This is a genomic window from Bradyrhizobium sp. BRP22 (assembly GCF_020194175.1).
In the GTDB taxonomy this organism is placed as follows: domain Bacteria; phylum Pseudomonadota; class Alphaproteobacteria; order Rhizobiales; family Xanthobacteraceae; genus Bradyrhizobium.
In genome coordinates, this window is record NZ_JADYVX010000016.1 from 112,908 (window position 1) to 157,863 (window position 44,956).

Sequence of the window (44,956 nt, forward strand, 5' to 3'; positions counted from 1 at the left end):
CGGTCGCCGCCTTGTCATTGGCGATCTGGTGCGCGGCCGCGCTGTTCAGCCCGACGTCATAGCCGAAGGCGAGGTGCCGCCGCTCGCCCCGCTGCATCACGATCAGCCAGCCATCCGACTTCACCTCGACCGTAATCCTACGGGCAAGACAGTATTTCGCGACCGCGTCGACGAAGATCCGCTGGCTGCTTGGGATCGCCAAGTCGATTTTTCCTCTCTCGGTGGCCTGTTGTGGAATTAATTGCTCGATCGGCGTCGTTTCCGGCAAGTTAATTGCGCCGCGGCGGAAACCTTAACAACGATGTTTTGAACCATTCTGCGAAATCAATCGACAGCCATGCCGAGTTCGCAATTGCACAATGGATGAATTCCATTATGTGTGTCAGCGGCGCGACGGCAGGCGGGCTCCTCCTTGATGTCGGTCACTTTCGTGCGGTCGATCCGCCGCTAGATCGACTTCGTTTATGTAAGGTCAATCGGAAAAACCAGACACATGAGCGCGTTCTATCGAGAGAAGGTACTTTCTGTTCGTCACTGGACCGATACGCTTTTCAGCTTCCGAGCCACCCGCGATACGGGTTTCCGCTTCCAGAACGGCCAGTTCGCCATGATCGGTCTCGAGATCGATGGCCGGCCGCTGCTGCGCGCCTATTCGATGGCGAGCGCCAATCACGAGGAAGAGCTCGAGTTCTTCTCGATCAAGGTTCAGGACGGGCCGCTGACCTCCAAGCTGCAGAAGATCCGGGAAGGCGACACCATCCTGGTCGGCCGCAAGGCGACCGGCACGCTGATCACCGACAATCTCATCCCCGGGAAGCGGTTGATGCTGCTGTCGACCGGCACCGGCCTCGCGCCCTTTGCGAGCCTGATCAAGGACCCCGAAGTCTACGACCGCTACGACACCATCGTGCTGGTCCATGGCTGCCGCCAAGTGGCCGAGCTTGCCTATGGCGAGGAGCTGGTCGCCAATCTGCGTGACGACGAATTGTTCGGTCCGCTGCTCGCCGAGAAGCTGCTCTATTATCCGACTGTGACGCGCGAGCCGTTCCGCAACCGTGGCCGCATCACCGACCTGATCACGTCGGACCAGCTCTTCAACGACATCCACCAGGCGCCGCTCGATCTCGAGACCGACCGCATCATGATGTGCGGCAGCCCGGCGATGCTGGAAGACCTGCGCAAGCTGTTCGAGAGCCGCGGCTTCACCGAAGGCAACCACAGCTCGCCTGGTCATTTCGTGATCGAAAAGGCCTTCGTCGAGCGCTGATCGGCGTCGGTTTTTCAGCCAACTCTCTCCTGCGTCATTCCGGGGTGCGCGCAGCGCGAGCCCGGAATCCATTTCTCCGCCGGCGTTTGCGGCCCGATGGATTCCGGGCCCATCGCTGCGCGATGTCCCGGAATGACGGCGGAGAGCGGCCGCGTTCTCCTTCGTTGCAGCGCAATACACTCCCCCGGATCGTGTAGCGTCGGTGTCACATCTGTGAACCCGAACGCCCATTATACCGTATGGTGGACGGGGCGGGATGGAATAGGCTCCCCCGCTCGCCAATAACGACCCGCCCGGGTCCGCTGAGGGGTTTCATGGAAACGCTGCTGCTTCCATTCTCGCCGCGCTTCATCGTGCTTACGATCTGCGCGGTCGCCACCGCGCTCTTGCTCGTGCTCGGAATCTCCGACCGGAAGATCATCGACCTCATCCTGGTGCCGCTCTTGATCTTCGGCGCGCTCACGCTGCTTGGCGTCCGCGACCTCATGCAGAAGCACCACGCGGTGCTGCGCAACTATCCGATCTCGGCGCATTTGCGCTTCCTGCTCGAAGAGATCCGCCCGGAGATGCGGCAATATTTCTTCGAGAGCGAGAAGGACGGCATGCCGTTCTCCCGCGACACCCGCGCCGTGGTCTATCAGCGCGCCAAGATGGCGCTCGACAAGCGGCCGTTCGGCACCCAGGAGGACGTCTATCGCGAGGGCTACGAATGGATGCATCATTCGGTGGTGCCGAAGCCCTATTCGAACGAGAAATTCCGCATCACCATCGGCGGCCCGGATTGCACCAGGCCTTATTCCGCCTCCGTCTTCAACATCTCTGCGATGAGCTTTGGCGCGCTCAGCCCTAATGCGGTGCGCGCGCTCAACGCCGGCGCCAGGAAGGGCGGCTTCGCGCATGACACTGGCGAAGGCGGCGTCAGCCCCTATCACCGCGAGAAGGGCGGCGACATCATCTGGGAAATCGGCTCGGGCTATTTCGGCTGCCGCAATCGCGATGGCACGTTCAATCCGGACGAGTTCGTGCGCGTCGCCGCCGACCAGCAGATCAAGATGGTCGAGCTCAAGATGAGCCAGGGCGCCAAGCCCGGCCATGGCGGCGTGCTGCCGGCGGCCAAGGTCTCGGAAGAGATCGCCAAGATCAGGGGCGTTCCCCTAGGCGAGGATTGCATTTCGCCGGCGTCCCACAAGGCGTTCTCGACGCCGCTCGAGATGATGGCGTTCGTCGGCGAAATGCGCCGGCTCTCGGGCGGCAAGCCCGCCGGCTTCAAGCTCTGCATCGGCCATCCCTGGGAGTTCCTCGCGATCTGCAAGGCGATGCTCGAAAGCGGGATCTATCCCGACTTCATCGTGATCGACGGCAATGAGGGCGGCACCGGTGCCGCGCCGCTCGAATTCATGGATCATCTCGGCATGCCGATGCGCGAGGGCGTCAATTTCGCCCATAACGCCTTGGTCGGCATCAATGCGCGAAGCCGCATCAAGATCGGCGCGTCCGGCAAGATCGCCACCGCCTTCGACATGGCGCGCGCGATGTCGATCGGCGCCGACTGGTGCAATTCGGCGCGCGGCTTCATGTTCGCGCTCGGCTGCATCCAGTCCTTGAGCTGCCACACCGACCGCTGCCCGACCGGCGTGACTTCGCAGGACCCGATCCGCAATCGCGCGCTCTATGTCCCCGACAAGATCGAGCGCGTCTGCAATTATCACCACGCGACGCTGCATGCGCTGGCCGAGCTGCTCGCCGCCGCCGGCCTCGAACATCCGCAGGAGCTGCGGCCGATCCATTTCACGCAGCGGACGTCGACCACGGAAGTCCGCACCTTTGCCGAGCTGTATCCGTCGCTGCGCCCGGGTGAATTGCTCGAAGGCACCCAGGACCGCCGCTTCCGCGACGCCTGGGCCATGGCCCGCCCCGACTCGTTCCAGCCGGCGGGGTAGCACGCAACCTCCCCTCGAAAAGGGGAGGTTGGTTTGCGCGCAAGCGCAAACCGGGTGGGGATCATCTCTCTCCACATGCACAGTTGCGCCCGGGGCTGACCCCCATCCCAGCCTTCCCCCTTTCAGGGGAAGGAGCTATCCCGGGTTGCGCTTCGCTTCACCCGGGCTACGGGATCGATCGCTAGAGCATGATCCGGAAAAGTGGATACCGGTTTTCCGAAAAGATCATGCTCAAACAAAAAGATGGAGCGGGATGATGTTTCGAAGAAAAATCATCACGCTCTAATGAGGGTTCTCCAAACTGAACGTCTCCGACTGTTCGTCATAGGCGAACAGCTCGGCGTAACGTCCCCATGAGACGATGGTCTTCAGCGTCTCATCCGCATAATCCTCGGACATGTAGTCCTCGAGCTCGTTGCGGAAGCGCGCGGCGGGCGCGGTGTGGGACGGGCGCTCGTCGAGCACGCGCTGGATCAGGCCCATCACCGGCACATAGTTGATCAGGTGCTCGGCGAACAGTTTCTTGCGCGCGTCGGTCTCGAGATGGGCAAAGCGCAGGCCGGCGTCCGTCAGCACCAGGTCGCCTTCGCTCAACCGCGCGAAACGCAACAGCTGCAGCGACTCGCCGAGATGCAGGATCTCGTCGGTTTCCATTTGCAGGCTGCCGGCGAGCACCGGCAGGTCGGCGTGGCCGTGATACGGCGGCCCTGCCAGCGTCTCGATCAGGCCGGACAATTCGTTGGATGAAACATGGTCGAGCACCATGCCGACGCCGGCGCCGGAAATCGCCTCCGCCGCGGCGGTCGACCTGGGTTCAGGCCGCTGTGTCATGCGCGCATAGATGCTATCGACGAGCTGGCGAAATGCCGGATCAAGCCGGTTGCGCGGGTGCGGGAAGTCGACCTTGATCTCGGTCGCCACCCTGCCTGGATTGGACGAGAACACGAGAATGCGGTCGCACATCAGCACCGCCTCCTCGATATTATGCGTCACCATCAGCACCGATTTGATCGGCAGCCGGCCTTCGGTCCAGAGATCGATCAGGTCCGTGCGCAGCGTCTCGGCGGTCAGGACGTCGAGCGCCGAGAACGGCTCGTCCATCAACAGCAGGTCCGGATCCACCACCAGCGCACGCGCGAAGCCGACGCGCTGGCGCATGCCCCCGGACAATTCCTTGGGGTAGGCGGATTCGAAGCCGTCGAGGCCGATCAGGTCGATCGCGGCCAGCGCGCGCGTGCGCCGCTCGGCGCCATCGATGCCGAGCGCTTCGAGCCCGAGCTCGACATTCTGCAGCACCGTGAGCCAGGGAAACAGCGCGAACGACTGGAACACCATCGCGACGCCGTTCGGGGGACCTGCGATTTTCTTGCCGCGGCAGACCGCCTCTCCCGAGGAGGGATCGACGAGGCCGGCGATGATGCGGAGCAGTGTCGATTTGCCGGAGCCGGAGCGGCCGAGCAGGCCGACGATCTCGCCGGCGCGGATGGTCAGGTCGACATTTTCGAGCACCAGCAGGTTCTCGCCGCTGCCCTTGGGAAAGGAGCGGCAGACGCCGCGGATGTCGATGAGGTTGGGCTCAGCGGATTGTTCGAGCATGGCGGCTCCTCATCACCCCAGGCGAAGCGGCGGGACAACGGTTCTTTAAATCGATCTTCCGCGCCGTCCTTTCGCTTGAGCACGATCTTCTTGCGGAAGGTATGCTCTAGAATTCCCCGTGCAGCCTTCCCGAGAAGATGTGCACCGGGCCACGGTCGGCGTTATAGGCGGGGTTTGTGATGAACTGATAGTCCGCCGTCAAGGTGACCTGCTTGGTCAGGGCGTAGGCGTAGTAGGCTTCGAGGATGCGTTCGCGGCGATAGTTCAGCGCGCCGTCGCCGATCAGAATGCCGAGGCCGCCGGCGGCGATGAAATCACGGTGATCCCTTGACAGCGAATTGATCGCGCCGCCGATGCCGATGACGTCATCCGGCCGACCCCATCTGGTGCCCTTGATCGAGGCGCCCATCGACAGCGAGGCGTCGATGTCGGTGAAGGCCATGATCTCGGTCTTGCCGTTATTCCAGCTCCAGCGGCCGAACAGGCCGAGATCGTCGGAGAGCGCCTGTTCGAGATTGATCACATAGCCGTATTTGATGCGGCCGGTCCGCGTCAGCGCAATGTCGAGATTGAGCGCGGGATTGTCCAGCGTCTCGCGATAGCTGCCGGAGAAGGCGCTATTCAGCCAGGCGATCGTGCGTATCTTGCCGGGCAGCGAGAACAGAGAATAGCGTCCCTCATATTCGAGCACGTAAGTTCCGCGCTCGAACACGTTGGTGTCGAAGCTGTTGGCGTTCGACACCGACTGCATCAGGAAATATCCGCCGCGCAGCGCCCATCGTTTCTGGTTGAGCTCGGCGGTGACGCCGTAGGTCAGGCCGACCTTGTCGGCGGAATAGTCGAAGGCGCCAGGGGCCCACATCGCCCAGTTCATGAAATCCCTGCGCGTGTCCTTGGCATAGGCGTTGCCGTCGAACACGTCGAGCACGGCGAACTTGCCGGCCTGCACCGTCAATCTTGATACGTCGACCTTGCCGCCGAGCTGGGTTGGCCCGCTCGGCAATTCCTCCTGCTCGCCGCCGAAGCCAAAGGTCTGGCGCAGGAACAGGCGCGAGGTGTTGTAATGCGGGTAGGGAAAGTTCGATTTCTGCGCTTCGCCATTGGAAAAGCCGGCGAGGCCCACGGTATCGTTCAAGCCGAAGCCCTGCAGCAGCTCGGGATTGTAATAGACCTCGCCGCCGTCCCAGAGCCGCGCATTCAGGAACAGGCTGTTGCTCCAGGTCGCCTGCGCCTGCCGCGCCGGCGTCAGGCTGTTGGTGCCGGTGTAGGGCGCGCGGAACGCCGGATAGCCTTGCGGCAGGTAGGTGGTCTGGCCGTGGATCTCCCAGCGGTCGGATTCGGGATCGGTGATGTCGGTCTTCGGTGTCTGGCCTGGGGCGCCCGGCCAGTCGATCTTGCGATTGAGGCCGATGCGCACCGACTGGAAATCCAGGCTCGAGGAATACTGTGTGCCCGACGGCAGGAACTGGATGTTGGCCCTGTCGAACCGGCTGTAGAGATATTCGAGCCGCGCAGTCCAGTGTGGGGCGAAGGCATATTCGAAGCCCGCGCCGGCAGCCCAGCCAAGGCGGACATGGATTTCCTTCTCCTCGTCGCCGGTCGCGGCCGGCGTGTTGAGGAAGCGCCCGCCGGCATAGGCGAAGCCGCCGGTCACATAACCAAGCCATGGGCCGCTCGCATAGCCGAGCCGGCCGCGGATCGTGCCGATATAGTCCCATTGCTCGACGAAGTCGGAGCGCGGCGTCGCAAGCAACGTCACCACCGAATTCGAGGGCAGATAGTTCGGAAAGGTCAGATCGCCCTCGACGCCAAGCAGCAGGCCTGAGGGCAGGTGAACATTGTAGCCGGCCTGCACGCCGCCGATCATGCCGCTCACCCTGCTGCTGGCGGCGCTGACGAGGGGATCGGCCAGCACCGCGTTCGAGGAGCCGAAGCCGTAGCCGGCATGCGCACCGATGTAGAGCCCGGTCCAGTCGAACAGCGGCTGTGCGTAGGGCGCCTTGACCGGCAGCCTGATGTCGGCCGCAAGCGCCGGGCCGCTCAGGGCAAAGGTCGCGATCGCCGCGTGACCAAGAACAAGGATCTGCTCGAACGATCGGCTGCGGCGCGGCATGGCAGGATTATTTCCAAACTGAACATCGCGACAGCTCGGCGTGCCCAAAGCGCTGCTACGACGCCATCCCCAACACGAAATCATCACGCCGCCTCTGCACCGGTCGCATGTCCTGATTCCCCGAGCTTGCGCCAGATCGGGGAAGCCACACTGTACTGCAATCCTTATTGCGAATAATTCGCAATAGCAAGAAGGTGCAGGTGCCGTGATCGCTGGATGGCATCGCCTGATGACAGTTTTGCAACAGGGCGGGCGATCACCTTGTCGCGGTCGGGGGAGGAGACGACGACCCGCCCGGGGGACGACCGGGCGGGTCGGGTACGACACGGGGTGGATGAGGCGCCCGTGCCGGACGCACAATCCACGGTCGACGTGTTTTCGGGAAGGAGGTTTATCGGTTCGCGTAGCAATCGAGTTTACGCAGATTGCGTCGACCTATCTGCGCAGAAAATGCGTCAACCAAAACCACTCCGTCGATCGCTCAGAAATTGCAGGTGCGCACGCGGCCCATGTAATTGCCGAACGCATCATACTGGCGAACCCAGCCGCAGCGGCGATAGCCGTAGTAGTAGCCGTTGTTCGCCGCGATGGCGCTGCCGACGACCGCCGCACCGACGAGGCCAGCACCGACGCCCCAGCCCCAGTGATGGTGATGGAACGGCTTGGCTTGCGCCTGCGTGGTCGAAGTCGCGATCGTGCCGGTGACAGCGAGCGTGGCGAGAGCGAGAGCGGCAATCTTGGTCTTGATCGACATGGATAACTCCATCCTGTTGAAGGCGGTGCCCTGATGGCCCGCACGCACCGTTGGACGGAGCCTCCACGATTTCGGTTCGAAGCCGAGGAGGAAAGCTGGCAGAGTCGATGATTCGGCTGTCAGAACAGCGGCTTATCGGATGAGCGAGGTCCGGTCGCGAGCTTGTTCACGTCGAAGTTATCGACATCCGCAAGCAGCTCGCAGAATGCGCGTGCGCCGTGATCGAGCAGGCGTTCGCCCTCCTCCGCGGAAGCCTTCGTCGCATTGCCGACCGCCCCGCTTGGGTGCAGGTCCTGCGTCTGCCAGGCAAATGGCGCGGGCCGCTGCGTCGACAGCCTGCGGTGATCCTTTTCGATCGCGATGCTGGCGGGATGAAAATCCGCGATCGCATCTCGCCGCACCGTGTGCGGATAGCGCGCCAGCATGATCGAGGTCTCGACGGCGCCGCCGTGAATGCCGTGGCGCACTTCCTCAGGCGTAAACAACTTTTCCGCCGCGCTCAGTCGCGACCAGCTCGTGGTGACCACCAGCATCCCGTGGTGCGCGCGCAAATCCTGCGCGACCAGGCTCATCGCTGCGCTGTTGCCGCCATGGCTCGTCACCATCACCAGCTTCTTGACGCCCGCGCGCGCCACGCTCTCGCCGAGCGCAGTCCACGTCTTCAATGCGACGTCGATCGGCAGCGTCAGCGTGCCCGGAAAATCGAGATGCTCCGTGGAAATGCCGACCGGTTGCAGCGGCAGGAACGTAGCGGGCAGGCTGACCGGCAACAGCTCGTGGACAAGCGCCAGATAGGCTTCGGCGATCATGATGTCGGTGCCAAGAGGCAGATGCGGCCCGTGCTGCTCGGTCGCCGCGAGCGGCAGCACCGCGATCCAGCGCGCCGAATCGCCGCTGGCGATCTCCGGCCAGCGGATTTCGGTCCAGTCGCGGGGTGGAACAGTCGAAGTCATCCCAAACGTTTCTCTGCCAAGCGTTCCTTTGCGCGGATTTGCGAGGTAATTTGCCGGCCCTGCCGCGGACGCATTCGGCGTCCATCACCCATCATGGGCCATAACCAGCGACGGAGTCCAACCATGAACCGGGCCTTTTTGCTGCGAGCGTTAACTATAGCTGTTTTCGCCCTGGCTGCGGCCTTTGCGCCCGCAAAGGCCCAGACCCTGGACAAGGTGTCGTTCGGCACCAACTGGGTGGCGGAAGCCGAGCATGGCGGCTTCTTCCAGGCGGTGGCCGACGGCACCTACAAGAACTACGGTCTCGACGTCACCATCGTTCCCGGCGGTCCCAACAACAACAACCGCATCCTCCTGATCGCCGGCAAGATCGATTTCTTCATGAGCGCGAACTCGCTGCAGTCGTTCGATGCGGTCACCAACAACGTGCCGCTGGTCGCCGTCGCCGCGATGTTCCAGAAGGATCCGCAGGTACTGTTGACCCATCCGGAGGTCAAGGCGACCAAGCTCGAGGATCTGAAGCCGCTGACGCTGCTCGTCTCGAAGGAGGGGATGACGACCTACTTCCAGTGGCTGAAATCCGAGTACGGATTCAGTGAGAGCAAGGTCAAGCCGTACACCTTCAATCCGCAGCCCTTCATCGTCGACAAGAACAGCGCGATGCAGGGCTATGTCACCTCGGAGCCGTTTGCGGTGGAGAAGGCTGCTAACTTCAAGCCGGGAGTCTTCCTGCTCGCCGATTACGGTTTCAACACCTATTCGACCCTGATCGAGACCCGCCGCGAGCTGGTCGAGAAGAAGCCCGATCTCGTCCAGCGCTTCGTCGACGCCTCCATCATCGGCTGGTACAACTATCTCTATGGCGACAATGCCGCCGCCAATGCCATGATCAAGAAGCTCAACCCTGAGATGACCGACGAATTGATCAGCTATTCCATCGACAAGATGAAGGAATACGGCATCGTCGATTCCGGCGACTCCTTGAAGAACGGCATCGGCGCCATGAGCGACGAGCGGATGGCGAATTTCTTCGACAAGATGGTGCGGGCCGGCGTCGTGCGCTCCGACATCGACTTCCGTCAGGCCTATACGCTCCGCTTCGTCAACAAGGGCGTTGGGCTCAACCTTCGACCGAAGCACTGAGCCCGAAGATTGCTCACGTGATGGCCGGGCAAGCCTCGAGCGAACTGGACGCCGGCTCCCCGCTTGCGGTGAGCCTGCGCGGTGTCACGAAAATTTATGACAGCGGCGTAGCGGCGCTCGGGCCTGTTGACCTCGACGTCAAGCGGGGAGAATTCGTGTCGCTGGTCGGGCCGTCGGGTTGCGGCAAATCCACTGCGCTGCGGCTGATCGCGGGCCTTGCCGCGCCGACCGCCGGCACCGTCGGCGTCTCCCGTCTCGCGGCGGAAATGCGCGGCCATCACCCGATCGGCTTTGTGTTCCAGGAGCCGACCCTGATGCCGTGGGCAAGCGTGCGCGAGAATGTCCGCCTGCCGCTGAAGCTTGCCCATGCGCCGACAGGCGAGGCGGATGCGCGCATCGACGAGGCGTTGGCGCAGGTCGGACTTGCCGAATTCGCGCGCGCCTATCCGCGCGAATTGTCCGGCGGCATGAAGATGCGGGTCTCATTGGCGCGGGCGCTGGTCACCGATCCCGATATTCTCCTGATGGATGAGCCGTTCGCGGCGCTGGACGAGATCACGCGGTTCCGCCTCAACAACGATCTGCTCGCGCTCTGGCGCAAGCTGCACAAGACCGTGATCTTCGTCACCCATTCGGTGTTCGAATCGGTTTATCTCTCGCAGCGCGTGATCGTGATGACGGCGCGGCCGGGGCGGATCGGCGCGGAGTTTCACGTCAGCGCGACCGAGCCGCGTGGCGAGGAGTTCCGCACCTCCGCGGAATATGCTGCCTTCTGCCGCCAGGTTTCCAACGCGCTCGCGCCGGCCTATGCGGGGCACGCGGGCGCATGAAGTCCTCGCTGCATGCGGTCCGCCTGCTATTGCCGGTCGTCGTCTTTGCGGCCGCCATCCTGCTCTGGGAAGCAATCGTTCGCATCAACGATATCCAGCCCTATGTGCTGCCAGGACCGGTGGCGGTGTTCGAAACGCTGATCAGCGATTGGCCGGTGTTGTCGCAGTCGCTGGGTGTCACCCTGCTGACCACGCTGGAAGGTTTCGTGGCCGCTGCGATCGGCGGCATCGTGCTGGCGCTGTTGTTCAATCAGTCGAAATGGCTGGAATATTCGCTGTTCCCCTATGCGGTGATCCTGCAGGTCACGCCCGTGATCGCGATCGCGCCACTGCTCCTGATCTATCTGCAGCAACAGACCGCCGTGGTGGTCTGCGCCTGGATCGTCGCGTTCTTTCCGGTGCTGTCCAACACCACGCTCGGGCTCAATTCGGTCGACCGCAATCTGGCCGGGCTGTTTCAGCTCTACGGCGCGACGCGGCTGCAGACGCTGGCTTATCTGAAACTGCCGGCGGCGCTGCCGTTCATTCTCGGGGGTTTAAGGATCGCCGGCGGCCTGTCGCTGATCGGCGCGGTCGTTGCCGAGATCGCGGCCGGCACCGCAGGCGCAGGCTCCGGTCTCGCGTTCCGCATCGCGGAGTCCGGCTATCGTCTCAACATTCCACGTATGTTCGCGGCGCTGTTCCTGCTCTCGGTCGCCGGGATTGTCATCTATGGGCTGCTGGCGCTAATTTCGCATCTGGTATTGCGGCGCTGGCACGAGAGCGCGCTTGGAAAGGAAAGCTGATGGCTGGAAGTATCTCGTCTGAGAAGGTCGACCTGTTGGTCTACGGGCCGATCCGTCCCATTCTGCAGAATGGCTTTCCGGACCAGTTCATCCTGCACACCGCCGAAAGTCGCGCCGACCTCGAGCGGTTGACGCCGGAGACCAGGGCCAGGATCCGCGGCATCGCCGTGACCTATCACACGGTGTCGACCGACAAGACCGTGCTGGCGCAATTCCCGAAGCTCGAGATCGCCTCGAGCTTCGGCGTCGGCTACGACCATGTCGATTCCGCCTATGCGCGCGAGCACAACATCGTCGTCACCAACACGCCCGACGTCCTCACCGAGGAGGTGGCCGATGTCGCGATGGGCCTCCTGATCGCCACGTTACGCGAATTCGTCAAGGCGGACCGCTATGTGCGCTCCGGCCTCTGGCAGACGCAGAACTATCCCTTGAGCGTCGGCTCGCTGCGCGACCGCAAGGTCGGCATCGTCGGCATGGGGCGGATCGGGCAGGCGATCGGCCGCAGGCTCGAGGCTTCGCTCGTTCCGGTCGTCTATCATTCGCGCAGGCCCGCGGCCGGCGTGTCCTACCAGCATTATCCCGAGCTGATCGAGATGGCGAAGGCGGTGGACACGCTGGTGGTGATCGTGCCCGGCGGCGCCTCCACTGCGAAAATGATCAACGCCGAGGTGTTGAAGGCGCTCGGCCCGCGCGGCGTCGTGATCAACGTCGCGCGCGGTTCAGTCGTGGACGAGCCGGCGCTGATCGCGGCGCTGAAATCGGGGACCATCCTGGCCGCCGGCCTCGACGTGTTCGCCACCGAACCGAACGTGCCGGACGAGCTGAAGTCGATGCAGAATGTCGTGCTGCTGCCACATATCGGTTCGGCTTCCGTGGTAACGCGCAATGCCATGGATCAGCTCGTGGTCGACAATCTCAAGAGCTGGTTCGCCGGCAAGCCGCCGCTCACGCCCGTCGCGGAGACCCCGGTAGAGGGGCGTTGATAAGGGACATTGATCAGATGTCGGTCAGCCGTCTCAGCATCGTGGCTGCAGTGCTGCTTGCAATGGCTGGCGGCACCGGACCTGCGTCGTCCCAGGATGCCGCATCGCTGAAGAAGGAAATGATCGGGCAGTGGGAGCTTGCGACCACGGACCGCAGCAAGACCTGTGTCGTCACGCTGAAGGGTGATGCGACGGCGCAAGGCCTCAAGCTCGAGCTGGAGCCTTCGTGTCCGGCAGCGCTGCCTTTCGCCAAGGACATTGCCGCCTGGAACGTCAGGGGCCTCGACATTGTGCGGCTGCAGAACGCGGCCGGCGAACCGGTGATCGATTTCACCGAGGTTGAGAGCGGCATCTTTGAAGGGCTGCGGACCGGCGAGGGTGTCTACATCCTGCAGAACCTCGCCGCCGCGCGCTCACTCGCCAAGTCGATGGACCAGATGATCGGCGACTGGTCGATGGTGCGCGCCAACGGGCAGGCGATCTGCGGCCTGACACTGACCAACACCGAGGCCGGCCAGGATAATTTTCAGGTGTTCCTGAAGCCGAAATGCGATCCGGCGGTGACGGCGTTCGCACCGACACTTTGGCGGCTCGATCACGGCCAGATGCTGTTGATGTCGCAGAAGGGCGACACCTGGCAGTTCGAGGCCGACGACAATGCGCAGTGGCGCAAGGTCCCCGACAGCGCCGATCCCCTGATCATGCTGCGCGACCAGTAGCTGCTCTAGCTCGAGCATGAGTCGATCAGGTTGAGGGTGTAGCCGCGGTGAGCTGCGCTCCCTCTCCCGCTTGCGGGAAAGGGTTGGGGTGAGGAGAACGGCCGCCGAAGGCGGCCTGTGTCTCTCCGCAAGCGCGAGAGGTGAAGTCAGCATTCGCCGCCGTCACCCGATGCTGGCGGCCTCGTTGGCGGCGCGCTGCATGCTCGACGACATCTCGTTGGTGACGACGCTCTGCTCCTCGACCGCGGCGGCCGTCGACGTCACATACTCGCCCACCGCCTCGATCGACCGGCGAACCGTGCCCAGCGCGGTGACGACGTCGGCGGAAATGCCATTGAGCGAGTCGATCTCGACGCCGATCTTGTCGGTCGCCTGCTTGGCCTGGTTGGCGAGGTTCTTGACCTCGGCGGCGACCACCGCAAAGCCGCGGCCGGCCTCGCCGGCGCGCGCGGACTCGATCGTCGCGTTCAGCGCGAGCAGGTTGATCTGACCGGTGATGTCGCCGATCATCTGCAGGATGCCGCTCATCGAGGCCGCCGCGGCGGTCAGCCGCTGCGCCTGGTGGTCGGCGGACTGCACATGGTCTGTGGCGGCCGCGGCCGTCTCCTTCGACTTGACCATCGCCTCCGAGATCTCGCGTACCGAGGCGTTCAATTCCTCGGCCCCGGCCGCGACCTGCTCCATCATGCCGCGGACGCGCTCGCTCTTCAGCCGCGCGACAACCTGGGCAGTGACGTCGGAGGCATATTTGACGACCTTGAACGGCTTGCCATTCAGATCCATGATCGGATTGTAGGAGGCCTGAATCCAGACATCGCGTCCGCCGGCGCCGACGCGGCGAAATTCACCGGCCTGGTATTCGCCGCGGTTCAGCGCGGCCCAGAATTCCCGATAGGCCGGTGTGTCACGCTCGGCCGGATCGACGAACATGCTGTGATGGCGGCCCTTGATGTCGTGCAGCGTATAGCCCAGCGCCTTCAGGAAATTGGCGTTCGCCGTTCTCACGGTGCCGTCCATCGCGAACTCGATCACCGCCTGCGACTTGTCGATGGCCGCGATCTGGCCGGCGAAATCGGCATTGCGCAGCTTCTGCTCGGTCACGTCGGTTGCGAATTTGACCACCTTGAACGGCTTGCCGTTCTCATCGAACACCGGATTGTAGGACGCCAGAATCCACACCTCTTTGCCACCCTTGCCGATCCGCTTGAATTCGCCAGCCTCGAACTCGCCGCGATTCAGCTTCTGCCAGAACTCCCGATAGTTCGGGCTGTCGCGGAACGAGGCCTCGACAAACATGCTATGGTGCTTGCCCTGGATCTCGGCCAGCAAATAGCCGAGCGCGCGCAGGAAATTCTCATTGGCGGTGATGACGCTGCCGTCGAGATTGAATTCGATCACCGCCTGGACGCGGCCGATCGCAATGATCTGCGCGCGGAAGTCCAGGTTCTGCAGCCGGACCGATGCATCGAACCATTCCACGGCGAAGCCCGAGCGCTGCCCGTTGTCGGTCCCGAGCGGCGTTACCACGAGATCGAAGGCGCGCCCACCGAACCTGATGGTCGCCCGATGCGGCGACTTCAACTGCCCCAGCACCTGGCGCTGATGGGCGGGATTCTTGTGAAAGACGTCGATGCTGCTGCCGATCAGTTTGGCGACCGAGAAGCCCGGAAGCTCCTTGCGGATGTCGGCCTCCGCGTCGGTGAGCAGCTTTGTCACCGCACGGTTCATGTAGGTGATGGTCAGTGACGCATCCGCGACCATCAGGTTGGCGGTGATGGCGTCGGCAGTAGTCGTGGCAATCTCACCGGCACGCGATTTCCGGCTTCCAAACATGTCTGGGTTCCTGCGTTGGCGAGCCAGGCGACGAAATTGTCGATCTGGTATTCACGATCGGCGAATCAAAATTCCAAATGTCACCAGAAGCTTCTCAGCATGGTGTGAACGGTCCCTTAAATATCCCGCTACCGCTGACAAAATTGCCGAGCTCCGATATTGCGTCGCGGCCGAACACGCAAAACCGCGTGCTCGGCGCTTTCTTCGAGCAGTTCTTCACTCGCTCTCACCTGTCCTTGTGCGGGAACGAGGAACGCCATTGGCGTGTGCGGCGTTGGCTGTTCATGTCTCGATCCGGCTTCGGACCAGGAGCGCGCTATGGCGACGACCGTGCTTGCAATCGGCATCGATCCCGCATTCGCGGATTTCAGCGCCTTTCCGCAACTCACGCCGGAGCTGATCAGGAGCTATCTCGACGCACAGATCGAACAGTTGCGCAACCACGGCTATGAGGCGGATGCCTGCCTGGTCGACCTTGGCGATACCGCCGAGCCGGTGGTGGTCGCGGCGTTGGAGTCGAAGCGGTTCGACTGCGTCGTCATCGGTGCCGGCTTGCGCGAAGGCGCCGCGCATCTCCTGCTGTTCGAGAAGATTCTCAACCTCGTCCACCGCCTGGCGCCCGAGGCCTCGATCTGCTTCAACACCACGCCCGCCGACACAATGGACGCCGTGCGGCGCTGGGTCGCGCCGTGAGCCGGGCGCCGTGCGTGGAGAGCTTCAACCTGCACGCACGCGCGTCATCATGCCGACCACGGCCTCTGCCGTCTCTAGCGCTCCCTCCACCCAACCCTGGTTGGTCGACCACGCCTCACCGACGATGTGCAGCGCTGTTCCGGGCACCGGTGCCGCGATCTCTTTGGTAACCTCCCAGCTCTTCACGCCCTGATTCCAGGTGTGCCAGGCGCCACCATACGGATCTTCCTCCCAGTTCATGAAGCCGACTGACTGCGGCGCCGTCATCGGCTGATCGAGCCCGTGCACGACCGCGATCTGCCGGCGAACTTCGGCGGATACCGGACCATTGGGATCGAGCATGGTGAAGCCGCTGCCGCTTGGCTGCTCAAGGCGTCGCAAGCCAGCCCAGTAGTCGAGCTGCGGACGATCGAAATAGCCCAGGGTCAGGTAGCCCGTTGCGCCGGGCGGGCGCCCTGGCTCGGTGCCGAAATAGTGGATCTGGCGGATCGGCAGGTCGGTCGTCGCCCGGCCGCTTGTCAGACCCAGCGGACTCCACCAGGGCTCCTCATGAGCGAGAAAGATCTTGCCGAGCGGCCGCGGCGTGACGGTCGCGAGCAACGCGGCAGTGCGCGAATCCTTCAATGCGGCACAGTCGGGAATGAGTTCAATGGCGCGGGGCGGCAGCGCGAGCACGACACGGCCTGCGCGGACCGTGCGCGACCCATCAGGCGTTGCGAAGACGAGTTCGTGCAGATCGTCACTCGTCTGGGCCGGAACGCGTAGCGACACCAGCCGGTGCCGCCGGTGAATGGCGCTGCCCTCGCGTATGGCGGCGGCCGCAAGGGCGTCCGGCAGGGCCTGCGTGCCGTCGACCAGGGTCTTCTCGGTAGGGCTGCTGACATACTCGATGACCAGCGACACTGCGTCCGCCGCGTTCCAGTTGCGCACGACCGAGCTGTAACCAAGGCCCATCTCGACGAACTGCAATGCCTCGTCCGACAGGAAGCGGCTGAGCAGGTTGGCGAAGCCCCAATTGATCAACGGGCGGCCGTCGAGCGTCAGGGACTCTTTTGTCTTCGCCCACTCATGCGGCTCCATGGTCTTCATGGCGGGCAGCACCTGCTGGACTGCCTTGAAGATCAATTCGAATGGATTGAGATAAAGCTCATCCGCGCGCAGTGCGTACGGGACCGGTTGCTTCCGGGCGAGGTCTCCGGCGCGCCACCGCTTGCCGCGGGCATATGAAATGCTCGTCGCGCCGCCCTCCGGAAATTCGCGCATTGCGAGACCGAGCTGCGTCGCGAGTGACGTGATGAGCCTCTGGTTGGCAGGAAACCGCATGCCGCCGAATTCAGCGGGGATGCCGCTGGTCCCCGGCATGTTCACGCTGAACAGGCGTCCTCCGATACGCTCGGAAGCTTCGAATACGGCGATATCGTCCGGCCGGCAGCCGCCCTGGAGCAAGCGCCAGGCCGTATAGAGGCCGGCGACGCCGGCGCCGACAATGGCGGTATCCAGGGTGTCGACGTCGGAGGGGGGCAGACTGTTTCGGGTCATGGACATTGCCTTAGGTAGCGTATTCGCGACATGGCCCGCCCCGTGGAAAAGGGACAGCGAGCCGACAAACGCCCGGGCCCTCTATCGCCTGGCCACTACGAGGGTATTTCCACGCATCCCGAACTCGATTGCAGTTGAAACATCGGACCAGTTCAATGACGCTGGCGGTCGCCGCGATCAGTTGAAGGCGCGATCAGGCCCCTTTTGATTGCGGCGTCCTCATTGCTGAAGATCGCCATCGCCGTGAGCATGGGCCGGAAGCCGAGCTTTTCGTAGAACGGTTCGGTGCCGGGATTGGCGTACAGGATGATCTTCCGGTGGCCGCGCGACAGATCCCGCAGTCGCGTCGCGATCTCCTTGCCGAGGCCGCGCCCCTGAAACCGCGGATGAACCGCAATATCGCAAATGTAGGAGCAATCGACGCCATCCGCGACCGCGCGTCCCGCACTGGCGAGGGTACCCTCCTCGAACGCAAAACATTTGTACATGCTGTTTGCGAAGGCGCGCTTCAGGTCCTCCGGCTTCTTGTCGCCCAGCGGCGCGATCCGATAGAGCTCCGACAACACATCCCAGTCGATCCGGTCCTGATCGGACGTCCATTCCATGTCGCACTCCTTTCGGATCATGAGCTAGATCAGCCGCATCCCCTTCAAGCTCACGTGCCCGCCTCTGCCGACGATGATGTGGTCGTGCACGGCGATGCCGAGCGGCTTGGCGATGTCGATGATCGCCTTGGTCATCTGGATGTCGGCCTGCGACGGCGTCGGGTCGCCGGACGGATGGTTATGCACGAGGATGAGCGCGGTGGCGGACAGTTCGAGCGCGCGCTTGATCACCTCGCGCGGATAGACCGGCGTGTGATCGACGGTGCCGATCTGCTGCACCTCGTCCGCGATGAGCTGGTTGCGCTTGTCGAGGAACAGCAGGCGAAACTGCTCCTTGTCGGCAAAGGCCATGCTCGAACGGCAATAGTCGAGCACGTCGTTCCATGACGACAGCGCATTGCGCCGCTTCACCTCGCCTTTGGCGACGCGGCTCGCGGCGGCGGCGATCAGCTTGAGCTGGTTGATTGAGGCTTCACCGATGCCGTCGACCTCGCGCAGCCGGGCGACGGGGGCATGGATCACCTCGGCGAACGAGCCGAAGCGCCTCAGCAATTCCTTGGCCAGCGGCTTGGTGTCGCGTCGTGGGATCGAGGCGAACAGCGCCATCTCCAACAGCTCATAGTCGCTCAGCGCGTCGGGGCCGGCGGTATGGAAGCGCTCGCGCAGGCGCTCCCGATGGCCGTGGTAATGCGGCGTCTCGGCGGACTGGTCCGGAGTGGCGTTGGTCTTGGCGGGCATCGGCGCCAAACATGCCGTGCCGCGCGGTTTTTGCAACCATGAAGTGCCACGGGCGCATCGAAGCCTTCGACATGCGCCAGAGGATCGGCCGGGCCTTGATCGCGTCCGCGTGATGAGCGGCCGGGAATCGTTGCGATTCGGCTGCGAGCCGGCCACATTGAGCTGATTGGGGGACTGTCGCCGATTGCCAGATACCGGGTTATGTCGAATGAATTCCACGCATCAAGGGACACACGGGCTCGAAAGCTACGGCGCTTGCGGGCTTCTGGCGTCTTCCGCCGATCGCGGCTGGTCGGACATAACGGCGGAGCTTCGCAGTCACAGCGGCACCATCGCCTGGAAGAGCCCGCAGCCCGACACCGAGATTTGCGTCGACGTCCGCGGCAGCGGCTCCGTGGTCACGCGCGAGAGGTATGGCATCACCGACCGCAGCGTGTCCGAACGCGGGACCATCTGGCTTTCTCCGCCGGTGGTCGAGCAGGGTCTGATCGACCTGTCCGATCCCCTCCCAGGGATGCTGCACATCTATCTTCCGCCGAGCCGGTTTTCGCTGGAAAGCGTTGGTGCAGCGCTCGCTCCATCCGTCATGGTGTCGCTGCGCCATGAAAGCAGTTCTCGCGATCCGCTGGTGGCCGAGATTGCCTATGCGCTGGTATCCGAGCTGCAGCGCGAGACCTCTGCGGGCAGGCTGCTCGCCGAGACGCTGGCCTCGAGCCTGGCCGCACGACTGGTTCAAAACCACCTCGGCAAGCCATGCCAGGATTTCTTCGCATCCGTCGCTCGCGCGGGGCTTGATCGCCGCCGGCTGGCGCGCGTGCTTGATTACATCGAGGCCAATCTGGAAGGCGAATTGACGGTCGGCCGCCTGGCATCGATTGCGTGCCTGAGCCAGTTTCATTTCGCCCGCGCCTTCAAGGCCGCCGTCGGCCGATCGCCGCATCGCTATGTCAGCGTCAGGCGGCTCGAACGCGCCAAGGAACTGCTTGGAGAACGCGAGCAGCCGCTGGCCGATATCGCGCTTCGCCTCAGATTTTCGTGCCAGGCCAATTTCACCCGCGCGTTCCGGCAGGCGACGGGGCAGACGCCGGCGCAGTACCGGCGTAGCGTCGTGGCCTGATTTGTTACGGATGTAACAGATCGATCTGCGTCCGCTGATCTGGCCACAGCGGCAAGAAATGACAACAGCAGAGCAACCGAGGCAAAGCCGCGCTCGGTCGCATCGTGCATCTACTCGCTCCGATACACCCCAACCAATTACGAGGAGCGAATATGACTTCGGAGCGAAAGGTCGTCATCGTCACCGGCGCATCACGCGGGATTGGCGCGGAATTGCTGAAAGCCTATCGCGAAAGCGGCTACCGGGTCGTCGCCACCGCCCGTTCGATCGGCAAGAGCGACGATCCGTCGGTGCTCATGATCGAAGGCGACATTGCCCAACCCGAGACGGCCGAACGCATCTTCAAACTCGCAATCGAGCGCTTCGGGCGAATAGATACGCTCGTCAACAACGCCGGCGTGTTCATCGCCAAGCCCTTCACCGAATATTCCGCAGGCGATTTCACAAAGGCCGTCGCGGTCAATCTCGCCGGCTTCTTTCATTTGACCCAGAAGGTCGCAGGTCGAATGCTGCAGGCGGGTTCAGGCCACATCGTCAACATCACGGCGACGATCGCCGAACAGCCGATGGCGTCGCTGGCGGCCGGCCTTGCTGCGCTGACCAAGGGCGGGCTCAACGCGATTACGCGCTCGCTCGCGATCGAATATGCCACCCGGAATGTCCGGGTGAATGCGGTTTCGCCGGGCGTGATCAGCACGCCGATGCATTCGCCCGAAGCGCACGGCTTTCTTGCCGGGCTGCAGCCGGTCGGCCGGATGGGCCAGACGCAGGAGGTCGTCGAGGCCGTGATGTATCTCGAAAAGGCGGCCTTCGTCACCGGCGAGATCCTGCATGTCGATGGCGGCGCTTCCGCAGGCCGCTGGTAGGAGATGCGCAATGTGGCCCGATCGCCGTCTGCTTGACTTGTTTGGGATCGAACACCCGATCGTGCTGGCGCCGATGGCGGGTTTCGCAACGGTTGAACTCGCTGCTGTCGTTTCCAATGCCGGCGGCCTCGGCTCGATCGGTTGCGCTACCATGGACCCGCAGCTCGCCGCCGGCATCATCGCACGGCTGCGGAGCCTGACCAGCAAGCCGGTCAGCCTCAATTTCTTCTGCCACGAGCCGGCGAAGGCCGATGCCGCCCGCGAGCGTGCGTGGCACGACCGGCTGCTGCCCTATTATCGCGAGCTCGGATTTGACGAGGCGACACCGCGGCCGCGCATCGATCTTGCGCCGTTCGGCAGCGCGATGTGCGAGGTCGTCGTGGACGCCAGGCCCGAGGTGGTGAGCTTTCATTTCGGCTTGCCCGTGCCGCCGCTGGTGGACCGGATCAAGGCGGCGGGTTGCAAGGTGATCTCGTCGGCAACCACGGTCGACGAAGCGCGCTGGCTGAAAGACCATGGCGTCGATGCGGTCATTGCGCAGGGCTATGAGGCCGGTGGTCACCGCGGCACATTCCTCGATCGCGACCGGCGCCGCTCGCGCGCCCCGCAACTCGGTACCTTCGATCTGGTGCCGCAGATCACTGACGCGGTCGGCGTGCCCGTGATCGCCGCCGGCGGCATCGCCGATGGACGCGGCATCGCTGCGACCTTCGCCCTTGGTGCGTCCGGTGTGCAGATCGGCACCGCCTTCCTGCTTTGTCCGGAAGCGGCGACGCCACCGCTGCACCGCGAGGCGTTGCGGCAGGCGAGCGACAATGAGACCGTGGTGACGAACGTGCTCTCCGGCAGGCCCGCGCGCGCCCTGGTCAACCGCTTCGTAGCCGAGGTCGGTCCTTTTTCCGACGCCGCGCCGGATTTTCCCTTGGCGATGGGTGAGCTGGCGCCGCTGCGCGCCGCGGCAGAGCGGAAGGAAAACCGTGACTTCACCCCGCTCTGGGCAGGGCAGGGCGCCGCACTGGCCCGCGAACTCCCCGCCGAGGCGCTGATGCAAACCCTGGTGAAGGAAGCCGCCGAGCACCTGAAGCGCGTCGGCGGCGGCTGAGATCTGCGCGATGCTTCGCATTGGCAGCGCGGCCTGCGTCACGCTATGATCGGGCCGTCCCTGCCAACGCAAAGAGGTCTCGCCGCGTGACGTCGTTCAAGGCCATTCGGGCGCGGGCCGAGAAGCGCAAGGGCGGCGCAAAGGCGGTGGAGAAGCTGCTGCCGCCGGTGCCCAACGCGAAATCCCTGGCGAAGCTGAAGGATGATCGCGTCCTCGCCGAGATGACGAAGCGCGTATTCTGCGCCGGCTTTGCCTGGAGCGTGATCGAGGCGAAATGGGAAGGCTTCGAGCAGGCCTTCCTTGGCTTTCAGCCCAAAAAACTCGCCTTCGAGCCGGATGAATTCTGGGAGCGGCTGACGAGCGATGCGCGCATCGTGCGCAATGGCGCCAAGATCATGTCGGTGCGCGACAACGCCCGTTTCGTGCAGGAGATCGCGGGCGAGCACGGCAGCTTCGGCAAGTTCTTGAGCAATTGGCCCTCCTCCGACGAAGTCGGGCTGTTGAACCTGCTGGTCAAGCGCGGCAGCCGGCTCGGCGGCAACACCGGCCAGATGCTGCTGCGGTTCCTCGGTTGGGACGGTTTTGTCACGTCAAGGGATGTCGTCGCTTGCCTGCGCGAGGCCGGCCTCGATGTTGCCGAGGAGGTCAAGTCGAAGGGCGATCTCGCCAAGGTGCAGGCGCAGTTCAACGCCTGGGCCAAGGAGACCGGGCTGCCTTACGTCCATCTCTCGCGCATCTGCGCGATGTCGATCGGGGAGAATTACGCGCCGGCTGAACTCAATCGGCGCATGGGCGGCGATGACTGATCAGATCACGCTCTGATCAGACCACTTTCCACGGCTTCTCGCCGTTGCGCTCCGACAGGGTGAAGATCTCGACGCCATCGGCGGTCACGCCGACCGAATGCTCGAACTGCGCCGACAGCGAGCGGTCGCGCGTCACCGCGGTCCAGCCGTCGGACAGGATCTTCACATGCGGTTTGCCGAGATTGATCATCGGCTCGATGGTGAAGAACATGCCGGGCTTCAGCGCCACGCCTTCGCCGGGCCGACCGACATGGATGATGTTCGGTTCGTCATGGAACATGCGCCCGAGGCCATGGCCGCAGAAATCGCGCACTACGCTCATGCCCTGCGGCTCGACATAGCTCTGGATCGCATGGCCGATGTCGCCGGTGGTGGCGCCGGGCTTCACCGCGGCGATGCCCCGCATCATGGCCTCATAGGTCACCTCGATCAGCCGCTCGGCCTTGCGCGCGATCGGTCCGACCGCATACATGCGGCTGGAATCGCCATACCAGCCGTCGACGATGAAGGTGACGTCGATATTGACGATGTCGCCTTCCTTCAGCGGGCGGTCGCCCGGCATGCCGTGACAGACCACATGGTTCAGCGAGGTGCAGGTCGAATAGCGATAGCCGCGATACATCAGCGTCGCCGGATAGGCGTCATGGCTGAAGGCGAACTCGCGCACGAACTGGTCGATCCTGGAGGTCGGGATTCCCGGCTTGACGATGTCGGTGAGCTCGTCGAGGCATTTTGACACCAGCGCACCGGCCTTGCGCATGCCGACGAAGCCGCTTTGTCCGTGCAGCTTGATCTGGCCGGTCTTGCGGAGGGAGGTGTCGGTTGCTTCGATATAGCTCATGGGCTCGTCATTCGGCGGGAGGCTGTCAGAACGGGACGGTAATTCGCCTAATTTAATGATCGGGGCGGCCAGTGCAAGCCGAGGTTGGGGCCGAAATGGCCTGTCTTGCCATGGATTTAGCTCGAAGCCTCGATCACGGTCTCGACCGGCAGCGCGCCGCGGACCCGGAGTTCCCGCACCGGATAGGGCACGCGGATGCCCTCCCGCTTGAAGGCGTCCCACAGCGCCAGCATCACCTCGCTTTTGACGTTGTCGAGGCCATCGGGGTCGCCGATCCAGAAGGTCAGCGAGAATTTCATGCCGGCTTCGGCGAATTCGGTCAGGATGCAGTTCGGCGGCTTGCCCTTCAATGCCCGCGGCGCCGCGGCGGCGATCTCGATGGCAAGCTTGCACACCAGCCGCGGATCGGCGTCGTAATTGGTCCCGAAGGGGATCTTCACCAGCGTGTTCTTGTCGGTATAGGTCCAGTTGACGACCTTTTGCGTCACCAGGTCCTCGTTCGGGATCAGGAATTCGCGGCCGTCGCCGGCGGCAACCGAGATGTAGCGCGTTTTCATCGCACTGATGCGCCCCGAACTGTCGCCGATGGTGACGAGGTCGCCGGGCTTCACCGACTTGTCGGCCAGCAGGATGATGCCCGAGATGAAATTGGCGACGATCTTTTGCAGGCCGAAGCCGATACCGACACCGACCGCGCCGGAGAACACCGCGAGCGCCGAAAGGTTGATGCCGACCGCGCTCAGCGCGATCGCGATCGCAACCACCATCAGCCCGATGCGGATGATCTTGATCAGCAGCACCTGGATCGACGGCGTCAGGTCGGTGGCGCGGTTGATGCGGCTCTCGACGAAATTGCTGGCGATATTGGTCAGCCACAGCGCCAGGATCACCAGCGCGCCGGCCTTGATCAGCAGCAGCGGTGTCAGCCGCAGGCCGCCGACCTCGATCGCGACCGAATCCAGCGTCTCGGCGGTCGCGTCGAGCTGGCCGATGATGCTGAGCGCGGCGACGATCCAGGCCCCCAGCGACACCAGCCGGACGATGAAGGCGTTGCGGATCACCGAGGCCACCAGGCTGATGACGAGCCAGGCCAGCGCCAGCTTGGCCGAGACCGCGATCAGGTAGCTGCGGCTCGGCCAGGTCGAATGCGCCATCGTGATGCGCGCCGCCATCATCAGGAGTGCAAACACCGCGGTCGACGCGCTGCCGACCACGACGCGCACGAAATGCCTGAGCGGCAGCGGCAAATGCGACGCCAGCGAATCCATGTCGACCCGTGCCCGGATCGCGGCGTCGGCCGCATAGGCGATGCCCGCGGCGGCCAGGATGATGCCGAACTGCAGATAGAACCAGGGCGAGGTGACCTCCGCGCCGACCGACCGCGCGGCCATCTGCAGGGTCTCGATGACGTCCTTCAGGTCCATTTCCATCGGCGAAATCTCGTGAACTGCGGATTCAAGCGAATTTGATTCGAACGGTCGCCACGATCCCACAAACGCGGCGCGCGGACCATCGCCACAACGGGAGAGCGAGGGCAAGGTCGAATTGCATCCGCGCCGCGCAGCGCCTTTAGAGTCACCTCTCCCGCTTGCGGGAGAGGTCGGCGCGCAGCGCAGGGTGAGGGCTCTTTCCGCACGAAGAGTCTCGCCGTGGAGAGAGCCCTCACCCCGACCCTCTCCCGCAAGCGGGAGAGGGAGAACCCGCACCTTCCATTCGGCAACCTCGCCCCGCAGCGGCCTTTGGAGTCACCTCTTCCGCAAGCCGGACAGGTGAACCGCCGCCGCTGTCAGAAATGGGTTGGCGTCGAACTGTGGCGACGGTAAGGATGCACTGCAACTCCGGAGCATGATCCGGAAAAGTGGGTACCGGTTTTCCGAAAAGATCATGCTCCAGCAAAGAGCTTTCCTTCCGCACGGCGTATGGCTTCTCTCGATCAGGTCAGCATAGCCATCCTGCTTGGCGCAGTTCTCGTGATGGCCGGCATCCTGTCGAGCCTTTTGGCGCTGCGCTTTGGCGCCCCCCTGCTGCTGGTCTTCCTCGTGATCGGCATGCTCGCGGGCGATTCCGGCCCCGGCCACCTGCAGTTCGACGACGTCCGCACCACCTATCTGGTGGGCTCGGTGGCGCTGGCGCTGATCCTGTTCGATGGCGGACTGCGCACCCGCTTCCAGAGCATCCGTGCCGTGCTGGCGCCCTCGATGGTGCTGGCGACCGTCGGCGTGCTGCTGACCGCGCTGGTCACGGCGCCGGTCGCCAAATACATGCTCGACCTCAATTGGGCCGAGGCGCTGCTGGTCGGGGCCGTGGTGGCCTCGACCGACGCCGCGGCGGTGTTTCTGTTGGTCCATACCCAGGGCCTGCGCCTGCGCCCACGCGTCGGCGCGACGCTCGAGGCCGAAAGCGGCACCAACGATCCCTTTGCGATCTTCCTCACGTTGATGCTGGTGGAGTTCATCTCGATCGGAGAGAGCTCGACGGCGCACATCATCCTGGAGTTTGCCCAGGAGGCCGTGCTCGGGACGATCATAGGTGTGATCGGCGGGCGGCTGGTCGTGATCGCGCTGAACCGCGTCGCCCTGCCGCAGGGCCTGCACGCGCCATTCGTGACTACGGCGGCCCTTGTGATCTTCGGCGCCGCGCAGATCGTGCATGGCTCCGGCTTCCTCGCCGTCTATCTCGCCGGCATCATCATCGGCAACCGGCCGACGCGCGCGCACAACTCGGTGGTCACGTTCCTGGACGCCGCCACGTGGTTGGCGCAGATCGTGATGTTCGTCCTGCTCGGGCTCCTGGTGTCGCCGCATCGGCTGCTCAGCAGTTTTGGCGGCGCGGTGGTGGTGGCGCTGGCGCTGATGCTGCTGGCGCGGCCGCTGGCGGTATTCGTCTGTCTGGCGCCGTTCCGCTTCAACTGGCGGGAAAAGGTGTTCATCGCCTGGACCGGCTTGCGCGGCGCGGTCGCAATCTTTCTCGCCTCGATCCCCATGCTGGTGGGACTGTCGAAAGCCTATCTCTATTTCGATGTCGCTTTTGTTGTCGTCATCATCTCGCTCCTGCTGCAGGGCTGGACCCTGGCATTCGCGGCGCGGCGGCTGCATGTAGCGCTGCCGCGCCTCGACCGCGGCCCGCGGCGCGTCGAACTGGACCTGCCGGGCCAGCTCGAGCAGCAGCTTGTCGGCTATCCCGTCGGCGCAAAAAGCCTGTTCTTCCGTCGCGGACTACTGCCGTCCTGGTCGAGGCCGACGCTGGTGATCCGCGACGAGAACATCCTCTCGCCCGCCGAGGCCGACCCGATCGCGCCCGGCGACTATCTCTATCTGCTGGCGCCGCCGGAGCGGGCCGAAGCGCTCGACCGTTTCTTCGTCGACATGCCGCCGAGCACCGCGCCCGACCCGCATCTGCTCGGCGACTTCGTGGTCTCCGGCGAGCATACGCTTGGCGAGCTTGCCGAGATCTATGGCGTGACCGTCGATGAGGACCAGAAGAAGCTGACGCTGTCGGACTATTTCGATATCCATCTGGATCGCGCGCCGAAGGAAGGTGCGGAGCTGGCGCTGGATACCATCGTCCTCGTCGCACGCAGCCTCGGCGGCGGCAGGGTCAATGTCGTCGGCCTGCGCCTGCCGGAGGAAGAGGAGGCGGCCGTACCGCTGACTCGGCTGCAGCGGTTCAAGCGCAAGCTCGCCGAAATCTGGGCATCGGTCGCGGGCGTTTGAGAACGAGCGCGTAGCCTCTGGGTGGAGCGAAGCGCGACCCGTGACATCTCCATCAACGTTTGCGAGCGGTCCCGGGTTACGCTGGCGCTCCACCCGGGCTACGAAGCTCCCTCGCCCCGCAATGATCAGCTCATCGTCTGACGAAGCTCGCATCGTTTGCGAACTTCCTGATCAATTCGCTGAGGTCGTCTTCGGGCGCTGCGATCCTGTCGTTGTCCCCTTCCGAATTTGGCTCGGGGCGAATCTCGGAGGCGATGCGGATGCGTGCGGCTGTTCCGTTGCGGACATCGGCTGCTGCGGACGGCACCGCGGCCACCTTTGGCGCGTGGATTTTCGCAGGACTGCGATCCGGCTCGGTCCGCGCGAGCGGTGATGGCGGCTGCTGATTTGTATCGATCGATGGCCGGCGCACTTCGGGCGGCGCCGGCGCGGATTCCTTGCGTGCCGCTTTCGCGATGATCTCGTTGACGATCACAGCGAGGCGGCTCTTGTCGGGCTTGGCAAGATAGTTGCTGGCGAATTCGTCGACATGGTGCTGGCCGTAGTCGGCGAGCACCGCGACCAGTCGCGCCAGATCGGGATCGCTCTCGACCAGGCGGTGCCAGGTTTCCTTGTCGTAAGCGGAAGCATCGGCGCGCTGCGTCGCTTCCGCTGCCGGCAGTGGTGGAGGTTCCGGAGTGGCCGGAGCCGCTTCCGCGTGGACTGGAGGCGCCTCGGCAAGTGCGGCGGCCGGTTCTGGACTCGCATCGGGGCCTGCGACGGCGATGGCTGCCGCCTCCTCCGCCTTTCGGCGCTTCCGCTCGTCGACCTGCAGCGACACCAGGCCGATGCCCATCAATAGAAAGCCGAGAGCGGCCCAGGCCACCGAGAGGCACAGGACGAATCCTGCGAGCAGCAAAACCCAACCAGCAATACGCATGGCACGCCTTTCTTCCGGCAACAATTTGGCGCGCTCGGGCCGATTTGGCAAATCGGGAAACTGTCACGTGGCGGCAACGGCTGCGTGATCGAAGCAATCCGACATCTTCGGACCTTGCTCGATCCTGCACAGCCACGCGGCGAAACCGTCGTTTTGTCGCCAAATCGCGGCCAACGAGCGGTCGCAACTCCTGCGGAACCGCGCACTTCGCTGAGAAATGGGGAACGAATATGCCGTGAGGGCTTTTGCAAGGGGTGACGAAAGATGACACCAGGAGTGAGCCCATGCGAAAACTCATCCTCGCGACGGTTGCGGTTATGACCCTCGGGATCGCGACACAGGCCAGGGCTTATGACTCAGGCGATCTGATATCAATGCAGAGAGCACTGGCGATCGCGACTGACCTCGGCATTGTAACGGTATCTGACGCTGAATTTGCCGGTTACGAATGGCAAATCGAGGGGCGGGATATCGAAGGGCGGTATATGGAAGTTGATGTCGATGCCCGCACCGGTGCAGTGCTCAATGTCGACCGATAAGATCACGTCGAGCTCCCCGTGAGCACTTTCACGCCGCCGAACGCGGTCACCTCTCCGCGACGCAGCATCACGATCTGCGTCGCGAGCTGGCGCAGTTCGGCGGCGTCGTGGCTGACATAGACCATGGGAATGCCTTCATCGCGCAACCGGATCAGATAGGGAAGGATCTCCACCTTCCGCCCTTCGTCCAGCGAACCCAGCGGCTCGTCGAGCAGCAACAGGCGCGGCTTCGACAGCAGCGCGCGCCCCAGCGCGACACGCTGGCGCTCGCCACCGGAGAGCTTTCCGGGACGACGGTCCAGGAGATCGCCGATGTCGAGCAGATCGGTCACGCGGCCGCGCTGCGCCGGATCATCCGCTAAGCGGTTCATGCGCCGCCCGTAATCGAGGTTCTGCCGGACATTGAGATGCGGAAACAGCCGCGCGTCCTGGAACACATAGCCGATGCGCCGCCGGTGGGACGGCACATGCACGCGCGCCGCGGTGTCGTCGAGCGTCTCGCCGTCGAGCGAGATGATGCCGCGGTCGGGCTTCAGCAGTCCGGCGATGATGTTGATCAGCGAGGTCTTGCCGGCGCCCGAGGCGCCGAACAGCCCGGTGACGCGGCCTTCGCTGGTGAAGGCGGCCGAAAGGGTGAATTCGCCAAGGTGCTTGGTGACGTCGACGCGCAACATGGTCAGTTTCCGTGCAGCCGCCTTGTCGCGCGCCGCGCGCACCACTCCGATGCAACAAGCGCCCCCATCGCGATCACGGTGGAGATGATGACGAGTCGCATCGCCGCAAGGTCGCCGTCGGGCGTCTGGATCAGCGAATAGATCGCCGACGAGATGGTCTGGGTCTGGCCGGGAATGTTGGAGACGAAGGTGATGGTCGCGCCGAACTCGCCGATCGCCTTGGCAAAGCCGAGCACCATGCCGGCGAGCACACCCGGCAACGCCAGGGGCAAGGTCACGGTCAGGAACACCTGCCAGGGCGCCGCCCCCAGCGTTCCCGCCGCCTGCTCCAGCCGCCGGTCGATGGCCTCGATCGAAAGCCGGATCGGCCGCACCAACAGCGGAAACGACATCACGCCGCAGGCGAGCGCCGCACCGGTCCAGCGGAATGCGAACACGATGCCGAGATGATCGGCAAGCCAGGCGCCGAGAAAGCCGCGGCGGCCGAGCGCGAGCAGCAAGAGATAGCCGGTGACGACGGGTGGCAGCACCAGCGGCAGATGCACGAGCGCATCGAGCATCGACTTGCCCCAGAAATCACGACGCGCAAGCAGCCACGCCAGCGCGATCCCCAGGGGGGTCGCGACCAGCGTTGCGACAACGGCAACCCGCAGCGACAGCAGGATCGCCGTCCACTCGGTCGGCGAGATCTCGAACACGCGTATCAGGTTGTTGGCGTGATCAGGTACTTGAAACCGTATTTCTCCAGAATCGTCTTCGCCGTCGACGATTTCAGGAAGTTGAGGTAGCCAGCGGTCTCGGGCTTGGCCGTCGTCGTCGCCGCGACCGGATAGATGATCGCGGGATGGGTGTCGGCGGGGAAGGTGCCGACGACCTTGACGCCAGGCTCGACCTTGGCGTCGGTCGCATAGACGATGCCGAGCACGGCCTCGCCGCGGGCGACCAGCGTCAGCGCCGCGCGCACGCTTTCGGCCATCGCGAATTTCGGCTCGGCCGCCTGCCAGGCGCCAAGCTTCTCCAGCGCCGCCTTGGCGTATTTGCCAACTGGGACGGCCTTGACGTCGCCGGTCGCGATCCTGCCGTCACCGGCAAGCTTGGTGAGATCGAAGCCTGCGCTGATATTGACGCTATCGATTTTGGAGTCCTTCGGCGCGATCAGCACGATGCTGTTGCCGAGCAGATTGATTCGCGTCGCCTCGTTGATGTTCTTCTGCTTGATCGCGTAGTCCATCCAGTCGGTGTCGGCGGAGACGAACACGTCGGCCGGCGCGCCTTGCTCGATCTGTTTTGCCAATGCCGAGCTGGCGGCATAGCTCGCATTGACCTTGACGCCGGTCTTTGCGGTGTAGGCAGCGTCGATGTCGTCGAGCGCATTCTTCATCGAGGCGGCTGCGAAAACGGTCAGCGTCTTCTCCTGCGCGGTCGCAGGCGAGGCGGCTGAGCCCAGCAAAATCACGAAAGCGGCGGCAATTCCGGCAAAGCGGTGCATGATAGGCGCTCCATCAAGCCCGCATGCGCGCCAATGACGCGCGCACTTCGGGCGTTGGTTGAATCGATGAGATTTTGCGACAGACGGAAGCGCCGTTCCGGTGATCCCAACGGACTGACGGTCGGTCGGGACATCGCGATGATCAGACAATAGACAGGCCGGCAGCCCGGGTAAAGCCGACCCTTTGCCTATTCGCCCGGGTCTATTCGCCGCTCATTCCGTCGACAGGATCGCGACCGAGATCGAATTCTCCTTGGCCCCGCTGATCTGCAGCACGAATGGGCGGGCGGAAAGCTCGAATTTCATTGTCTTGCGGATGCCCTCGCAGTCGGTGGCGCCACTGAACCCCTTCGGCTTGAGGAAATGGCCATCCTGCACCACGTCCACCCAGGCGTCGGACGACAGGCTGATCGTGTAGAGGCCGGCCTTGGGCGCATTCTTGAAGCTGATGAAGCCGGCAAAGGTGCCGTCCTTCGGTGCCCGCTCCGGCACCGTCGGCAGTTTCGCCTCCGCCGGGGGCACCAGCGTCAGCGTAATGCCGCTGGCGGGCAATGCGGCAAGTTCGTTGCCCGAACTCAGCTTGGCGCGATCGGGCGCGGTCAGCGCGCCGCGTTCGCGATCGATCGGCCATTTGAACTTGTCGCAGCCGCTCGGCTCCTCGGCTGCAAGTGCGGGTGCGCTGCCGAGCAGCAGCAACGCAACCAGAACAGATGACCGACGCATGACTAGTCCACCGCGATCATGACATCGGAGGCTTTCACCACGACGATGACCTTGCCGCCGACCTTGATGCCGAGATCATCGACCGCTTCATTCGTGATCGAGGACGTCACCACCGTGCCGCCGATGTCGACGCGAACATGGGACGTGGTCGCGCCCTTCTTCACCTCGACGACGGTGCCCTTGATCTGGTTACGTGCACTGAGACGCATGATCGCTCCTCGCAATGGTTGAATGCGCGCGGTCATTGCCGCGCCTATGTGGCTTTTGATTGAATGAGCGGGGCCATCGTCCCGCGGTGGGCGCCTTGCGCGCGCGGCGCAGGCCGGCTGGACAATAGCCCATCAAGCCGCCGTGGGAATAGCGCCCTGGCGAAGATGTTACTGCCTCGCGTCAGGCGCATTCAGCACCGCTTTGCAGGCAGCCGGCATCTCTGCCAGAGTCATCGGCGGCTTCGGCTTTGGCGGTATCGGCGGCGGTTTGGGATGCAGCACCGCGTCGGAGAACCAGAAGGCGAGGTCGGAGAACTTGCAGCCTTCGCCCTCGGACTGTGACGGCTGTCCCTCGCATTCGGTGGCGCCGGGCGGGCAGTACATGCGGATGTGGAAGTGGTAGTCGTGCCCCCACCACGGCCTGATCTTGGAGAGCCAGCTACGGTCGCCCTTTGCCTCGCGGCACAGCGCCTTCTTGATCGCCGCATTGACGAAGATCCGCTGCACGCCCGGCTCCTGCGCGGCGTCGCGCAGCATCAGCACCTGGCCAGGGGTGAAGACCCTGGGATCGATGTCGAGCCTGTCCTCGCGTACCATCATCACCGCCGACATATCCTCGCGCTCCTCGCGCGAGAGCCTGCGATCCGGCATCGGCGTCAGCCAGATGTCGGCATCAAGCCCGATCTGGTGGCTGGCATGGCCGCTCAAGGCCGGCCCGCCGCGCGGCTGCGCGATGTCGCCGACCAGAATTCCCGGCCAGCCGGCATCCTTGTGCACCCTCGCCGACAGGCGCTTCAACAGCGCGATCATCGCGGGATGGCCCCAGTTGCGGTTGCGCGACAGCCGCATCACCTGCCAGGTGTCGCCATTGATCGGCATCTGCGCCGCGCCCGCGAGACAGCCCTTGGTATAGGAGCCGATCACCCGCGTCGGCATCGCCGCCGGCAGCACCTTGCGTGCGAACAATTCCTTGGCGCCGAGCTTGGGGTCGTTGGGATTGGCGAGCGGCGGCAGCGGCTTCGGATTGACCGAACCCTTGTCCTGCGCCGACGCCACGTCGGCACCAAGCGATAGAGCTGCAAGAAACAGCAGGGTCAGTATCGGGCGGGACGTCATGGGATTCACTCGAACGTCGTTACCGTAACATGGATTCGGCGTTCCGCGAGCAGCAGGGATGATCGCAATCGCTTGATCTCCCACAGCAGAGAATTCGCCGCAGTCGTCACCGGTTCACTGCATCTCGATGTTGGCCGACTTGATCACCGCGCCCCAGCGGTCGACTTCGCTGCGCATATATTTGGCGGTCCGCTCCACCGACCCGCCATAGATCTCCGCGGAGAGCTTTCGCAGATTGGCGCGGATGTCCGGTCGCGCCAGCACTTCGTTGACGTCCGCATTGATCTTCTCGACGATCGCCTTCGGCGTCCCGGGCGGCGCCACGATCGCGTACCAGGTGACCGCTTCGAATCCGGGCAGCGTTTCGGCGATCGTCGGCACGTTGGGCATGGCCGATAATCGCTTGGGCGAAGCCACCGCCAGCAGCTTGAGCTTGCCGGCCGTGACCAGCGGCATCGTGACGCCGAGATTGTCGAACATCAGGTCGACGTCGCCGGCAAGCAGGCCCTGCAGCGCCGGCACCGTGCTGCGATAGGGGATCTGGCGCAGTTTCACCTTGGCCATCGTCTCGAACAGTTCGGAGGTCAGGTGCGAGGTGGTCCCGCCACCAAGCGTGGCGGCCGTGACCACGTCGGGGTTGGCGCGCAAATAGTCGATCAGCTCCGGCACGCTGGATGCGTTGATGCCGTTCGGGCGGACGAAGATCGCGTTCGGCACCTGCGCCATCACGATGATCGGTTCGAACTTCGCCGGATCAAAGCCGAGCTTGCGATAAAGGTTCTGGTTGATGACGAGCGGCGGCGGCGGCGCGGAGAGCAGGGTGTAACCGTCGGGGGCGGCGTTGTAGACCTCCTCGGCTCCGACGTTTCCGGCTGAACCGGTCTTGTTCTCGATCACGACCGGCTGGCCCCATTTGCGCGACAGCCAATCTGCTACCAGCCGCGGGATCGCATCCGCGGTGCCGCCGGCAGGAAATGGCACGATGATGCGGACGGTGCGGTCTGGATAATCTCCGGCAACGCCGGGCCCAAATGTCGAGAGCAGGACCAGCGTCGCCGCTAGCAGTGAACTGATGGTGAGAGATCGATTGTGCGTGCATTGGCGCATCGGGTCCCCTCCCCGAGGCGATGTTTCGCGCCTCGTCCGCCATCCGCAACCTGGCGTCCCCTGCGATGGAGGATAGCCCGAACCGGCAGATGCCCGAAGCGTTTTTGGCGGCAGCAGATGCGGCGATCTCGTCGAATTGGCGATGGCTTCGATGCTGCCTCGCGGCTTAACCGGGCACTAACCCTATCGCGCAATGGCGCAATTTCGTGCGGAATACGCGCCATTAGTGTGGCCGTGGCATCGCTGCGCGCGGTGCGGGAAAGTTGCCGCGCACGCATGGCTGATTTGCCCTTTCGATTTGCTTTTCGCCCCGCCCACGCCGTCAGACGGTATTGCGGGACGCGCAAATTCGCCTTCCAAAGAGGCATGTCCAACGCCGGATTCCAATTTGGGGCGCGCAGAAGATACCATTTTTTCAGACACTTATCGGAGAAAACTGGCCGGCGGGAGTGCGTGTGGGGCAAAAAGTCGATGCCGAAGATGCGGCCAAAAACGGCTAAGAAACTGAAGCGCAGGGTGGCGGCGAGAATTCCCGGCCGTCCGGTCAAACCCGGCCAGAGGCTCACAGGCAGCAAGCGGCGCATCCCGTCCGAGATCGGCGAGATCGTGCGCAAGCGCGCCGAGGCCGAGGCTGCAATCGCAGATGCGCGCCGCTCCAACGAGCGGCTGCGCGAAGCGATCGACATCCTGCCGCAGGGCATCGTGTTCCTCGACGCCGAAGGCCGCTACATCCTCTGGAACAAGAAATATGCCGAGATCTATAGCCGCAGCTCCGATCAGTTCGAGCGCGGCGCGCGGCTGCAGGATACTTTGCGGGTCGGCGTCGCCCGCGGCGATTACCCCGAGGCGGTCGGCCGCGAGGAGGCGTGGATCGCCGAGCGGCTGGAGAAGCTCTATCAGCCCGGCGAGCGGCATGAGCAGAAGCTCGCCGACGGCCGCGTCATCCTGATCGAGGAGCGGCTGACGTCGGACGGCGGTGTCGTCGGTCTGCGCGTCGATATCACCGAGTTGAAGCAGCGCGAGGCGTCGTTCCGCCTGTTGTTCGACGGCAATCCGGTGCCGATGATCGTCTGCTCGCTCGACGGCGAGCGCATCCTTTCCGTCAACGATGCCGCGGTCGAGCATTATGGCTTCAGCCGTGCCGAATTCGAGAAGCTCACCATCCGCAGCCTGCAGGCGTTCGACACCGAACTGCCATGGATCGGCGGCCGCGACGGCGACGAGCAGGCGGCGCGGACCTGGAAGCACGTGCGGGCCGACGGCACGTTGATCGATCTGGCGATCTATTCGCGCGAGTTGATGCATGGCGACCGGCCGGCGGTGCTGCTGGCGCTGATGGACATGACCGAGCGCAAGCGCGCCGAGGCGCGGCTTGCCTTCATGGCCCAGCATGACGGGCTGACCGGCCTGCCCAACCGCAATCTGTTGCGCCAGCAGATGGACGACATGCTGCTGCACACCCGCCGCAGCGCCGAGAAGGTTGCGGTGCTGGTGCTCGGCCTCGACAGTTTCAAGGCCGTCAACGATACGCTCGGCCATGGCGTCGGCGACAAGCTGTTGCGCGGCGTTGCAAAGCGCCTGCGTTCGACTTTGCGCGAGGAAGATGCGCTGGCCCGTCTCAACTCCGATGAATTCGCGATCGTGCAGGGCGGCGTGTCGCGTCCGGAGGATGCGGTGCTGTTGGCGAAGCGGCTGCTCGAGGCGATCGGCGAACCCTATCTGCTCGACGGCCATTCCATCGTGATCGGCGCCAGCATGGGCATTGCGATGTCGCCCGGCGACGGCGATGACTCCGAGAAACTGCTCAAGAGCGCCGACATGGCGCTGTCGCGCGCCAAGGCCGAATTCCGCGGCACCTTCTCCTTCTTCGAGGCCGAGATGGACGCGCGCGCCCAGACCCGCCGCAAGATCGAGATGGACTTGCGTGACGCGATCCAGAACGACGGCTTGCGGCCTTTCTACCAGCCGCTGGTCGATCTCTCGACCGGCCGCATCACCGGCTTCGAGGCGCTGGTGCGCTGGCCGCATCCCGAGCGCGGCATGATCTCGCCCGGCGAGTTCATCCCGGTCGCGGAAGAGACCGGCCTGATCAATCCGCTCGGCGGTTTGATGCTGCGGCGCGCCTGCATGGATGCCGCGCACTGGCCGGATGATGTCCGCGTCGCCGTCAACCTCTCGCCGCTGCAATTCCGCACCGGCAATCTGCTCTCGCTCGTCACCGATGCGCTGCGCCAGTCAGGATTGCCGGCCCGGCGGCTCGAGCTTGAGATCACCGAGACGCTGCTGCTCGAAAAGAGCAGTCAGGTGCTGGCCACGCTGCACGCGCTGCGCGCGCTCGGCGTGCGCATCTCGATGGACGATTTCGGCACCGGCTATTCCAGCCTCAGCTATCTGCGCAGCTTCCCGTTCGACAAGATCAAGATCGACCAGTCCTTCGTGCGCGACCTCGGCTCCAACCGCGACGCGCAGGCGATCGTGCGTTCGATCATCAGCCTCGGCAAAGGCCTCGGCGTCACCATCACCGCCGAGGGCGTCGAGACCGAAGCCGAGCTGAGCTGCCTGCGCGCCGAAGGCTGTCACGAGGGCCAGGGTTTCCTGTTCAGCCGCGCCAGGCCCAATTGCGACATCGTCAGCCTGCTGCAGGCCCAGCGCGGCGAGGCCACCGACGAAGCAGCACTGGTGGCGTAAGCCGAGGTCTTCGATCGTCATTGCGAGCGCAGCGAAGCAATCCATGTCTCAGCGCGTGGCACTATGGATTGCTTCGCTGCGCTCGCAATCACGGAGGGCTTACTTCGCGCCCGCCACCTTCCGCTTGTTCAGATGATACGTCAGCGCCAGCGCCACGCAGTGGCGCAGCTTGGCCTCCGGCAGCGCTTCGCTCGCATCGAGCAGGATCGCGCGATTGCCGCTGAAGTGCAGCTCCGGATAGAGCTCGCGAAACGTCTCGACCAGATTGGTCTGGCAATGGAAGTAGACGGCATATTGGCCGGCGACCGATTTCACCTGGTCGATCCGGATCGTGCTGCCGCTGCCGGTCTCCGGCGTCAAATAGCTCGGCTGGCCCCACTTCAAAGTCTCTTCAAGCGCGCCGACGCCCTTTGTCGCCCTGGCGGTCGCGAAAATCAGCCGGCGCAGCGCCTTCAGCCTGGCTCTGACCGGCTGGGGATAGGCCTCGAACACCGCCTCCATCGCGCCGTGCGCGCCCGCGCGCTTCAAGGACTTTTTGCCGGCTTTCTTCACCATCGCTCACCGTGTCGTCGGCGGTCCCCCGAGATTCCCTGCGAGGATCGCGCGGCCGGCGTCCTCGTAATGGGTGTCGCGGGCCTGGATCTGCTGCGCGATCGCGTGCATGTCGCGGAAGCGGCGCTCGAACCTGTTGGCGGCGAACACGGCCGTGGCGCCGGCCATGTGATAGGCGGTGTCGACCACGGCGGCTGATTGATGGATGGTCCAGGTCGAGGCGACGCGCAGCGCCACGCGATGGCCTTCGGTGAGCGCATCTCCGTGCTCGAGATCGCGCCAGACCTCTGCTGCGGTCGCATAGAGATAGGCGCGGGCGGCGCGCAGGCTCGCCTCGGTGCGGCCGATCAATCCCTGCACCGCATTGTTCTCGCGCATGGCCTTCAACCCTTGCGGCGTCTTGCCGCGCGAAAGCTCGATCGCCGCATCCAGCGTGGCGCGCGCGACGCCGAGTGCGGTCGCGGCAAAGCCCATGCCGAACACCATGTTGGTCGAAAGCTTGTACAGCGGGCCCTGTTCGCGCAAGGCCGAAGGATCGTCGCGCAGCGCGGCGAATTTCTCCGGGATGAAGAGATTCTCCACCGAATAGGAATCAGTGCCGGTGCCCTTCAGCCCGATCACGTCCCAGACGTCGTACATCGTCGCGCTGGCCGCCGGAAACAGGATGGTGCGGATTTCAGCCGAGCCGTCCGCCTTCTTGCGCGGCGAGCCGTCCTGTTCGACCACGCGCACATGCGCTCCGAGCCAGCTTGCCTGCCGCGAGCCTGACGCAAACTCCCAGCGCGCATTGGCGAGATAGCCGCCCGGCACCACCTTGACCTCGTGCGCGATCGCGCCCCAGGCCAGAATGCCCGGCGCGACGTTGAAGATCTCGTTCGCCGCGTCAGGCTCGAGATAGGCCGCGGTCATCGCGCAGACGCTGCATTGCCCGAGGCACCAGGCGGTGGAGGCATCGGCCTTGGCGATCTCCTCCTGCATCTGCATGAACGCTTCCAGCGTCGCCTCGCTGCCGCCAAAGCGTTTCGGCAACAGCGCCCGGTACAGGCCGTTGTCGACCAGCGCGGATGTCACCGCGGCCGTCAGCCGCCGCGTCCGTTCGATCTCGTCGGCATCTTTTGTGATCAACGGCGCCAGCGCACGCGCCTTCGCGACGAGATCGAACCCTTCCACCTTGCTCATGCGTTTCCTCGCTGTTGTTGTTTTTGAGCGGGAACGCGATGGTGGCCTATTCGGTGGGAGAGGGCAAGGTGATGCCCCCGGGTCGTTCCGGGGCGCGCGCAGCGCGAACCCGGAATCTATTTCTCCGCCCGTGCCAGTGGCCCGTTGGATTCCGGGTTCTCGCTGACGCGAGCCCCGGAATGACAGCGTCTCAGCTATCGACCTTCAGCGCGGCAATGAAGGCTTCCTGCGGGATGTCGACCTTGCCGAACTGCCGCATCTTCTTCTTGCCTTCCTTCTGTTTCTCCAGAAGCTTGCGCTTGCGCGTGATGTCGCCGCCGTAGCACTTCGCGGTGACGTCCTTGCGCAGTGCGCGCACGGTCTCGCGGGCGATCACCTTGCCGCCGATCGCGGCCTGGATCGGGATCTGGAACATGTGCGGCGGGATCAGTTCCTTCATCTTCTCGACCATGGCGCGGCCGCGGCCTTCGGCCCGGGTGCGGTGCACCAGCATGGAGAGCGCATCGACCGGCTCGCCATTGACCAGGATCTGCATCTTCACGAGATCGGCCGGCTTGTAATCGGTCAGATGATAGTCGAACGACGCATAGCCCTTGGATACCGATTTCAGCCGGTCGTAGAAATCGAACACCACCTCGTTGAGCGGCAAATCGTATTTCACCATCGCGCGGCTGCCGACGTAAGTGAGCTCCTTCTGCGAACCGCGGCGGTCCTGGCACAGCTTCAGCACACTGCCGAGATAGTCGTCCGGGGTGAGGATGGTGGCCTCGATCCAGGGCTCGTCGATCTCGGCGATCTTGACCACGTCGGGCATGTCGACGGGATTGTGGATCTCGATCTCGCTGCCGTCGGTGAGCTTCATCTTGTAGATCACGCTCGGCGCGGTCGCGATCAAATTGAGATCGAACTCGCGCGACAGCCGCTCCTGGATGATCTCCAGGTGCAAGAGCCCGAGGAAGCCGCAGCGGAAGCCGAAGCCAAGGGCGGCCGAGGTCTCCATCTCGAACGAGAAGCTGGCGTCGTTGAGCCTGAGCTTGCCCATCGCCGCACGCAAGGTTTCGAAATCGTCGGCATCGACAGGGAACAGGCCGCAGAACACCACCGGCACCGCCGGCTTGAAGCCCGGCAGCATTTCCTTCACCGGGTGGCGGTCGTCGGTGATGGTGTCGCCGACGCGCGTATCGGCGACTTCCTTGATCGCGGCGGTGATGAAGCCGATCTCGCCGGGGCCGAGCTCGTCCACCTGCTGCATCTTCGGCGTGAAGAAGCCGACGCGCTCGATGTCATAGGCGGCACCGGTGCCCATCATGCGGATGCGGCTGCCCTTCTTCATCACGCCGTCCACGACGCGGATCAGGACGACCACGCCGAGATAGACGTCATACCAGCTATCGACCAGCAGCGCCTTCAGCGTGGCATCCTTGTCGCCCTTCGGCGGCGGCAGGCGGGTGACGATGGCTTCCAGCACATCGGGCACGCCGAGGCCGGTCTTGGCCGAGATCATCACCGCGTCGGAGGCGTCGATGCCGATCACGTCCTCGATCTGCTGCTTGACCTTCTCGGGCTCGGCCGCCGGCAGGTCGACCTTGTTCAGGACCGGCACGATCTCGTGGTTGTTGTCGAGCGCCTGGTAGACATTGGCGAGCGTCTGCGCCTCGACCCCCTGGCTGGCGTCGACCACGAGCAGGGAACCTTCGCAGGCCGCCAGCGACCGCGAGACTTCGTAGGCGAAGTCGACATGGCCGGGCGTGTCCATCAGGTTGAAGATGTAATCCTTGCCGTCCTTGGCGCGGTATTTCAGCCGCACCGTCTGCGCCTTGATGGTGATGCCGCGCTCGCGCTCGATATCCATGGAATCGAGCACCTGTTCCTTGCCCGCCATCTCGCGCTCCGACAGGCCGCCCGTCATTTGGATCAGGCGGTCGGCCAGCGTCGATTTTCCATGGTCGATATGGGCGACAATGGAGAAGTTGCGGATGTTCGGAATAGGGACGGTCGTCATGGGGCGCGAGATAGCATTCGCACCCCGAAGCGGCAACCATTCCTTCACGTCAAGCTGATTTCATTCGCCCGAAAAACAGGCTAGGCAGGCTGCATGCCAACTGCATCGACCCTGCCCATTGCGGCGCGCACCAGGCGGAAATACTCGATCTCGCGCCTGGCGGCGTGGCTGGCGGCGCGCGCGACCGATCCCGTCACCGGATTGTGGTTCGTCACCGGCTTTGCGCTTGCCCATGCCGTGCTGTGGACGCTGATCCTGGTCAATCTGAAATCCGCGCAGGACATCCATATGGATGTCGCGGAAGCCTTCGCCTGGGGCCAGAAATTCCAGCTCGGCTATGGCAAGCATCCGCCGCTGTCGGGCTGGGTTGCCGGCCTCTGGTTCCGCATCTTCCCGGTGACCGACTGGGCGACCTATGCGCTGGCGATGGCGGTGGTCGGCGTCAGCCTCGTGGTGTGCTGGCTGATCGCGCTCCGCGTCGTCGACCGCCGCCGCGCCTTCTTCGTCGTGGTGATGCTCGCGCTCTATCCGATCTTCAACTTCAAGGGCTACAAGTACAACGCCGACCTGCTGCAGCTTGCGACGCTGCCGCCGGTCGTGCTGGCCTATCTCTACGCGTTCGAGAAGCGCACTGCGATTTCGGGCATCTGGCTTGGCCTTGCCGGCGCGCTGGCGCTGATGACCAAATATTGGGTGCTGACCATGATCGGCGCCATCGGCCTGGCCGCGCTGATCCATCCCGAGCGGCTGCGCTTCCTGGCCTCGCCGGCGCCGTGGGTTGCGATCGCAACGCTGATCGTGGCGATGATCCCGCATATCGTCTGGCTGAGCGAATCCCATTTCGCACCGCTGACCTATGCCGGAGATGTCTACAGCATCGACAATCGCGCGGTCAGTCTGTACCTGGTGAACGGCTATATCAGCCACAATATCGGATTGCTCGCCGGCTGCATCGTGCTGGCGGCGCTCGCGCTCGGCTGGAGCGCGCTGGTGCGGCGGCCGTCGACCTTGTTCACGCGCAACTGGTCATTTGGGCCGAATCCCGGCGTCAATCTCTCGCAGGCGCTCAACGTCTGGATCATCCAGCTCATCGTCGCGATCGGGCCGCCGCTCGGCGCGCTGTTCTTTGAAATCTATATCAAGACCGACTGGGGCATCTCGCTGTTCTTCCTGACGCCGCTGGCGCTGGTTGCGATCCCCTGGCTGCGGATCCCGAAGATGGCACTGTTTCGGATCAGCGCGATCTGGTTCGGCATCACCATCGTCGTGCTGTTTGCGTCGCCGACCATTGCCGAGCGCGAGATCGCGGCCAATCCGAACAGCGTGGCGACCTATGGCGCGCGCGCCGAGTTGGCGCGCGAGCTCACCGAAGCCTGGCACCGCAAATTCGCCTCGCGCTGGTCCGTGGTGGCCGGCACCACGGAGGTGATCATGCCGCTGGTGTTCTACAGCCCCGATCATCCCGCGCCGTTTACGCCGGGCGAGATCTGGAGCAATGGACTCGCCAGCGAAGCGGAAGCCAAGCGCCTCGGCTTCATCGGCGTGTTCGATCCCAATGACGGTCGCCTGCCGGCATTCGAGAGCTGGATCGACAAGAACGCGCCGCACGCCGAGCGCCTGATCATGACCACGCGCCGCTTCTTCCACGGCCACCCCGGCCCCGCCGTAAGCTGGAAAGTCTACATCGCGCCGCCTGCGCGGTAATCGTACGGTCGGTTAGCGCAGCGTAACCCACCCATTCGTGTGCGCCACAGACTCATCCTCATCCCGAGGAGCCGCGAAGCGGCGTCTCGAGGGATGGGCCGCGGACTCCTCACTCTCCGTCATTCCGGGACGCGCGAAGCGCGAGCCCGGAATCCATTGCGCCTCATACCCCGGCGGAGAACTGGATTCCGGGCTCGTCCTTCGGACGCCCCGGAACGACGGCGGAGAGAAATTCGCGAGCGTCGTCGTAATCCAAGACACGCAACGCCTCCCCACCCGCCCGCATGACGAGTGCCCGTTTGCGCTGGTTGATCGGGCGGCGTCCTCTCTCCATAGTGCGCGCAACAGCGGGGTTCCCAGCCGGGCGCCTTGGAATGGGAACGTCGATGACTGCCACATCCGCCGAGGAGATCGCCGACGACGCGCGGGCGCGCGCCAATGTGCTGCGGCTGGCTGCGGCGCAGGCGCTGACCGGCGCCAACTCGGCCGTCATTTTCGCGACCGGCTCGATCGTGGGCGCGACGCTGGCGCCCAGCGTCTCGCTGGCGACCGTGCCGCTGTCGACGTATGTGCTGGGGCTTGCCGCCGGCACGCTGCCGACCGGTGCGATCTCGCGCGCCTATGGACGCCGCGCGGCCTTCATCATCGGCACCGGCTGTGGCGCGCTGACCGGCGCGCTCGGCGCCTTCGCCATTCTGCGCGGCGCGTTCTGGCTGTTCTGCGTTGCGACCTTTCTCGGCGGGCTCTATGGCGCGGTGGCGCAATCCTATCGCTTCGCCGCCGCCGACGGCGCCAGTGCCGCGTTCCGGCCGAAGGCGGTGTCCTGGGTGATGGCGGGCGGCGTGTTCGCCGGCGTGCTCGGTCCGCAGCTCGTGCAATGGACCATGGACATCTGGCCGCCTTATCTCTTCGCCTTCAGCTTCGTGGTGCAGGCGGTCGTCGCCCTGGTCGCGATGGCGGTGCTGGCGGGCGTCGATGCGCCAAAACCCGCCGCGGTCGATCTGCATGGCGGCCGGCCGCTGCTCGAGATCGCGCGGCAGCCGCGCTTCATCGCCGCCGCACTATGCGGCATCATCGTCTATCCCATGATGAACCTAGTGATGACCTCGGCGCCGCTCGCGATGAAGATGTGCGGCCTCTCGGTCAGCGATTCCAATTTCGCGATCCAGTGGCACATCATCGCGATGTACGGCCCGAGCTTCTTCACGGGATCGCTGATCGCCCGCTTCGGCGCGCCGCGCATCGTCGCGCTCGGCCTCTTGCTCGAGGCGCTTGCGGCGACGATCGGGCTCTCCGGCCTGACCACGCTGCACTTCTGGGCGACGCTGATCGCGCTCGGCGTCGGCTGGAATTTCGGTTTCGTCGGCGCCTCCGCACTGGTGCTGGAGACGCACCGGCCGCAGGAGCGCAACAAGGTGCAGGCGTTCAACGATTTCCTGGTGTTCGGAACGATGGCGATCGGCTCGTTCTCATCAGGCCAGTTGCTTGCCAGCTACGGCTGGTCGGCGGTCAATCTTGTGGTGTTCCCGCCGGTGTTGCTAGGGCTCGCCGTGCTGGCGATCGTATCGTTCGCGAAGCGGCGCGCGAAGTTGCGCACCGTCGATGAGTATCCGGAACCAAGTATCTGAGGACTTGCTGACATCTGCTGACAATTCGGCGCAGATCGAAATGATGGCCAGGCGTTTCTGCTAACACGCGTGATGGCGTAACAAACGACAAGCAAGAACCGTGGACGCATCAACTCACACCAGCACCGACGAGACCTCGCTCCGCTACGACGGCTGGCGCATCGTGGTCGTCTGCTTCCTGCTCGCGACCTTCGGCTGGGGGCTCGGCTTTTACGGCCAGAGCGTCTATGTCGCCGAGCTGCAGCGCATGCACGGCTGGCCGGCGTCGCTGATCTCGTCGGGCACCACGTTCTTCTATCTCGCGGGCGCAGGGCTGGTCGTCTTCGTCAGCGAGGCGATCAAGGCGTTCGGCCCGCGCGCCTGCCTGGTCGCAGGCACCTGCGCCATGGCCGCGGCGGCGCTCGCCGTCGGACAGGTGCGCGAGCCCTGGCAGCTCTATCTCGCCGACGCCGTGCTCGCCTTCGGCTGGGCCGGCACCAGCCTCGGCATGATCACCAACACGCTCGGCCTGTGGTTCGACAAGAAGCGCGGCATGGCGATCAGCCTGGCGCTGAATGGCGCGAGCTTTGGCGGCATCGCCGGCGTGCCGCTGCTGGTCGCGGGCATCGGCTTTTTCGGTTTCTCCGGCGCGATGACCGCGGCGGCCATCGCGATGGTCGTGCTGATGGTGCCGGTGATCCTGATCTTCGTCGGCCAGCCGCCGGCGCATATCGAGGCGGTGGCGCTGTCGGCCGCCGGAGGGCCGTCACCGACGCAGATCCGCGCCCGCGCGCTGCGCGATCTCGGCTTCCTTTCGGTGACGATCGCGTTTGCCTTGGTGCTGTTCGCCCAGGTCGGCTTCATCGTGCACCTGATCGCGTTCCTGGATCAGGTGATCGGCCGCGAGCGCGCGGCGCTGGCGATGGCGCTATTGACCGCGATGGCGGTGGTCGGGCGCGTGAGCTTCTCCTTCGTGATCGACCGGCTCAATCAGCGATTGGCGTCGGCGTTGTCCTTCGTGAGCCAGGCGATAGCGCTGCTCGTCATCATCAATCTGCGCAACGAGTGGGCGCTGGTTGCGGCCTGCGCCCTGTTTGGCTTCTCGGTCGGCAATCTGATCACGCTGCCGGCCTTGATCGTACAGCGCGAATTCGACCCGCGCTCGTTCGGCGTGCTGGTGAGTCTGGTCACGGCGATCAACCAGATCACCTATGCGTTCGGCCCGGGCGTGGTCGGCCTGTTGCGTGATGTGTCGGGCAGCTACGCCTTGCCATTCTACGGCTGCATCGCGCTCGAATTGATCGCGGCCGTGCTGGTGATGATCCGCGGGCGTCCTGGTACGTAGCTTCACGATGGCTGCCACGCACACCACCCTCATCCTGAGAGCCTGACTCAAAAAAGCGTAAGACGTCTTCAAGGTCTGGCCAGGCGGCGAATTAGGAGCCTCAGATGGGCGATGAGCAGCCATGCGAGCTCAGTGGCAGCAGAGCCTTCGAAGTCTTTGGAGAG

40 protein-coding genes and 1 pseudogene (1 of these 41 running past the window's edge) are annotated in these 44,956 nt (G+C 64.2%); 18 read left to right on the forward strand and 23 right to left on the reverse strand.

All coding sequences use genetic code 11. The features are described from left to right. Positions 1-196, reverse strand: the beginning of a protein-coding gene (locus tag I6F35_RS20800; protein WP_225119575.1) for a RimK-like protein. It extends 749 nt beyond the left edge of the window; only the first 196 of its 945 coding nucleotides appear in the window; the start codon lies at positions 194-196; its stop codon lies off the left edge, out of view. A 297-nt stretch (positions 197-493) separates the two neighbouring features. On the opposite strand from I6F35_RS20800, the gene I6F35_RS20805 reads away from it, so the two are divergent. Both I6F35_RS20805 and I6F35_RS20810 read left to right on the forward strand, forming a co-directional pair. Next, positions 494-1,267 (forward strand): ferredoxin--NADP reductase, encoded by a 774-nt coding sequence (locus tag I6F35_RS20805; protein ID WP_225119529.1) that lies wholly within the window; start codon positions 494-496, stop codon positions 1,265-1,267. Positions 1,268-1,581: 314 nt separating this feature from the next. Beyond that, positions 1,582-3,207, forward strand: coding sequence for an FMN-binding glutamate synthase family protein (locus I6F35_RS20810; RefSeq protein ID WP_225119530.1), 1,626 nt, complete (start codon positions 1,582-1,584; stop codon positions 3,205-3,207). 282 nt (positions 3,208-3,489) lie between these two features. Here the strand turns inward: I6F35_RS20810 and I6F35_RS20815 are convergent, their stop codons facing one another. The 4 genes from I6F35_RS20815 to I6F35_RS20830 form a co-directional block, all read right to left on the reverse strand. Beyond that, a complete protein-coding gene (locus I6F35_RS20815; RefSeq protein WP_225119531.1) occupies positions 3,490-4,803 on the reverse strand; it encodes a nitrate/sulfonate/bicarbonate ABC transporter ATP-binding protein in 1,314 nt (437 codons plus the stop codon). A gap of 106 nt (positions 4,804-4,909) precedes the next feature. Further along, entirely contained in the window at positions 4,910-6,916 is a 2,007-nt protein-coding gene (locus I6F35_RS20820; RefSeq protein ID WP_225119532.1) for a carbohydrate porin, read from the reverse strand. 481 nt (positions 6,917-7,397) lie between these two features. After that, positions 7,398-7,670: a hypothetical protein gene (locus I6F35_RS20825; protein ID WP_225119533.1), complete on the reverse strand. Its 273-nt coding sequence runs from the start codon at positions 7,668-7,670 to the stop codon at positions 7,398-7,400. Between the two features lie 119 nt (positions 7,671-7,789). Beyond that, positions 7,790-8,623 carry a creatininase family protein gene (locus I6F35_RS20830; protein ID WP_225119534.1) on the reverse strand — a complete coding sequence of 278 codons (834 nt, stop codon included), beginning with the start codon at positions 8,621-8,623 and terminating at the stop codon, positions 7,790-7,792. A 123-nt stretch (positions 8,624-8,746) separates the two neighbouring features. Here I6F35_RS20830 and I6F35_RS20835 point away from each other — a divergent pair, with 123 nt between their 5' ends. The 5 genes from I6F35_RS20835 to I6F35_RS20855 are packed head-to-tail and all read left to right on the forward strand — an operon-like array spanning position 8,747 to position 13,086. After that, entirely contained in the window at positions 8,747-9,766 is a 1,020-nt protein-coding gene (locus tag I6F35_RS20835; protein WP_225119535.1) for an ABC transporter substrate-binding protein, read from the forward strand. Positions 9,767-9,783: 17 nt separating this feature from the next. Beyond that, on the forward strand, positions 9,784-10,596 hold the full coding sequence (locus tag I6F35_RS20840; protein WP_225119536.1) for an ABC transporter ATP-binding protein: 813 nt from the start codon (positions 9,784-9,786) through the stop codon (positions 10,594-10,596). Then, a complete protein-coding gene (locus tag I6F35_RS20845; protein ID WP_225119537.1) occupies positions 10,593-11,381 on the forward strand; it encodes an ABC transporter permease in 789 nt (262 codons plus the stop codon). Before I6F35_RS20840 ends, I6F35_RS20845 begins: the two co-directional genes overlap by 4 nt. Continuing rightward, entirely contained in the window at positions 11,378-12,367 is a 990-nt protein-coding gene (locus tag I6F35_RS20850) for a 2-hydroxyacid dehydrogenase (RefSeq protein WP_225119576.1), read from the forward strand. Before I6F35_RS20845 ends, I6F35_RS20850 begins: the two co-directional genes overlap by 4 nt. Positions 12,368-12,384: 17 nt before the next feature. Next, a complete protein-coding gene (locus I6F35_RS20855; protein ID WP_225119538.1) occupies positions 12,385-13,086 on the forward strand; it encodes an AprI/Inh family metalloprotease inhibitor in 702 nt (233 codons plus the stop codon). 162 nt (positions 13,087-13,248) lie between these two features. Here I6F35_RS20855 and I6F35_RS20860 read toward each other — a convergent pair whose 3' ends face one another. After that, positions 13,249-14,919, reverse strand: coding sequence for a PAS domain-containing methyl-accepting chemotaxis protein (locus tag I6F35_RS20860; RefSeq protein ID WP_225119539.1), 1,671 nt, complete (start codon positions 14,917-14,919; stop codon positions 13,249-13,251). A 318-nt stretch (positions 14,920-15,237) separates the two neighbouring features. Here I6F35_RS20860 and I6F35_RS20865 point away from each other — a divergent pair, with 318 nt between their 5' ends. Then, entirely contained in the window at positions 15,238-15,612 is a 375-nt protein-coding gene (locus tag I6F35_RS20865; RefSeq protein ID WP_225119540.1) for a hypothetical protein, read from the forward strand. Between the two features lie 24 nt (positions 15,613-15,636). Here I6F35_RS20865 and I6F35_RS20870 read toward each other — a convergent pair whose 3' ends face one another. The 3 genes from I6F35_RS20870 to radC form a co-directional block, all read right to left on the reverse strand. Beyond that, positions 15,637-17,151, reverse strand: coding sequence for an FAD-dependent oxidoreductase (locus tag I6F35_RS20870; protein WP_225119541.1), 1,515 nt, complete (start codon positions 17,149-17,151; stop codon positions 15,637-15,639). A gap of 152 nt (positions 17,152-17,303) precedes the next feature. Then, positions 17,304-17,756: a GNAT family N-acetyltransferase gene (locus I6F35_RS20875; protein WP_225119542.1), complete on the reverse strand. Its 453-nt coding sequence runs from the start codon at positions 17,754-17,756 to the stop codon at positions 17,304-17,306. Between the two features lie 24 nt (positions 17,757-17,780). After that, entirely contained in the window at positions 17,781-18,494 is a 714-nt protein-coding gene (radC, locus tag I6F35_RS20880; RefSeq protein WP_225119543.1) for a DNA repair protein RadC, read from the reverse strand. Positions 18,495-18,702: 208 nt separating this feature from the next. Between radC and I6F35_RS20885 the strand changes: the two genes are divergently transcribed. From I6F35_RS20885 to I6F35_RS20900, 4 genes are all read left to right on the forward strand, one after another. Continuing rightward, on the forward strand, positions 18,703-19,611 hold the full coding sequence (locus I6F35_RS20885) for an AraC family transcriptional regulator (protein WP_225119544.1): 909 nt from the start codon (positions 18,703-18,705) through the stop codon (positions 19,609-19,611). A gap of 152 nt (positions 19,612-19,763) precedes the next feature. Then, positions 19,764-20,477, forward strand: a complete 714-nt coding sequence (locus tag I6F35_RS20890; protein WP_225119545.1) for an SDR family oxidoreductase — start codon at positions 19,764-19,766, stop codon at positions 20,475-20,477. 10 nt (positions 20,478-20,487) lie between these two features. Continuing rightward, positions 20,488-21,579 carry a nitronate monooxygenase family protein gene (locus I6F35_RS20895; protein WP_225119546.1) on the forward strand — a complete coding sequence of 364 codons (1,092 nt, stop codon included), beginning with the start codon at positions 20,488-20,490 and terminating at the stop codon, positions 21,577-21,579. 86 nt (positions 21,580-21,665) lie between these two features. After that, positions 21,666-22,385: a DNA-3-methyladenine glycosylase I gene (locus I6F35_RS20900; RefSeq protein WP_225119547.1), complete on the forward strand. Its 720-nt coding sequence runs from the start codon at positions 21,666-21,668 to the stop codon at positions 22,383-22,385. Positions 22,386-22,401: 16 nt separating this feature from the next. Here the strand turns inward: I6F35_RS20900 and map are convergent, their stop codons facing one another. Further along, entirely contained in the window at positions 22,402-23,226 is an 825-nt protein-coding gene (map, locus tag I6F35_RS20905; RefSeq protein WP_225119548.1) for a type I methionyl aminopeptidase, read from the reverse strand. Between the two features lie 116 nt (positions 23,227-23,342). After that, positions 23,343-24,656: a mechanosensitive ion channel domain-containing protein gene (locus I6F35_RS20910; protein ID WP_225119549.1), complete on the reverse strand. Its 1,314-nt coding sequence runs from the start codon at positions 24,654-24,656 to the stop codon at positions 23,343-23,345. Between the two features lie 489 nt (positions 24,657-25,145). On the opposite strand from I6F35_RS20910, the gene I6F35_RS20915 reads away from it, so the two are divergent. Next, a complete protein-coding gene (locus I6F35_RS20915; RefSeq protein WP_225119550.1) occupies positions 25,146-26,939 on the forward strand; it encodes a potassium/proton antiporter in 1,794 nt (597 codons plus the stop codon). A gap of 130 nt (positions 26,940-27,069) precedes the next feature. Here I6F35_RS20915 and I6F35_RS20920 read toward each other — a convergent pair whose 3' ends face one another. Continuing rightward, the gene (locus tag I6F35_RS20920; protein WP_225119551.1) at positions 27,070-27,858 is read right to left on the reverse strand and encodes a hypothetical protein; all 789 of its coding nucleotides are present in this window, start codon (positions 27,856-27,858) and stop codon (positions 27,070-27,072) included. A gap of 284 nt (positions 27,859-28,142) precedes the next feature. On the opposite strand from I6F35_RS20920, the gene I6F35_RS20925 reads away from it, so the two are divergent. Beyond that, entirely contained in the window at positions 28,143-28,397 is a 255-nt protein-coding gene (locus tag I6F35_RS20925; RefSeq protein ID WP_225119552.1) for a PepSY domain-containing protein, read from the forward strand. 2 nt (positions 28,398-28,399) lie between these two features. On the opposite strand, the gene modC is transcribed toward I6F35_RS20925, so the two are convergent. The 7 genes from modC to I6F35_RS20960 form a co-directional block, all read right to left on the reverse strand. Continuing rightward, the gene (gene modC / locus I6F35_RS20930) at positions 28,400-29,071 is read right to left on the reverse strand and encodes a molybdenum ABC transporter ATP-binding protein (protein WP_225119553.1); all 672 of its coding nucleotides are present in this window, start codon (positions 29,069-29,071) and stop codon (positions 28,400-28,402) included. Positions 29,072-29,073: 2 nt separating this feature from the next. Beyond that, positions 29,074-29,769, reverse strand: a complete 696-nt coding sequence (modB, locus tag I6F35_RS20935; protein WP_225119554.1) for a molybdate ABC transporter permease subunit — start codon at positions 29,767-29,769, stop codon at positions 29,074-29,076. 5 nt (positions 29,770-29,774) lie between these two features. Then, positions 29,775-30,560: a molybdate ABC transporter substrate-binding protein gene (modA, locus tag I6F35_RS20940; protein ID WP_225119555.1), complete on the reverse strand. Its 786-nt coding sequence runs from the start codon at positions 30,558-30,560 to the stop codon at positions 29,775-29,777. Between the two features lie 213 nt (positions 30,561-30,773). Then, positions 30,774-31,283, reverse strand: a complete 510-nt coding sequence (locus tag I6F35_RS20945) for a hypothetical protein (protein ID WP_225119556.1) — start codon at positions 31,281-31,283, stop codon at positions 30,774-30,776. 2 nt (positions 31,284-31,285) lie between these two features. Beyond that, on the reverse strand, positions 31,286-31,492 hold the full coding sequence (locus tag I6F35_RS20950) for a TOBE domain-containing protein (protein WP_225119557.1): 207 nt from the start codon (positions 31,490-31,492) through the stop codon (positions 31,286-31,288). A gap of 168 nt (positions 31,493-31,660) precedes the next feature. Next, a complete protein-coding gene (mepA, locus tag I6F35_RS20955; RefSeq protein WP_225119558.1) occupies positions 31,661-32,608 on the reverse strand; it encodes a penicillin-insensitive murein endopeptidase in 948 nt (315 codons plus the stop codon). 114 nt (positions 32,609-32,722) lie between these two features. Beyond that, entirely contained in the window at positions 32,723-33,715 is a 993-nt protein-coding gene (locus I6F35_RS20960; protein ID WP_225119559.1) for a tripartite tricarboxylate transporter substrate binding protein, read from the reverse strand. A gap of 471 nt (positions 33,716-34,186) precedes the next feature. Here I6F35_RS20960 and I6F35_RS20965 point away from each other — a divergent pair, with 471 nt between their 5' ends. Further along, positions 34,187-36,403 carry an EAL domain-containing protein gene (locus I6F35_RS20965; protein WP_225119560.1) on the forward strand — a complete coding sequence of 739 codons (2,217 nt, stop codon included), beginning with the start codon at positions 34,187-34,189 and terminating at the stop codon, positions 36,401-36,403. Positions 36,404-36,502: 99 nt separating this feature from the next. On the opposite strand, the gene I6F35_RS20970 is transcribed toward I6F35_RS20965, so the two are convergent. From I6F35_RS20970 to lepA, 3 genes are all read right to left on the reverse strand, one after another. Continuing rightward, positions 36,503-36,958 (reverse strand): DUF1801 domain-containing protein, encoded by a 456-nt coding sequence (locus I6F35_RS20970; RefSeq protein ID WP_225119561.1) that lies wholly within the window; start codon positions 36,956-36,958, stop codon positions 36,503-36,505. 3 nt (positions 36,959-36,961) lie between these two features. Next, positions 36,962-38,134: an acyl-CoA dehydrogenase family protein gene (locus tag I6F35_RS20975; RefSeq protein WP_225119562.1), complete on the reverse strand. Its 1,173-nt coding sequence runs from the start codon at positions 38,132-38,134 to the stop codon at positions 36,962-36,964. A 190-nt stretch (positions 38,135-38,324) separates the two neighbouring features. Then, positions 38,325-40,136 carry a translation elongation factor 4 gene (lepA, locus tag I6F35_RS20980; RefSeq protein ID WP_225119563.1) on the reverse strand — a complete coding sequence of 604 codons (1,812 nt, stop codon included), beginning with the start codon at positions 40,134-40,136 and terminating at the stop codon, positions 38,325-38,327. A gap of 93 nt (positions 40,137-40,229) precedes the next feature. On the opposite strand from lepA, the gene I6F35_RS20985 reads away from it, so the two are divergent. From I6F35_RS20985 to I6F35_RS20995, 3 genes are all read left to right on the forward strand, one after another. Next, entirely contained in the window at positions 40,230-41,840 is a 1,611-nt protein-coding gene (locus I6F35_RS20985) for a glycosyltransferase family 39 protein (RefSeq protein WP_225119564.1), read from the forward strand. 386 nt (positions 41,841-42,226) lie between these two features. Next, positions 42,227-43,468 carry an MFS transporter gene (locus I6F35_RS20990; protein WP_225119565.1) on the forward strand — a complete coding sequence of 414 codons (1,242 nt, stop codon included), beginning with the start codon at positions 42,227-42,229 and terminating at the stop codon, positions 43,466-43,468. A 100-nt stretch (positions 43,469-43,568) separates the two neighbouring features. After that, positions 43,569-44,792 (forward strand): MFS transporter, encoded by a 1,224-nt coding sequence (locus I6F35_RS20995; RefSeq protein ID WP_225119566.1) that lies wholly within the window; start codon positions 43,569-43,571, stop codon positions 44,790-44,792. Between the two features lie 68 nt (positions 44,793-44,860). On the opposite strand, the pseudogene I6F35_RS21000 reads toward I6F35_RS20995, so the two are convergent. Then, positions 44,861-44,956 (reverse strand): annotated as a pseudogene (locus I6F35_RS21000) (IS5/IS1182 family transposase); the annotation flags it as partial.

Bases quoted from the DNA above. Each gene is read 5' to 3' on its own strand.
- I6F35_RS20805 (WP_225119529.1), top strand. From the start codon at position 494: ATGAGCGCGTTCTATCGAGAGAAGGTACTTTCTGTTCGTCACTGGACC.
- I6F35_RS20810 (WP_225119530.1), top strand. From the start codon at position 1,582: ATGGAAACGCTGCTGCTTCCATTCTCGCCGCGCTTCATCGTGCTTACG.
- I6F35_RS20815 (WP_225119531.1), bottom strand. From the start codon at position 4,803: ATGCTCGAACAATCCGCTGAGCCCAACCTCATCGACATCCGCGGCGTC.
- I6F35_RS20820 (WP_225119532.1), bottom strand. From the start codon at position 6,916: ATGCCGCGCCGCAGCCGATCGTTCGAGCAGATCCTTGTTCTTGGTCAC.
- I6F35_RS20825 (WP_225119533.1), bottom strand. From the start codon at position 7,670: ATGTCGATCAAGACCAAGATTGCCGCTCTCGCTCTCGCCACGCTCGCT.
- I6F35_RS20830 (WP_225119534.1), bottom strand. From the start codon at position 8,623: ATGACTTCGACTGTTCCACCCCGCGACTGGACCGAAATCCGCTGGCCG.
- I6F35_RS20835 (WP_225119535.1), top strand. From the start codon at position 8,747: ATGAACCGGGCCTTTTTGCTGCGAGCGTTAACTATAGCTGTTTTCGCC.
- I6F35_RS20845 (WP_225119537.1), top strand. From the start codon at position 10,593: ATGAAGTCCTCGCTGCATGCGGTCCGCCTGCTATTGCCGGTCGTCGTC.
- I6F35_RS20855 (WP_225119538.1), top strand. From the start codon at position 12,385: ATGTCGGTCAGCCGTCTCAGCATCGTGGCTGCAGTGCTGCTTGCAATG.
- I6F35_RS20860 (WP_225119539.1), bottom strand. From the start codon at position 14,919: ATGTTTGGAAGCCGGAAATCGCGTGCCGGTGAGATTGCCACGACTACT.
- I6F35_RS20865 (WP_225119540.1), top strand. From the start codon at position 15,238: ATGGCGACGACCGTGCTTGCAATCGGCATCGATCCCGCATTCGCGGAT.
- I6F35_RS20870 (WP_225119541.1), bottom strand. From the start codon at position 17,151: ATGACCCGAAACAGTCTGCCCCCCTCCGACGTCGACACCCTGGATACC.
- I6F35_RS20875 (WP_225119542.1), bottom strand. From the start codon at position 17,756: ATGGAATGGACGTCCGATCAGGACCGGATCGACTGGGATGTGTTGTCG.
- radC (WP_225119543.1), bottom strand. From the start codon at position 18,494: ATGCCCGCCAAGACCAACGCCACTCCGGACCAGTCCGCCGAGACGCCG.
- I6F35_RS20885 (WP_225119544.1), top strand. From the start codon at position 18,703: ATGAATTCCACGCATCAAGGGACACACGGGCTCGAAAGCTACGGCGCT.
- I6F35_RS20890 (WP_225119545.1), top strand. From the start codon at position 19,764: ATGACTTCGGAGCGAAAGGTCGTCATCGTCACCGGCGCATCACGCGGG.
- I6F35_RS20895 (WP_225119546.1), top strand. From the start codon at position 20,488: ATGTGGCCCGATCGCCGTCTGCTTGACTTGTTTGGGATCGAACACCCG.
- map (WP_225119548.1), bottom strand. From the start codon at position 23,226: ATGAGCTATATCGAAGCAACCGACACCTCCCTCCGCAAGACCGGCCAG.
- I6F35_RS20910 (WP_225119549.1), bottom strand. From the start codon at position 24,656: ATGGAAATGGACCTGAAGGACGTCATCGAGACCCTGCAGATGGCCGCG.
- I6F35_RS20915 (WP_225119550.1), top strand. From the start codon at position 25,146: ATGGCTTCTCTCGATCAGGTCAGCATAGCCATCCTGCTTGGCGCAGTT.
- I6F35_RS20920 (WP_225119551.1), bottom strand. From the start codon at position 27,858: ATGCGTATTGCTGGTTGGGTTTTGCTGCTCGCAGGATTCGTCCTGTGC.
- I6F35_RS20925 (WP_225119552.1), top strand. From the start codon at position 28,143: ATGCGAAAACTCATCCTCGCGACGGTTGCGGTTATGACCCTCGGGATC.
- modC (WP_225119553.1), bottom strand. From the start codon at position 29,071: ATGTTGCGCGTCGACGTCACCAAGCACCTTGGCGAATTCACCCTTTCG.
- modA (WP_225119555.1), bottom strand. From the start codon at position 30,560: ATGCACCGCTTTGCCGGAATTGCCGCCGCTTTCGTGATTTTGCTGGGC.
- I6F35_RS20945 (WP_225119556.1), bottom strand. From the start codon at position 31,283: ATGCGTCGGTCATCTGTTCTGGTTGCGTTGCTGCTGCTCGGCAGCGCA.
- I6F35_RS20950 (WP_225119557.1), bottom strand. From the start codon at position 31,492: ATGCGTCTCAGTGCACGTAACCAGATCAAGGGCACCGTCGTCGAGGTG.
- mepA (WP_225119558.1), bottom strand. From the start codon at position 32,608: ATGACGTCCCGCCCGATACTGACCCTGCTGTTTCTTGCAGCTCTATCG.
- I6F35_RS20960 (WP_225119559.1), bottom strand. From the start codon at position 33,715: ATGCGCCAATGCACGCACAATCGATCTCTCACCATCAGTTCACTGCTA.
- I6F35_RS20965 (WP_225119560.1), top strand. From the start codon at position 34,187: ATGCCGAAGATGCGGCCAAAAACGGCTAAGAAACTGAAGCGCAGGGTG.
- I6F35_RS20970 (WP_225119561.1), bottom strand. From the start codon at position 36,958: ATGGTGAAGAAAGCCGGCAAAAAGTCCTTGAAGCGCGCGGGCGCGCAC.
- I6F35_RS20975 (WP_225119562.1), bottom strand. From the start codon at position 38,134: ATGAGCAAGGTGGAAGGGTTCGATCTCGTCGCGAAGGCGCGTGCGCTG.
- lepA (WP_225119563.1), bottom strand. From the start codon at position 40,136: ATGACGACCGTCCCTATTCCGAACATCCGCAACTTCTCCATTGTCGCC.
- I6F35_RS20985 (WP_225119564.1), top strand. From the start codon at position 40,230: ATGCCAACTGCATCGACCCTGCCCATTGCGGCGCGCACCAGGCGGAAA.
- I6F35_RS20990 (WP_225119565.1), top strand. From the start codon at position 42,227: ATGACTGCCACATCCGCCGAGGAGATCGCCGACGACGCGCGGGCGCGC.